General features: G+C 30.1%; 51 protein-coding genes (1 of these 51 running past the window's edge). 44 read left to right on the forward strand and 7 right to left on the reverse strand.

Annotated elements, in window-relative coordinates; translation table 4 throughout:
* A partial coding sequence (locus tag L872_RS04860) for a BspA family leucine-rich repeat surface protein (RefSeq protein ID WP_051418395.1) occupies positions 1-898 on the forward strand: 898 nt, incomplete at its 5' end.
* Between the two features lie 261 nt (positions 899-1159).
* Positions 1160-2575 carry a glycoside hydrolase family 1 protein gene (locus L872_RS0100450; protein ID WP_036268783.1) on the forward strand — a complete coding sequence of 472 codons (1416 nt, stop codon included), beginning with the start codon at positions 1160-1162 and terminating at the stop codon, positions 2573-2575.
* A gap of 9 nt (positions 2576-2584) precedes the next feature.
* On the opposite strand, the gene L872_RS0100455 is transcribed toward L872_RS0100450, so the two are convergent.
* Positions 2585-2779 (reverse strand): hypothetical protein, encoded by a 195-nt coding sequence (locus L872_RS0100455; protein ID WP_027062952.1) that lies wholly within the window; start codon positions 2777-2779, stop codon positions 2585-2587.
* A 60-nt stretch (positions 2780-2839) separates the two neighbouring features.
* On the opposite strand from L872_RS0100455, the gene L872_RS0100460 reads away from it, so the two are divergent.
* Positions 2840-4345: a glycoside hydrolase family 1 protein gene (locus tag L872_RS0100460; protein WP_027062953.1), complete on the forward strand. Its 1506-nt coding sequence runs from the start codon at positions 2840-2842 to the stop codon at positions 4343-4345.
* Between the two features lie 49 nt (positions 4346-4394).
* Positions 4395-5018, forward strand: a complete 624-nt coding sequence (locus tag L872_RS0100465) for a hypothetical protein (protein ID WP_027062954.1) — start codon at positions 4395-4397, stop codon at positions 5016-5018.
* A 56-nt stretch (positions 5019-5074) separates the two neighbouring features.
* Here L872_RS0100465 and L872_RS0100470 read toward each other — a convergent pair whose 3' ends face one another.
* Positions 5075-5260: a hypothetical protein gene (locus L872_RS0100470; protein ID WP_027062955.1), complete on the reverse strand. Its 186-nt coding sequence runs from the start codon at positions 5258-5260 to the stop codon at positions 5075-5077.
* 208 nt (positions 5261-5468) lie between these two features.
* On the opposite strand from L872_RS0100470, the gene L872_RS04410 reads away from it, so the two are divergent.
* The 7 genes from L872_RS04410 to L872_RS0100505 all read left to right on the forward strand — a co-directional run bounded on the left by L872_RS04410 (position 5469) and on the right by L872_RS0100505 (position 13897).
* Positions 5469-7595: a PTS sugar transporter subunit IIC gene (locus L872_RS04410; RefSeq protein ID WP_051418396.1), complete on the forward strand. Its 2127-nt coding sequence runs from the start codon at positions 5469-5471 to the stop codon at positions 7593-7595.
* A gap of 170 nt (positions 7596-7765) precedes the next feature.
* Positions 7766-8065, forward strand: coding sequence for a PTS sugar transporter subunit IIB (locus tag L872_RS0100480; RefSeq protein ID WP_027062956.1), 300 nt, complete (start codon positions 7766-7768; stop codon positions 8063-8065).
* A gap of 1 nt (position 8066) precedes the next feature.
* The gene (locus L872_RS0100485; RefSeq protein ID WP_027062957.1) at positions 8067-8378 is read left to right on the forward strand and encodes a PTS sugar transporter subunit IIA; all 312 of its coding nucleotides are present in this window, start codon (positions 8067-8069) and stop codon (positions 8376-8378) included.
* Between the two features lie 37 nt (positions 8379-8415).
* Positions 8416-10548, forward strand: a complete 2133-nt coding sequence (locus L872_RS04415) for a PTS sugar transporter subunit IIC (protein WP_051418397.1) — start codon at positions 8416-8418, stop codon at positions 10546-10548.
* 57 nt (positions 10549-10605) lie between these two features.
* Positions 10606-11700 carry a DUF871 domain-containing protein gene (locus L872_RS0100495; protein ID WP_027062958.1) on the forward strand — a complete coding sequence of 365 codons (1095 nt, stop codon included), beginning with the start codon at positions 10606-10608 and terminating at the stop codon, positions 11698-11700.
* Between the two features lie 893 nt (positions 11701-12593).
* Positions 12594-13337: a hypothetical protein gene (locus L872_RS04420; protein ID WP_169729884.1), complete on the forward strand. Its 744-nt coding sequence runs from the start codon at positions 12594-12596 to the stop codon at positions 13335-13337.
* Positions 13338-13528: 191 nt separating this feature from the next.
* Positions 13529-13897 carry a hypothetical protein gene (locus L872_RS0100505; RefSeq protein WP_156923079.1) on the forward strand — a complete coding sequence of 123 codons (369 nt, stop codon included), beginning with the start codon at positions 13529-13531 and terminating at the stop codon, positions 13895-13897.
* 330 nt (positions 13898-14227) lie between these two features.
* Here L872_RS0100505 and L872_RS0100510 read toward each other — a convergent pair whose 3' ends face one another.
* Positions 14228-14935 (reverse strand): ABC transporter ATP-binding protein, encoded by a 708-nt coding sequence (locus L872_RS0100510; protein ID WP_027062960.1) that lies wholly within the window; start codon positions 14933-14935, stop codon positions 14228-14230.
* 175 nt (positions 14936-15110) lie between these two features.
* Here L872_RS0100510 and rmuC point away from each other — a divergent pair, with 175 nt between their 5' ends.
* From rmuC to L872_RS0100610, 20 genes are all read left to right on the forward strand, one after another.
* Entirely contained in the window at positions 15111-16268 is a 1158-nt protein-coding gene (gene rmuC / locus L872_RS0100515) for a DNA recombination protein RmuC (protein WP_027062961.1), read from the forward strand.
* Positions 16269-16481: 213 nt separating this feature from the next.
* Positions 16482-17441, forward strand: coding sequence for a LacI family DNA-binding transcriptional regulator (locus L872_RS0100520; RefSeq protein WP_027062962.1), 960 nt, complete (start codon positions 16482-16484; stop codon positions 17439-17441).
* Positions 17442-17502: 61 nt separating this feature from the next.
* Positions 17503-19080, forward strand: a complete 1578-nt coding sequence (locus L872_RS04425) for a PTS transporter subunit EIIC (protein WP_036268784.1) — start codon at positions 17503-17505, stop codon at positions 19078-19080.
* A gap of 31 nt (positions 19081-19111) precedes the next feature.
* Positions 19112-20743: an alpha-amylase family glycosyl hydrolase gene (locus L872_RS0100530; protein WP_051418399.1), complete on the forward strand. Its 1632-nt coding sequence runs from the start codon at positions 19112-19114 to the stop codon at positions 20741-20743.
* Entirely contained in the window at positions 20733-21086 is a 354-nt protein-coding gene (locus L872_RS0100535) for a hypothetical protein (RefSeq protein ID WP_027062964.1), read from the forward strand. The genes L872_RS0100530 and L872_RS0100535 overlap by 11 nt, the downstream gene beginning before the upstream one ends.
* A gap of 83 nt (positions 21087-21169) precedes the next feature.
* Positions 21170-22891 (forward strand): phosphoenolpyruvate--protein phosphotransferase, encoded by a 1722-nt coding sequence (ptsP, locus tag L872_RS0100540; protein WP_027062965.1) that lies wholly within the window; start codon positions 21170-21172, stop codon positions 22889-22891.
* 94 nt (positions 22892-22985) lie between these two features.
* Positions 22986-23459, forward strand: a complete 474-nt coding sequence (locus tag L872_RS0100545; RefSeq protein WP_027062966.1) for a PTS sugar transporter subunit IIA — start codon at positions 22986-22988, stop codon at positions 23457-23459.
* Between the two features lie 22 nt (positions 23460-23481).
* The gene (locus L872_RS0100550; RefSeq protein ID WP_027062967.1) at positions 23482-23778 is read left to right on the forward strand and encodes a hypothetical protein; all 297 of its coding nucleotides are present in this window, start codon (positions 23482-23484) and stop codon (positions 23776-23778) included.
* A gap of 151 nt (positions 23779-23929) precedes the next feature.
* A complete protein-coding gene (locus L872_RS0100555; protein WP_051418400.1) occupies positions 23930-25702 on the forward strand; it encodes a PTS transporter subunit EIIC in 1773 nt (590 codons plus the stop codon).
* Positions 25703-25926: 224 nt separating this feature from the next.
* Complete coding sequence (gene infC / locus L872_RS0100560; protein ID WP_027062969.1) at positions 25927-26472, forward strand: translation initiation factor IF-3; 546 nt, start codon at positions 25927-25929, stop codon at positions 26470-26472.
* 23 nt (positions 26473-26495) lie between these two features.
* Positions 26496-26690 (forward strand): 50S ribosomal protein L35, encoded by a 195-nt coding sequence (gene rpmI, locus L872_RS0100565; RefSeq protein WP_027048550.1) that lies wholly within the window; start codon positions 26496-26498, stop codon positions 26688-26690.
* A 24-nt stretch (positions 26691-26714) separates the two neighbouring features.
* Complete coding sequence (rplT, locus tag L872_RS0100570) at positions 26715-27071, forward strand: 50S ribosomal protein L20 (protein ID WP_027048549.1); 357 nt, start codon at positions 26715-26717, stop codon at positions 27069-27071.
* 105 nt (positions 27072-27176) lie between these two features.
* A complete protein-coding gene (locus L872_RS0100575) occupies positions 27177-27983 on the forward strand; it encodes a MurR/RpiR family transcriptional regulator (RefSeq protein WP_027062970.1) in 807 nt (268 codons plus the stop codon).
* A 144-nt stretch (positions 27984-28127) separates the two neighbouring features.
* A complete protein-coding gene (locus tag L872_RS0100580; protein ID WP_027062971.1) occupies positions 28128-30629 on the forward strand; it encodes a PTS fructose transporter subunit IIABC in 2502 nt (833 codons plus the stop codon).
* 75 nt (positions 30630-30704) lie between these two features.
* Positions 30705-31058, forward strand: a complete 354-nt coding sequence (locus tag L872_RS0100585; protein WP_027062972.1) for a hypothetical protein — start codon at positions 30705-30707, stop codon at positions 31056-31058.
* 173 nt (positions 31059-31231) lie between these two features.
* Positions 31232-32536, forward strand: a complete 1305-nt coding sequence (locus L872_RS0100590) for an ATP-binding cassette domain-containing protein (RefSeq protein WP_027062973.1) — start codon at positions 31232-31234, stop codon at positions 32534-32536.
* A 5-nt stretch (positions 32537-32541) separates the two neighbouring features.
* On the forward strand, positions 32542-33582 hold the full coding sequence (locus tag L872_RS0100595; RefSeq protein WP_169729885.1) for a hypothetical protein: 1041 nt from the start codon (positions 32542-32544) through the stop codon (positions 33580-33582).
* 151 nt (positions 33583-33733) lie between these two features.
* Positions 33734-34519, forward strand: coding sequence for a hypothetical protein (locus tag L872_RS0100600; protein ID WP_156923081.1), 786 nt, complete (start codon positions 33734-33736; stop codon positions 34517-34519).
* A 1-nt stretch (position 34520) separates the two neighbouring features.
* Entirely contained in the window at positions 34521-34724 is a 204-nt protein-coding gene (locus tag L872_RS0100605; RefSeq protein ID WP_027062976.1) for a hypothetical protein, read from the forward strand.
* A gap of 71 nt (positions 34725-34795) precedes the next feature.
* Positions 34796-34990 (forward strand): hypothetical protein, encoded by a 195-nt coding sequence (locus L872_RS0100610; protein ID WP_027048542.1) that lies wholly within the window; start codon positions 34796-34798, stop codon positions 34988-34990.
* A gap of 304 nt (positions 34991-35294) precedes the next feature.
* Here L872_RS0100610 and L872_RS0100615 read toward each other — a convergent pair whose 3' ends face one another.
* The 4 genes from L872_RS0100615 to trpS all read right to left on the reverse strand — a co-directional run bounded on the left by L872_RS0100615 (position 35295) and on the right by trpS (position 39038).
* Positions 35295-36416, reverse strand: a complete 1122-nt coding sequence (locus tag L872_RS0100615) for a formate/nitrite transporter family protein (RefSeq protein WP_027062977.1) — start codon at positions 36414-36416, stop codon at positions 35295-35297.
* Between the two features lie 296 nt (positions 36417-36712).
* Positions 36713-37750 (reverse strand): formate/nitrite transporter family protein, encoded by a 1038-nt coding sequence (locus L872_RS0100620; protein WP_027062978.1) that lies wholly within the window; start codon positions 37748-37750, stop codon positions 36713-36715.
* A 111-nt stretch (positions 37751-37861) separates the two neighbouring features.
* Positions 37862-38026, reverse strand: a complete 165-nt coding sequence (locus L872_RS05035; RefSeq protein ID WP_156923082.1) for a hypothetical protein — start codon at positions 38024-38026, stop codon at positions 37862-37864.
* A gap of 1 nt (position 38027) precedes the next feature.
* A complete protein-coding gene (trpS, locus tag L872_RS0100630; protein ID WP_027062979.1) occupies positions 38028-39038 on the reverse strand; it encodes a tryptophan--tRNA ligase in 1011 nt (336 codons plus the stop codon).
* A gap of 156 nt (positions 39039-39194) precedes the next feature.
* On the opposite strand from trpS, the gene L872_RS0100635 reads away from it, so the two are divergent.
* The 13 genes from L872_RS0100635 to L872_RS0100700 all read left to right on the forward strand — a co-directional run.
* On the forward strand, positions 39195-40871 hold the full coding sequence (locus tag L872_RS0100635; RefSeq protein ID WP_027062980.1) for a PTS transporter subunit EIIC: 1677 nt from the start codon (positions 39195-39197) through the stop codon (positions 40869-40871).
* A 37-nt stretch (positions 40872-40908) separates the two neighbouring features.
* Positions 40909-41601, forward strand: a complete 693-nt coding sequence (locus L872_RS0100640) for a GntR family transcriptional regulator (RefSeq protein WP_027062981.1) — start codon at positions 40909-40911, stop codon at positions 41599-41601.
* A 16-nt stretch (positions 41602-41617) separates the two neighbouring features.
* On the forward strand, positions 41618-43081 hold the full coding sequence (locus L872_RS0100645; RefSeq protein WP_027062982.1) for a glycoside hydrolase family 32 protein: 1464 nt from the start codon (positions 41618-41620) through the stop codon (positions 43079-43081).
* Positions 43082-43083: 2 nt separating this feature from the next.
* Positions 43084-43998: a carbohydrate kinase family protein gene (locus tag L872_RS0100650; RefSeq protein WP_027062983.1), complete on the forward strand. Its 915-nt coding sequence runs from the start codon at positions 43084-43086 to the stop codon at positions 43996-43998.
* A gap of 76 nt (positions 43999-44074) precedes the next feature.
* Entirely contained in the window at positions 44075-44803 is a 729-nt protein-coding gene (locus L872_RS0100655; protein ID WP_027062984.1) for an SDR family oxidoreductase, read from the forward strand.
* Positions 44804-44953: 150 nt separating this feature from the next.
* Entirely contained in the window at positions 44954-46732 is a 1779-nt protein-coding gene (locus tag L872_RS0100660; RefSeq protein ID WP_027062985.1) for a ribonuclease J, read from the forward strand.
* Between the two features lie 420 nt (positions 46733-47152).
* A complete protein-coding gene (locus L872_RS0100665; RefSeq protein WP_027062986.1) occupies positions 47153-47644 on the forward strand; it encodes a PTS glucose transporter subunit IIA in 492 nt (163 codons plus the stop codon).
* Positions 47645-47685: 41 nt separating this feature from the next.
* The gene (locus tag L872_RS0100670; protein WP_027062987.1) at positions 47686-49575 is read left to right on the forward strand and encodes an ABC transporter permease; all 1890 of its coding nucleotides are present in this window, start codon (positions 47686-47688) and stop codon (positions 49573-49575) included.
* Position 49576: 1 nt separating this feature from the next.
* A complete protein-coding gene (locus tag L872_RS04865) occupies positions 49577-51094 on the forward strand; it encodes an ATP-binding cassette domain-containing protein (protein WP_051418401.1) in 1518 nt (505 codons plus the stop codon).
* Positions 51095-51111: 17 nt separating this feature from the next.
* Positions 51112-52209, forward strand: a complete 1098-nt coding sequence (locus tag L872_RS0100685; RefSeq protein WP_027062988.1) for a hypothetical protein — start codon at positions 51112-51114, stop codon at positions 52207-52209.
* A 23-nt stretch (positions 52210-52232) separates the two neighbouring features.
* Entirely contained in the window at positions 52233-55190 is a 2958-nt protein-coding gene (locus tag L872_RS0100690) for a hypothetical protein (protein ID WP_027062989.1), read from the forward strand.
* 197 nt (positions 55191-55387) lie between these two features.
* On the forward strand, positions 55388-57478 hold the full coding sequence (locus L872_RS0100695) for a hypothetical protein (RefSeq protein WP_027062990.1): 2091 nt from the start codon (positions 55388-55390) through the stop codon (positions 57476-57478).
* Between the two features lie 111 nt (positions 57479-57589).
* Positions 57590-57671, forward strand: part of the annotated coding region (locus L872_RS0100700) for a lipoprotein (RefSeq protein WP_027062991.1) (this coding region is incomplete at its 3' end). The annotated region continues 305 nt past the right edge of the window; 82 of its 387 annotated nt are in view.

Genomic DNA, 57671 nt, shown 5'->3' on the forward strand with positions numbered 1-57671 from the left:
AATTAACGAAGAAACTCATATTTTAGAAGGTGATTCAACATTTGTGATTACTGGAGCAATTAAAGCACCAAAAACTAAAATTACTACTGAGGAAATTCAAAATAACGCTAATGTTAAAGCAATTTCAAATTTAGATAATTTACAAGCTGTTAATGAAAAATTAGCATCAATTAAAATTACTGGAGTTGATAGTTTGGCTGCAACTGCTATTGATGGGTCTGCAACTGATGTAACAGTTACAATAACAATTAACGAAGAAACTCATACCTTAGTTGGAGCAAACACTTTTAGAATTGAGCAAGCTATCAAAGATGATTTTGTAGATCAGCGAACAATATACAAAAATTTTCAGTTAGAAGAACGAACTACTTTTGCGAAAAACTTAGCAGAAGTAGAAGATATTTATCAGATTGTAAAAATTGGATTTTTTAAAAATGATAAAGGAGAAGTACAAGTTCCTAGAATGCCTCATAACATTGGAATTATGTCGGAAGAATTAAAGTTGCCGTCAGAAGTTACAAGCTTAGAAAGCATGTTTGAGGGTTATACGGGTGATTTTAGTGGTCTCACAGCCATAATTGCAAACTGAGATGTATCAAATATAACTAATATGAGTCATATGTTTCATGGAGCTGAAGAGTTTAATGGAGATATTTCCATGTGAGATGTATCAAAGGTAACTAACATGAGTTATATGTTTGCTGGAGCCAAATATTTTGATCGAGATATTTCCAAGTGAGATGTATCAAATGTAACTGACATAAGTTATATGTTTGCTGGAGCAACAATATTTAATCAAAATTTATCTAACTGAACTTTTTCAAATAATGTAAATCATGAAAATTTTGATCATTTAACTGAAGGTTGAAAAATAGAAAATAAACCAAAATTTATATAATAATTATCATAGATATTTATATTTGACAACAATATATTTTTATAATAAAAAACAAAAACATAGCAAAATGAACCCAAAAAGTAAGTACAAGTAAGATGCCTGTGCATTTCTTTTAAAAGGGTTCATTTTTATTTTTTGTCCAAATTATTTGTTTTAAAAAATATTTCAAAAAGAATTCAAAAAACAAACTCTTGGAAAATATTCCAATATTTTAATAAAAATGTAAAATATTATTATATTTTTAAACACTTAAGGAGTCTTATGAAAATTCAATTTGAGAAAAATTTTTGATGAGGTACAGCGATTTCTGGTCCTCAATCAGAAGGAATATTTGCCAAAAGCAATTTAAATATTATGGATTATTGATATCAACAAAGTCCTGAAGATTTTCATAATCAAATGGGCCCAGAAATTGCAAGCGACATGTATCATCACTATAATAGCGACATTAAAATAATGCAAGAATTAAATTTAAATAGTTATCGAACTTCAATTCAATGAACACGCTTAATAAAGAATATAAAGACTGGAGAAATAGATCAAGAGGGATACCAATTTTATCGTGCTTATTTTCAAAAATTGCATGATGCAAATATCAAAACTATTGTTAATTTATATCATTTTGACATGCCAATTGAGTTAGAAAATATTGGTGGATGAACTAATAAAGAAGTTGTCGATTTATATGTTAAATATGCCCAAATTGCCTTTGAGTGTTTTGGAGATATTGTTGATTATTGGGCCACTTTTAATGAACCAGTTGTACCAATCGAAGGTTGTTATTTATATCAATGGTATTATCCAAAAATTGTGGATTTTCAAAAAGGAATACAAGCAGGTTTTAATACTATTGTTGCTCATGCAAAAACTGTTAACCTTTTTCATAAAATGTTTAAACATAATCCCAATAAGAAAATTACGGTGATCTTAAATTTAACGCCAGCCTATCCCAAAGACCAGCAAGCAGAAAATGTTGAAGCTGCTGAAATTAGAGATTTACTGTTTAATAAAGCATTTTTGGATACGATGGTTCTTGGGACTTTTCCTGATAAGCTAGTTGAACTTTTAAAACAAGAAAATATCCTTCCTTTTTATACAACAGATGAAATTGAAGCTGTTAAAGATGCCCGAATTGACTTTTTAGGAGTTAACTATTATCAGCCAAGCCGAATTCAAGCTCGAACTATTCCTTGGAATAATAATGATCCAATAATGCCTGCAAAATGGTTTGAAAATTATCAATGACCCGAACGTCGTATTAATCCTTATCGTGGTTGAGAAATTCATCCCCAAACACTTTATGAAATTGGGATTAATATTAAAAATAACTACAATAATATTCCGTGAATTGTTTCTGAAAATGGAATGGGAGTTGAAGACGAACTTCGTTACCAAGATTCTAATGGTCAAATTAATGATAATTATCGTATTGATTTTATTAAGGAACACTTGTATTGATTGAATCAAGCAATCAAACAGGGCAGCAATTGTTTTGGTTATCAGTTATGAACATTTGTCGATTGTTGAAGTTGAGCTAATTCTTACAAAAATCGTTATGGAATTGTAAGTTTAGATTTAGAAACTCAAACACGAACAATTAAAAAGTCTGGGTATTGGTTTAAAGAAATTATTGAAAATAACAATGTTATAGAAATTGAAGAAGGCTTAATAAAATAAAAGCAACCTTTATAAAAAGATTGCCAAAAGAATTAATATTAAGCCAATTAAGAAACAACCTAAAAAGGTTCAAATCAAAAGTGGTTTTTTTCAGTATAAGACACGTTGTTTTTGTTTGTCGACAAATCTAACTACTCCTCAAACGAAAAACGGAATAACAAAGAAAAATCCGGCAACTGATGCTAATATCATTGGTAAGTCCATTTATTAAACACTCCTATCATAATTAGTATATAAAGAAAAACTAAAAAGAGGTATATAAAAATGAAAACAAATAATAATCAAAGAGACTTTATCTTTTCTTGCTCGACAAATTCTTTTCAAATTGAAGGGGGTAGAAATTTAGGGGGTCGCACTGATTCAATTTGAGATGAGTTTACTAAACGTAACTTCGTAATTCCACCAGCCAATGTAGCTGCTAGAGAAATTAATTCGATTGAAATTGCTGCAGACTTTTTTCATAAATATAAGACTGATGCCAAAATTATGAATAATCTAGGATTAAATGGGTTTGTCTATAATATGGATTGAACACGTATTTTTCCCAAAAATGAAAGCTATATAAATCCAGAAGGAATCAAATGACATGTAGACATGTTTCAAACTATGGTCGATAATGGTATCCAACCAATTCCAATTATATTTCATTGAGATACACCGCTTTGAGCTCAAATTCAAGGCGGATGAGAAAATCCTGATATTTTAAAATGATTTCGTAATTACTGCCAAGTCATATTTGAACATTTAGGAAAGTTTACCGATCTTTGATATGTTAATGATGAAAACTCGACTTTCACATTACAGGGTTATTTGTCAGATTATTTACCACCAGCTCGAAATGATAAAACTGCTTTTGCTAAGGCAATTCACAACCTAAATATGGCAGCTGCAATTGCTAAACAAGAATTTGAGATTGCTAAAGAAAAGGGATTTATTGCAAAAACTGGAATGCTAGGAATTGATCATGATTGAACTCCAGCGATTCCTTATGACCAAACTGACAACAAAGATCTTGAAGCTTGCAGAATTTACAACCAATGATTTTTGGACTTTTGATTAGACCCTAACATGAAGGGAACATATCCTCAAATATTTATGGATTGATTGACTGATAATAAAATTGAAATGATAATCCCGCAAACAGATTTAGAATTTTTAAAAGCCAATACCTTAGATTTCATTGGATGAAATTATTATCGTCCTTGCTATGTTGCTGATTTTAATAAAGTCATTGATTCACAAGAGTTAATTAAACCATCTGAAGAATTCTTTGTTAAGGATTTTAAAATTGTTTATCCAAAAGCAAATGTTCGCTACACAGATTGAAAATGAGTAGTTGATCCTCAAATGTTAGAGCCGGGGGCTAAAGTTTTATTTGAGCGTTATCAAAAACCATTAATGATTGTCGAAAATGGGATGGGCGCTTTTGATGATAAATCACAAGAAATGATTTTAGATGTTGAAAGAATTGAATATTTAAAAGAGCATTTACATGCTGTTTTGCAAGCAAAGGCTAACGGAGTTGATTTTATTGGGTATTCAATGTGAACTTATTGTGATATTTTTTCTCCTTCAGGAGGATATCGTAAAGATTATGGGCTAGTGTCGGTTGACTTTAATTCTCCAATTCGTGAGCGCAAACCTAAACTTAGCTATGTATGATACAAACAAGTAATCAGTAGTGATGGTACTGACCTATCAATTAATCTTGAAAAGTTAACAAATGGTTTACAAACTGAACTTAGAAATTGAGATTTGCATAAAAAGTAATAAAATTATAAGTAGAAAGTTAAATAGTTAACAATAGAGAAGGTGTCAAATGGCAAAAGAATTAAAACCGGTAATTATTTCTGATCCAATAGAAGTTGCAGAGCTTGAAAAACACTTTGCAGAGCAAGCCGCTAAAATTGCTACAAAAGTTTATACTTCAGTCACTGAAGAAAGACTTCGTGTCAATAAGATTATTAAAACTAAAAAAATTAAAGCACCAGTTGAAGAAGTTTTTCGAACAATTATTACTAATTCAACTCATAATTTACATCCTAATTTGAATTATGAAGATTTGCAAGCAGGAGCTTTTTATCGAGCAAGTGGAAAAATTAATAAATTGCCATTTAAGATTACAAAGTTTGTCGAAAACGAAGAAATGGCAATTAAATGATATGCCAAAGATCAAGAGTTTATTAAAACATTAGTTTTTACACCGAACAAATCTAATACAGTAACCAAAATTAGATATTCTGATATTTCAACGGGAATGGTCTCAATTTTAGGATATTTTGAAAAACATATTCGTAACTTGTATACCAAACGTCAAGTGATTGCATTTCAAGTTCAATGCAAGCAAGCAGAAATTGATTTAGGTCTTTTAAGTCCCTTACAAGTAGAAAAAGCTAACAAAACAATTGCGAGAATGTTGAAGTACTCAAAAGAAGCTTATTAGTAAATTCAATATGACAAATAAAAAAGTTTAACCTTATCGTGGTTAAACTTTTTTTGTTATAAAATAACTCCTAAAATTACAAAAATAATCATTACAACTGAGCAAATAATTGAACCAAAAACATAAATTCAATTTTTGTATGTTACATATTTATGAAAGTAACGTTCCAAGATTTCAATAACAAAGAAGGTCACTATAAAACAAACAACAGGTATAAAGGCAAAATAAATAATTGAGTTCATCGTATATTTCTCGCTGCTCCTATTCTTTTATATTACAACAAAATTTGACAAACTCCAAACTTTGATTTTTGAAAATATTTTTTATATAAAAATAGTGTAGTAAGAAGTTACTATGCCAATTTTGAGAGAACTAAAGCAAAGATTTTAAATCTTAATTTAAAAGAATAGATAAATCAGAAATTACGTCAAATAAAAGAAAGGAGAAAATATGTCGAAAACTGTTACACCGAATAATAGTCATCCAAGAGCAAACAAAGAAGCTCAGTCATGGTTTAAAAAAGCAGTTATTCCTGCAGTTACTAAAATGGGTAACCAACGACACTTAGGGGCCATTCGTGATGCCTTTGGAACCATGATTCCCTTAATCATTGCTGGTTCAATTGGAATTTTAGTTAACGCCATTATTTTTGGTGGAGCTGGATCAGGATATGTTTCTGTTTTGGGGTTAATTGCAAAAGCATTCAATGGAGACATGTCATGAGCAAAAGTTGGTTCAGATTTGATTGGTAACTTGGATACTGGTTGAGGTCAAACATCTCGCATTATGGGATTTGCATTTGGGTCAATCAGTACTGTAACTATGGGAATGATGTCAATCTGATTTTCATTCTTGTTTGGATACTATATCGCAGTTAGTCGTGGCTTTTCAAATCCAATTATTGCTGGAATGATATCAACAGGATCATTTATTTTAATTGGAATGGGAGAAGTTACTTTCTTCATGGATGCAAAAGGTTTAATTGTAGCGATAATTTTTGGGTTGTTGGCAACTGAACTATTTATTAAATTATCGTCAGTAAGAGCCTTAAATCTAAAACTCCCTGATGGAGTACCCCCAGCAGTTGGAAAATCATTTGCAGTATTTTTACCAGTCGTGATTACTTTTGCTGTAATTGCTGGAATTAACATTATCGTATTTGCCCCAGCAATCGTCTTAAAAGATTTATATGTATCAGTAGGAAAATATCAATCAATTACCGGAGACGAAGTTAATAAATTGCTTGCAGCAATAAGAGAAGCAAATATAGGTCTTCCAGGATTTGAAAATTATGGAGACTTATTAGCAAAATTACAAGCAGCTGCTATTGATAACCAAACATTTAAAGGCTTTGTTGAAGGGTTATCTGCTAGTGATAAGTCAGTAGTTGCTTCATTTATTGCAATCATTAATGGAACCACAAGCTTAGGAAATAATGCTGGAAACATTGTACAAATTGCTGATTCATCAAATATTAAATTAACTCTTGTAAATGATCAGTTGATTGTCTCATTAAGTTGACAAGCAATTTCGTTAACTTACCAACAATTTGGAATGGGGGCAGCGATCTACAAATTCGTCTCAAGTTGATTTATCAGCTTTGCCACAGGAGATGGAGCACTAGGATTAGCAATTGTCTTTGTGCTATTCGTAGGAATTTTCTGATTCTTTGGAATTCATGGATCAAACTTAATGGCAGGAGTTTTTGAACCAATATTCTTAATGGTGTTAGGAATTAATATGGCAATCATTGCCGAAACAGGAAGTTATGAAGTTGCTGCTGCAACAGGGTCAATGGGAGTATTCACAAAACCGTTCTTTGATGCTTATATGTATGTTGGAGGGTCTGGGTCAACTTTAGGATTATTGACAATGACTTTAGTATTTTCTAAACGTCAAGAACTTAAAGAAGTTGCTAAATATGCCACACCAGCGGGAGTATTCCAAATTAATGAACCAGCAATTTTTGGATATCCAATTATTTTAAATCCAGTTTATGCAATTCCATTTATTTTTGCACCAATTGCAAACTTAATGGTTGGATGAATCTTTTCTCCAGCAGTACTAGGATTTGTTAATTATTCAACCGTAGCTGCGCCATGAACAACACCTTGATTCTTAACTGCCGTAATTACATCATTAGATATTCGAGCACTAATTCCAGCAATTATTGTGTTTGGAATGGATATGCTAATTTATCTACCATTTGTGTTATTAGACAATAAGTTATATTTCAAAAAACTAAAGCTTAATAATCCTCAACAATATGAAAACGAAATGAAATATTTCAATGATCCAGAATATCGTTTTAATTATGATACAAACCGTAAAGTAGCAGCCTTAAAAAATAAAGGTGATTTGGCAATTGCAGATGCCATGGAGCTTAACGAGTTTTGAAAAAAACGTATGACCGATGTTAAGAAATTGGAAATTCGTACCAAAGAAATTATGGAGAAAGCTTTAGCTAAACAACAACGCTATAATCAGAAAGCTCAAATTTTGCAAGACAAGCGCGAGCAAAAAGCTCAGACTTTGCAGTCTAAATGATCAGGACAAAAGCAAAAAGCAAATAAATAATAAAAATATTTTAATCATTTATAGCATTTTTTAGGCATAAACTGCTTAAAAAGCACCAAAAACCTATCGAAAAGAAAATTTTCCAAAATTTTGGAAAATTTTCTTTTATAATGTAATTGTAGTAGAAAAAATTATTTACTATGCAAAATTTAGAGAGAGGTTTCCAGTATATGAAAAAAATATTGTTAGTTTGTTCTGCGGGAATGTCAACTAGTATGTTAGTTAAAAAAATGAACGATTACGCAAGTTTAAACGAGTTGGATTACGAAATTAAGGCAATGGGAATGGCAGAAGCCAAACCACAAATTGATCAATGAGATGTTATTATGGTTGGCCCTCAAGTAAGTTATGTGTTAAATGATTTAAAATCGTTAACCGAAAAACCAGTTGAAGTGATTCCTTCAACTATTTATGCACTAGCAAAAGGTGCTGATGCTATTAAAATGGCACAAAGACTGTTAGGAGAATAAAATGGATATAAACTTTGAAGAAATATCTTTTCAAATTATTGCATATGCGGGAGAAGCAAAAGGCCATGCAATGCAAGCAATTTTTGAGGCTAAAAAAAGTAACTTTGCTGAGGCTGAAAAATGCTTAGAAAAGTCTGAAGAAAGCATGATTTTAGCTGAAAGGGCGCACATGGATGTTGTTTCAGCTGAAGCTAATGGAAAAGAATTTAGAATTCCTGTTTTATTCATGCATGCTGAAGATCAATTGCTATCAACCCAAACAATAATGTTGATGGCAAAAGAATTTATTGATTTATACAAATTAATTAAATAGTATTTAAAAATTTAAATATAAAAGAAAGGAGATTAATATGTCCGAAAAATTTATGCCCTCTAGCCGAGGGAAAACCGGAACCAAGAAGGTTAACGAATGATTTAAAGAGTCGTTAATTCCTTCAATTGGTAAAATGGGTAACCAAAGACACTTGGGTGCTATTCGTGATTCATTTGGAACCATGATACCGTTAATCATTGCCGGTTCAATCGGAGTATTAGTTAATGCCATCATTTTTGGTGGAGCTGGATCAGGATATGTTTCTGTTTTGGGTTTAATTGCAAAAGCAGTTAATCCCGATATGTCATGAGAAAGTATTGGTTCAAATTTAATAGGTAATTTAGAAACTGGTTGAGGTCAAACATCTCGTATTATGGGATTTGCATTTGGGTCAATTAGTACTGTTACAGTAGGAATGATGTCAATTTGATTTTCATTCCTGTTTGGATACTATATTGCAGTTAGTCGTGGATTTTCAAATCCGATTATTGCCGGAATGGTATCAACAGCATCATTTATTTTAGCAGGAATGGGAGAAATCACTTTCTTCATGGATGCTAAAGGATTGATTACAGCGATAATTTTTGGACTAATATCAACTGAGTTATTTATTAAATTATCGTCTGTTAGAGCTTTAAATATTAAGCTACCTGATGGAGTACCACCAGCAGTTGGAAAATCGTTTGCTGTATTTTTACCAGTCGTGATTACTTTTGCTGTAATTGCTGGAATTAATATTATCGTATTTGCTCCAGCAATTGTCTTAAAAGATTTATATGTTCAAACTGGTAAATTTCAAACAATTACAGGAGATGATGTTAATAAACTTTTAGAAGCAATAAGAAATGCAAACATTGCGATTCCAGAATTTGAAAAATATGCTGACTTGCTAGCTAAATTACAAGCATCAGCTATTGATGCCAACAGTTTTAAAGCCTTTATTGAAGGTTTAAATGGAACTGACAAGTCTGTAGTAGCATCATTTATTGCAATTGTTAATGGAAGCACAAGTTTGGGAAATGCAGCTGGAAATATTGTTCAAATTGCTAGCTCATCAAACATTAAATTAACTCTTGTAAATGATCAGTTAATTGTGTCATTAAGCTGACAAGCAATTCAATTAACTTACCAACAATTTGGAATGGGAGCAGCGATTTATCAATTTATAACTAGTTGATTTATTACATTTGCTACCGGAGATGGAGCACTAGGATTAGCAATTGTCTTTGTGTTATTCGTAGGAATTTTCTGATTCTTTGGAATCCACGGATCAAATTTAATGGCAGGTATTTTTGAGCCAATCTTCTGAATGGTGTTAGGAATTAACTCTGCAATTGTTGCGCAAGCAGGAAGCTATGAAATTGCTGCAGCAACAGGTTCAATGGGAGTATTTACAAAACCATTCTTTGACGCTTATATGTATGTTGGAGGTTCAGGGGCAACTTTGGGGTTACTAACTATGACATTAGCATTTTCTAAACGTCAAGAGTTAAAAGAAGTTGCTAAATATGCGACACCAGCAGGAGTATTTCAAATTAATGAACCAGCAATTTTTGGATATCCAATTATCTTAAATCCAGTTTATGCAATTCCATTTATTTTTGCACCAATTGCAAACTTAATGGTTGGATGAATCTTTTCTCCAGCAGTACTAGGATTTGTTAATTATTCAACAGTAGCTGCACCATGAACCGCACCTTGATTTGTAACAGCAGTAATTACATCATTAGATATTCGAGCTTTAATTCCAGCAATTATTGTCTTTGGATTAGATATGTTGATTTACTTGCCGTTTGTATTATTAGACAACAAATTATATTTCAAAAAATTAAAGTTAAATAATCCTGACCAATATGACGTGGAAATGAAATACTTTAATGATCCGGAATATCGTTTTAATTATGATACAAATCGTAAAGTTGAAGGTTTAAAAAATAAAGGAGAATTAGCTATTGCTGATGCAATGGAAATTAATGCCTTTTGAAAAAAACGTATGACTGATGCGGAAAAATTAGAAATGCGTAAGCAAGAATCAATGAATAAAGCTTTAGAAAAACAAAAAATTTACAATGAAAAAGCTCAAGCTTTAGAAAAAAAACGTGCGCTAAAAGCGCAAATGCTTAAACCAAAATGAGATGAGCATAAAGCTAAGAAAGCCAACAAAAATTAAGTTTAATAACTAGTATGGAAAGCACGTTAGTGCTTTTTATAATTGAAAGGGAACAAAATGCAAAGAAAAAGAATAGGAATCAGTATTTATCCAGAAAAGGCTCCACTTGAAGAAACTTTGAAGTATTTGAAAACTGCACGTGATTTGGGATACGAAATGGTTTTTGTAAGTTTTATTCATTTACAAAAACATCAACAAGCTGAAATTGCAGTTGTAAAGCAAGCAATAAAATATGCCAACGAATTAAACTTTTATATCATTGCCGATTTTCATTATCCTTCATTAGAAATGCTAGAAATTCCGATTGATGATTTTAAATTAATTTATGAAATGGGAATTTCTTGTGTAAGATTTGATTCACCAGCATTGCCAAAAGAATTAGCTGATTTAACCCATAATGAGTATGGAATTGATATTCAATTAAATATGAGTAATAATGATCATTTAATTACTAATGTTTTGGATTATCAACCGGTTTTAACTAGACTTAACGGATGTCATAATTTTTATCCTCAGAAACATACTGGATTACCTTTCGACTTTTTCCGAGAAGCTAATAAAAAGTATGTGACTAAAAATTTGGAAACATCAGCATTTATTGGTTCACACTTCGGAAATCAAGGTCCAGCAGGGGTTAATCATGAGTTGGTAACAATTGAGGCTTTACGTTATTTACCTTGTTCAACTCAGGCTAAATATTTGTTTTATACTAATGAAATTAACAATGTGTTGTTTGGGAATGCTTTTGCTACTCAGACTGAACTAGAAGAGTTAGTGAAAGTTAATCGTGATGAGATTACTTTGAAAATTCAGTTACAGCCAGACATAACTGACGAGGAAATGACAATTTTAAAATGAAAAAAACATTTCCGAAGAGGGGATATTACTGAAGCATTTATTCGTTCAACAATGACAAGAGTCATTTATAAAGACCTAGAAATTTTAAGTAAAAAAGGGCCCGAAACTTTTAATCGTGGAGATGTTATAGTTGTTAATAAAAATGGAAATAGCTATAAAGGAGAGTTACATATAATTCTTATTGATAATTTTAAAGTTGATAATAATGAGTATAATCTAGTAGGAAAAATTGATCAAAGTGAACTAATGCTTTTAGATTATGTTAAACCGTGAGCACACTTTAGATTTGAATAAAAAAGACTAGTTCAAAAGATTTTAAAAAAAATAACTAGAACACATACTATTTGCAAATTCTTAAAATAGTAAAACCTTCTTTGTAGAATAAAGTAGAATCAACAATTAACAAAAAAATATGCTTTTATTAGCATATTTTTTTATCAATCATTTAGTAATATGATGCTCTCTTTAGAATAATTAAATATTTCCAAACTTTAACTTAAAATTTAACTCTTTGGATCAACTTTAAACATACAAAGTTGGATATCAAAATTCCTGAAATAGATAGTGGGATGTTCAAGAACTGTTGTCATTGATTATTGATAATTCAGTATGGTGAAGCTAACCCAGAAAAAAAGTGAATAAAGAATAAATTTAGTTCCTAACGGTAATTGAGTAATTTTTTCAGAACTTAGACCACTTGAAAATCTTAAGGATACTAAAATGACACCCAGTACAATAAAAGTTACAATTCAGTTAAAAAAGAGTTGATGGTGACTAAGCAAACAACTACAAAAAACTTGCAATCAATAAAGAGTTAACAACAATATTAAAAACTAAAAAAACATAAGAACTTTTAAAAATATTTAAAACTAGTTAGGAATTTGCATCTACATAACTTAAAGAGATATTAGTCAAAATATAAAGTAGTAGAAGTCTTCCTATTGATGTGGAAATTACAAAACTTAATCAGTTAGTTTTTCAGTTTATTTGATTACATTCCAGATCTTTGAATTATGTTTTAATACTTGTATTAAAACCACCTCCTAAATAATTTTCATAATAAATATCAACAAGAGCAAAAAAATCAAGATAAGTTTGCAAAAATTTGCAAACTTATCTTTTTTTTTTTTTTTTGTCGGAGTAAAATTGAATCTATGAAAGTTGAGAATAAAAGAATGAAAAATTTTATGAAAGAAAAGGTTACTATAAGTTTGTACTTATTTTTTGCAATAGTGCCGCTTTTTTGTGTAACTTTAGACTTATTTTTGTCTACAATTTTACCAGATTCTGAGTATGGTAATATGGTTAATAATTTTGACTTTTCGATTATAAATCAGATTATTTACTTTTCTGTTTGATCAGCACTTATAACATCAGTTTGAGGGATTTGTATGTCAATTGAATACTTTAACCATAAAATGCCAAACTGAGTTAAATCACGAGATACTTTTACAATGGTAGCAGTATTTAACTTTATAGTCTTTATAGTTTATATGTCGGGAATGATTGCTTCTATGGACAACATTGTTGGATTTAATACTTGGTATAAAATATTAAAGTCAGTTTTAGAGCATTTTATCGCCCCACCAATTTTGTTTTTGTTTTATTTTTTGCAAAAAACTGAGCGTAGAAATATTAAAGACTATTCTGTTAAGAATGGTTTAAAAACAATGATAATTCCAACTATTTATGTTATCTTTGTAACAATTCGTTGTGTAATGATTCATACGTTTATTGATAATATTGATAATGCCTTTACGCCATTTCCATATGATCAAATTGATCCTTATACTAAGCCAATGTATCTCGTAATTCCTGGAACAATTGCTCTGATTGTTGTTCCTTATCTTTTGGGAATTGGTTTCAATTATTTAGCAAACATTAATAAATGAAAGCCAATCCCGATGATAAGTAGCTTAGATATGTCATAAATACTTAGGAAACACTTGAAATAAGATAAACCAAAGATTAAAACTAACAATTATGTGGTTTTGAAACATTTTAGTATATATGCAGAACATCTCTTCAAAAAATGAGATGTTTTTTAGTTCTATAATGGCCTTAGTAGTCGATTTCTTGGTACTCTTTTAATCCCAAGAAGATGAAGAATATAGATCCCAAAATGGAAAAAGGAATATTCAAATATTGTTGTCACTGATTTGTGATAATTCAGTACGGTGATGTTACTCCAATGAAAGGAAAGTATCGTAAAATTGTTAAAAAAAGACCTGAAGAGCTGGTTATTGGGAGAGTAGCTGTACCCATATTACTTATAAAAATTAAACTACCACCCAAAATATTCATTATTAAATACTGAAATGAAAATGCGTTTATAGATCACAAAAAAAATCATGTAATAAATGTGGCTATAAAAAATGAATTAATCAAAATGTTGAAAATAAGGAGTATTAATTCTTTTACCAAAAATGTTTTGAAAGCATATGTAGTAACGACAATTACAAAAAATAATAGCATTCGAGAAAAAATGTAGGACATTAAAAAGTAGATATTCCCCAAGTACAGGCTTCTTTTTGTCAAAGAAGATAAAAGCATAATTTGGGCTCTTTTTTTTCTTATCTCTTTTATAAAAAGTCTATTTATCATAAATGAAGTTTCAAAGAAAAGAAAAAGTCACAAGATTAGGAATAGGGAGACTGAAATATCAATCGACGCTTCCTTCGCCTCTGCTGTTTCGTTTTCCTGTATAAATCCATTAGATAATATACAAACAACTAAGTAAAATGAACTAAGACACGTAATAATAATATAGAGCAGTCAATGCCTTTTTCAAGCAATCTTAAAAGCAATTAAAAAATTTAATCTAGATAGCATCATTTTTCAGCGGTTCCTTTCTAAAGATGTCAGCATATACTTTTTTTAAATTAGTGGATGAATCTATACTTCTTTGCAGCAAAATGGAGTTATCTTTAATGATTACTACAGAATCACAAATCTCGGAAATTTGTTCCACCAGATGAGTACAATATATAACTGTTTTATTTTGCAATTTTTGCTTGACATAGTTTAAGAAAACAATTTGCATTAAAGGATCCAATCCATTAGTTGGCTCATCAAAAATGTAGCAATCTTTTTCAAAACCTAATGCAATACAAATTTTAAGTTTTTGCTTCATCCCAGTCGATAATTTAGCTATTTTAGTTTTTTGATTCAAATCAAATTCAAAAATAGTAGATAGTTCAGCCAAATTATTTTCTTGATTCTTGTTAAGCTGCCTACAAATTCAAATAAAGTCCTTGACTGACATTCAATCTGGCAAATTATTTTCAGTGGATATATAACCCACGTTATTTAAATTGAAATGAACATCTTGATTAGAAGAATTGTTCAATAAAACTTCGCCCTTATCAGGTACCAAAAAACCTAAAATAAGATTAATTAGAGTAGTTTTGCCAGCACCATTGGGACCTAATATGCCAAGCTTTTGCTGATTATAAATTGTTAGATTAATATTTCTTATCCCTGCTGTTTTATTAAACATTTTTGTTAGATTTTTAGCTTCTATTTTCATATTGTCCTCCTCAAGTAATTATTCAAAAAGAACTTTCAAAAAGCAATTTTTTTGAATGTTAGTTGTATTCATTTTACGAATATAAATTCAAACTACGATAAATTTTCAAAATATGTATTTGAAATAGGAATGATGAATAAGATATATTAAAATATATTATGAAATCGAGGTTGAAATGGAAAAAGTTTTATTAATTACTATTATTATTTTGCTAGTTGCTTGTGTGGGAATTTTATTAGTGTTTATGGTGTTTAAGAAGGGCAATGGAAAAGTATATGGAGAAGGAGGAATTGAAAAAAAGGATTTTGAAATATTACAAGCTAAATTATCAGAACTTAATACTAAGACTTCTAGTGAGTTAAAAGAATATATCAATTCCTTAAATAATACGAGTAACGAAAAGTTATCTACATTCGAAAGAGGTTTAAAAGAAGACATTGCAAAAAGTTTATTAAACAACTCTCAGGGATTAAATTCAGTAGAAACCGAAGTTAAAAAGTGAATTTTGGAACAAAACAAAAGTACTCAAGATAAGTTAGATTTATCTTCAAAAGAAGTGCGAATGTTATTGGGACAAGTCAAAGAGCAATCAGCACCAATAGCTGATGTCAAAGATAGAGTAATGAAATTAGACAATTTACTAAGTCAAAATAATAAAGCTGGTAAGTCTGGAGAGTATTTATTAGAAAGACTTTTTGAAAATTTTAGTGGTATTAATAAAAACACTAATCTCTTATTTGAGCGCCAATATACTTTAAATAAAAAAGTAGATGACAAAAAGTTAATTGTCGATTTATTCATTAAAGGAGATGGAGTAAAATTTAGAAATATTCCTGTTGATGCAAAGTTTCCCTTTAATGCCTTTAAGGAATTATTTGATCATGAAGAAAATACAAATGGATATAATGAAAAAGTCAAACAATTTATTGCTGATGTTAAAAAAAGAATAACTGAAACAAGTAAATATGTAAGTGAAGAAGATAATACTGTGTATGCGATAATGTTTGTTCCAAGTGAAGGAGTTTTTTCATTTATTAATGCAAATTCAGATTTGATAGATTTTGCCTTTAAGAATAAAGTTATCATTGCAGGACCAAGCACGCTAGTTGCAATTTTACAGTCTGTTGATAAGTACATGGAATTATTTGATAATATTGCCCAAGCAGACAAAAAGATTCAAATGCTTGATAAGACAATTAAGTATTTAGATAACTATGATGAACAGATGGAGAAATTTTTCAATTCAGTTGAGTCATTAATAAACAACTATGAAAACGTAAAAGTTAAGGATAAAAGTCTACGTAGCCAATATAACAAACTTATAAAAGAGTAACAAAGTACAAATAAAATATTAGTAGCAAAATACTTTAAGTTATTATTTATTGAGGATAAGACCTATAAAAAGCTAGTAGGTTTCCAAACACTAAAATTACCAATTAGTTACTTTGTTTCGAGAATGAAATGATATAAAGTAATTTACATTTAGGCTGACAAAATTTCACTTTATAATTAAAGGTAAGAAATAAAAAGCAAGGGAGAGTTTTCAATGGCTAAGTCAATCGACAAAAGTAAAATTACCTATCATGATATTGCTGAATTTTCAGGACTTGGAGTAGGAACAGTATCAAGATATTTTAATAATTATAATATCTCAGCAGCTTCACGAAAAAAGATTGATGAAGTCTTAAAAAAGATTGATTATGTTCCAAACTATGCAGCAGCATCAATTAGAAAAAAAGTTAGAGATGTTTATTTAATGTTGCCATTTAATAATGACGAAACAGCTAATATGGAAATCGTCAATGGGGTAAAAAGTTACTTTGAATTAAAAGATGTTAATTTCTTTGTATTTATTTCATCAGATGATAGTGAGCAATATCAAAAAGATTTGGATTATTTAATTTCTCGAAATCCTTATGCGGTGATTTTATTGCTTCCAAAAGATACAAGCGTTGAACTTGAAAACCGAATTGCAAAGATCAAAACAACAAAGTTAGTCACTTATAACAAAAAAATTGCTGATGTTGAGACTTATGAAATTGAAGATTATGAAATGTTCAAACGATTGGCATTAAAAGTTTCTAAGAACTATCAAGACAAAAACATTTTATATATTGGATTACCAGAAAGTGATGTGACGACAGGAAAATTGCGTAAACAAGGATTTAAAGAAAATCTTACAAACAACAGGGCTACCTTTCTAGAAGTTTCTAAAAATACAATTGAAATTATAAGAACTGAATTCGCAAATTGTTTACAAGATCAAAGGTTTGATATTTTTGTGTGTGGAACTCATACAATCGCATTAACAGTTAATGACTTTTTAACTAAAAAGGGTATCAGAGAACAAGTTATATTGACAGACATTGGAAGAATGGGTAAAACAAATGCACTAGTCAAACCTGAGTATTTAGTATTTATTGATTACTTTTTAATTGGCTGTCAAATTGCTAAGAAATTGTTAGATATTGAGTTTATTTATAAAAAAAACTTTGAAATTATTTAATAATTTCTTTTTTTTTGTATAATTTAGGTGTATTGGAAACGTTTCCAATGGAAAGGAAAATATGCAAAAGAAAAATAAGCAAGAAAAGATTAAAGCGGTTAAAGTAGATTTAACAGCTTGATCTCAAGAAATGTTAGAGCTTTTGGGTGGTTCTGACAATATTATTTCCGTTGCGCATTGTTTAACTAGACTACGATTGGTTATTAAAGATGAAACTTTAATTAAAAAAGCTGATGTTGAAAAAATGCCCAGCGTAAAAGGTACATTTAAATCTTCAGGACAATTCCAGATTATCATTGGAACTGATGTTGAAAATTATTTTAAAGAATTTGTGAAAATTTCTGGAGTTCAAAGTGTTTCAAAAGAACAAAGCAAAGCAATAGCTGCTAATGAAAAAGGAAATTTATTTGTTCGAGGATTAAACTTTTTAGGAGAAGTGTTTATTCCAATTGTGCCTGTTTTAGTTGCCGGAGGAATTATTTTAGGTTTTAGAAATGTTCTGGAAGCTGATTTCAATGGTTGAAAAATCATTGAACAAGGCCAATTTTGAGTAGGGTTAAACGACTTTTTATGAATCCCTGCGCAAGTATGTTTCTGATGATTACCAGTTCACATTTGTTGAAGTATTTTTAGAAAAATGGAAGCAGATCAAGTTTTAGGAATTGTTGTTGGGCTTTGTTTGATGGTGCCACCACTAATTAATACTTATGAAGTTATCGGAGGAACAGGCAAAGATTCTCCAATTTGAATTTGAGATATTATCAAAGAACTTCAACAACAAGGAAAAGATGCTGCTTTTGATTGAGGATTTATGAAGTATCCTTGAAAAATTCAGTATACTGCTCAAGTTATTCCAGCATTTGCAATTGGGATTGTGGGAGCCCATATTAATAAATGAATTAAACGAGTATCACCAGGATACATTAGTCAAATATCAGTACCATTGGTAACAATCTTGCCAACATTTATAATTGCAATGTTTATTGTTGGACCTATTGGATTTGTAATTGCATCAGCAATAGGATATGCCGTTTCATGATCATTTACTAATCCGATTGCCAAATATTTTTCAGGATTTATTGTAGGGTTTGCGTATGCCCCAATTGTTCTAACAGGAGTTCATCATTTATTTAATGCGATCTTTATTCAAGATACTGCTCAAAATGGAGGAAACTTCCTATTTATTGGAACTTGTGCTCAAGCAATTGCACAAGGAGGAGCTGTTATTGGTTGAATCTTAGTTAACCGTAAAGACCCAAGAACTAAAGACGTAGGAATTCCATCAATTGTGTCTGCCTATTTAGGTGTAACAGAACCAGCAATGTATGGAGTAAATCTAAAACATATGTATCCATTTGTAGCTGCTTCAATTGCGACTGGAGTAGGATTAGAAATAGCTGTAATTTCTGGTACTAGTGCCTATAATTCAGGAAATGGAGCTTGATTAGGAATTTTAAATGTTCAGGCTGAATCACAAATTTCTGGAGTTAATACATGAGCTGGAACAGGATATACATGATTTATGATTGCTATGCTTGTAACTACTGCCTTATCAATATCATTAACAATGTTATTTTCAAAAGTTAACTACTTCAAAAAATTTAACATTGAAATGAAAGCTGCTGAATTACTAAAATAGAATAGTTAAGAATAAAATAAGGAGAAAGAACGTGAAAAATGAACTAGTATATGAAGTCTTTATACCTACTTTTAAAGATGGATTAAAAACAGGAAAAGGAAACTTTCAAGGAGTTATTGAAAAACTAACTTATTTAAAAGATTTAGGGGTAACAAGAATTTGACTTTCACCTTTTTATAAATCACCGTTTAAAGATAGCGGATATGATGTTGCAAATTACTATGAAGTTAATCCAGAGTTTGGTTCATTAAAAGATTTAGAGCAACTAATTAAAAAAGCTGCAGATTTAAAAATTTCGATTGTAACTGATGTTGTTTTTAATCATACCTCGGATCAACATGAATGATTTCAAAAAGCCTTACAAGGGGATCCAAAGTATATAGGTTTTTATATATTTAAAGACCCTGTTAATGGTGGCGTACCGACTAACTGAAAAAGTAAAATGGGTGGAAGCACCTGAGAGTTTGTTCCTCAACTAAATAAGTATTATTTACATTTATTTGCAAAAGAACAACCTGACTTAAACTGACAAAATCATGAATTGAGACAAGAATTGATAAACGTACTTCAATTTTGAAAAAATAAGGGAATTAAGGGATTTAGGTTGGATGTCTGTAATCTATATGATAAACCAACAATTTTTGAAGATGATAATTTAGGTGATGGTCGAAGATTTTACACTGATGGAGCTAATATTGAACAATACTTCAAACTAATGAATCAAGAGGTTTTCAGTAAAGTTGAAGACTGTTTTACAGTTGGAGAAGTATCTTCAACAACAAAAGAAAAGTCTGCTAAGTATGCTAAAAAGCATAACCAACAATTAGATTCAGTATTTACTTTTTTACATCTTAAAGTAGATTATGTGAATAACAACAAGTGAACTTATGCTCAACCCGACCTAAATATATTTTGAAAGTTACTTAAAGAGTGACAAGAATATTATCAGCAACAAGATGCAGAATTGGCATTATTTATGAATAACCATGATCAACCAAGAGCGGTGAGTCGCTTTGGTGATTCTGCAAATTTTTGAAAAGAAAGTGCGACTGCAATTTTTGGATTTACAGCTCTAATGAGAGGTGTACCATTTTTATATCAAGGAGAAGAAATCGGTATGACTAATCTTGATTTAGATGACCTTGAAAAATTTGTTGATGTTGAATCTACTGGTCATATTCCAGAATTATTAGATAATCATTCTTCAGCAGACGTTTTAAAAATCTTAAATTCGAAGGCTCGTGATAATGCTAGAAGTGTAATGCAATGAAATCAACAAAGATTTGCTGGATTTACAGAAAGTGATCAATGTCATCAGTATGTTAATCAAAACTTTTTAACAATTAATGTTGAAAATCAAATTAGCAATCCAGATTCAATTTTAAATCACTATAAAAAATTAATAAACTTGCGTAAAACTTTGAAGCCTTTGTATGAAGGAACAATTGAATTTTTTGAGAGTTTAGATTACGCTTACAAACGAATTTATCAAAACGAAGAAATTTGAGTTCTGACAAACTGAACTAAAGTTCCTAAAATAACTGAACTAAAAAATGCAGAAGATCACTTTGAAGTTGTCTACAATAATTATCAAACTTTTGACACTCAGACTTTATTACCATATCAATTAGTAGTTTTAAAAAAGGTGTCGCATGAGATATAATTCTCGAGAAAATGCAAAGTTTGCTTTAATTTCTAGTATTGTAGTAACTCTAGTTTCAACAGCCTTGTTTGTTATTGGGGTTGTTTATGTTGGAGCAATTAAAAGCTTTCCGTATTGATGAGTGTTTCTAATTATTGTGATTATTCAAGTGATAGTCACTTCAATTTATTGCTATGTAGCAATCTTTAAAATAAAAATTGATGGTTATTATGATCGCGAAAAAATTAGTCGTCAAATCTTTTATCTAGTAATTGCCGAAGGACTAACTTTAAATGTCTTTGCTTTTCTTTATGGGTTATATAGTTATCGAAAAGTGTTTCACAGTACCAAAATCTTCTGATAATCATATTCTAAAAAAACATTCCTAATTGTTGTAATTAGTATGGAAAATATTCTATAATAATATGTATAGTAAGGTGAGAAGATATGAGTAAAAAAATGAGAGGTATTGGTGCTAGTGAAGGTGTAGCTGTAGCTAAAGCACTAGTATTAAAAGAAGAAGAAATTATTATTAAGAAACAAACAGTTTCAGACATTGATGCTGAAATTGCTAAATTGGAAAATGCAGTTGCTAAGGCAGTTGCAGATTTAAATGGGTTAAAAGAAACAACTTTAGTTAAACTGGGAGCAGAAAAGGCAGCTATTTTTGAAGCCCACAAAGATATTGCAGCAGATCCAGCAATTAAAGAAGAGATTGAAAATATGATTAAAAAAGATCATGTTAATGCAGAATATGCTGCCCAAACTATCACAAATAACTATTATGAAATGTTTGCAGCGATGGAAGATGCTTACTTCCAAGAACGTTCGGCAGATATTAAAGATGTCGCATCACGAATTATTAAGCATATTATGGGAATCAAAATTATTGACTTATCAACAATTGCTGAAGAAGTAATTTTAGTTGCTGAAGATTTAACACCTTCTCAAACTGCACAATTAGACAAAAAATTTGTTAAAGGATTTGCTACTAATGTTGGAGGAAGAACTTCACATGCCGCAATCATGGCAAGAAGTTTGGAAATTCCTGCAGTTTTAGCTTTGAAAACTATTACCGAAGATGTGAAAGATGGCGAAGTTTTTGCTTTAAATGGAGCATCTGGAGAAATTGTTTTAGATTTATCAGCTAATGACATTAAAGAATATGAAGCACTTGCTGAAGAATTTGCAAATTTAAAAGCTGAATTGGCCAAATTTAAAGATTTACCTTCATTAACAAAAGATGGAGTTGAAAAGCTAATTGAAGCAAATATTGGTTCACCATCAGATGTTGAATCAGTTATTGAAAATGGTGGAGAAGGAATTGGACTTTTCCGTTCAGAATTCTTATATATGGATAATGATCACTTCCCAACTGAAGATGAACAATTTGAATCATACAAAAAAGTTATTGAAGCAATGAAAGGTAAACTAGTAGTTATTCGTACTTTAGATATTGGGGGAGATAAAAAGTTATCATACTTTGAATTCCCACATGAAATGAACCCATTTTTAGGTTATCGTGCAATTCGTTTTACTTTAGACCGTAAAGATATCTTTAGAGACCAAATTCGTGCTTTATTAAGAGCTTCTGCTTTTGGGGAATTAGGAATTATGTTCCCAATGATTGCAACAATTGATGAATTTAAAAATGCTAAAGCGTTTGTAGAAGAATGTAAAGCAGAACTGGATAAAGAAAAAATTGCTTACGACAAAAATGTGCAAGTTGGAATGATGGTAGAAATTCCAGCAGCAGCAGTTAGCGCTGATAAATTCTCAAAATATGCTGACTTCTTCTCAATTGGAACAAACGATTTAATTCAATATTCAATGGCAGCTGATCGTATGAGCGAAAATGTTACATACTTGTACCAACCAACAAATCCGTCAATTTTACGTTTAATTAAAATGACAATTGAAGGAGCACATAAAAATAATCGTTGAGTTGGAATGTGTGGAGAAATGGCAGGAGATATTCAAGCTTTACCATTATTATTAGGAATGGGATTAGATGCATTTTCAATGAGTGCAACTTCAATGTTACGTGCCCGTTCATTAATGAGTAAAATTGAAATGAAAGAAGCTGAAGAGTTGGCTACTCAAGCTTTAGACTTGGAAACAAGTGAAGAAGTATTAGCATTAGTAGACAAATTTTTAGCAACAAAATAATTATTGTAAACTTAATACAAACAACAAAAGGACTTTTTAATAAGGTCTTTTTTTGTTAAAATATATTTATAAATAAAAAACCAAGGGAGAATTTATGGGTCTATTTAGTAAAAAGAAAAAACAAATCGAAGTTTTCGCTCCAGTTGATGGAGAAATCATTAGTTTAGATTTAGTAGAAGATGAAGTATTTCAAGAAAGAATGATGGGTGACGGGTTTGCTGTTATTCCTGCAAATGGTGTTTTCGTAGCACCAATTGATGGGCAATTAGTAACTGTTTTCCCAACAAAACATGCTTATGGTATTAAAAACGATTCAGGAATTGAATTATTAATTCACATCGGATTAGATACTGTTACTTTAGAAGGAAAAGGATTTAGTTCAAAAGTTGAACAAGGTCAAAAAGTAAAAGTTGGAGATGAACTTGTTAAAGTTAACTTAAAAGAAGTTACTGCTGCAGTTCCATCAATTAAAACACCTGTTGTCTTTACAAATACAAATGGAAAAACTATTGAAGTAGTTAAATTTGGAAAAGTAAAAAAAGGTGACTTAGTAGCTGTTTTAAAATAATAGATCTTAAGAGGAAATATTTATGAATCAGTTAGCGATTTTTGTTATGGAAGTTTCACAAAAACGATTATCTCAAGGTGGGGCAATTGCCATGTTAGTTATAGGGATATTATGTATTATTTTAGCAATAGCTTGCGGATTTTTGTACATTCATCGCAAAAAGAAAAAAGAGTGAGAAAAACAGCAAAATTTTAAAATTGTGCAATCACGATATAAAATTTATGAGTTTTGAGGAGAATATGCTTATATTTTTGTAATATTCGCGTGTTTGTTAGCCGCTCTAGTTTTAATTCCTGTTTCAATTGGAGCTTTAGTTTAAAAAACTAAAGCTTTTTTTATTTGCAAAAATAATCACAGCCTGACAATTTTCAAACTTTTTCTTATTAGTCACACCTTTTTTGGAAAATATTCCGAAAAAGGTTTTTTTTTTTTTTTTTTTTGGGAATATTTTAAAGAAAGGAAAATAAAAAATGTCGAATACAGTACAAACACATAAATCAGCAGTAGCTAAAAAAGCAAAACTTAAAAAAGCTGTTGATTTAAAAACTCAAAGTGGTGGCACTAGTAGCTGGACCAAAATCTTAAATAATTTACAAGAACTTGGAAAAGCACTACAGTTCCCAATTGCAGTTTTACCCTTTGCGGCATTGTTAAATCGATTTGGAGCGTTGGGAATTACCTATACAACAACTGCAGATGGAGCAATTATCAATGAGGCTGGGTATTGAATATCATTTATTATTCAAAAACCAGGAGCAGTTGTTTTTGATAACTTAGCATTATTATTTGCAATTGGAGTAGCATTTGGTTTGGCCAAGGACCATCGTGGGGAGGTCGCTTTAGTTGGAGCTATATTCTTTTTTACGATTACAGCTTTGACTTCTGTAGCAGGTTCACTTCCCGATATGATTTATGGAAAAGTTTTAACTTTTACAGATGAACAAGGAAAAGTTTATTCATCATTAATATATGTTAAAAATTTTGCTGATGATGGAACAACAATTAAAGGAGCTTCTTATGTCTTAAGCATTGGAGTTTTAGGAGGGATTGTTGCAGGATGCTTCTCAGCTTATTTATATAATAAGTATAAAGAAATTAAGTTGCCAACTGCCCTATCATTTTTTGGGGGACGTAGATTTGTTCCAATGATTGCTTTAGTAGTAGCAATTCCAACAGCATTTGCTTTTGCAATTATTTGACCTTGAATTCAATATGCGTTAATGGCGTTTGGAACAAGTGTTGCTGATCCTGAAAACCCAGCAGTGGCAATTCCGGGGACATCAATTTATGCAGTTTTAAATCGTTTATTATTGCCATTTGGATTACATCAAATTTTAAATACATTCTTCTGATTCCAATTACCAATTAATGGTTCAATTGTTGATCCAATCACAGGAACAGTTAATGCTGGAACTCAATGAGTAAATGGAGATATCAATGCCTTTGCTAAAGGAATTCAAGGATCAGGATTATTCCAAGGTGGTTTCTTCCCAATTATGATGGGTGGAGTTCCAGCAATTGCTATCGCAATGATTTTTGCAGCGAAACCAGAAAATCGTCGTGAAGTGTCAGGATTTTTAGGTGGGGTTGCTTTGGTTTCATTAATTTCTGGAATTACTGAACCAATTGAATTCTCATTCGCATTCATCTCACCAGTGTTACTAATTGTTCATGCTGTCTTATCTGGTATTTTTATGGCTATTTCTACGGCTATGCAAATTCAAATCGGATTTGGGTTTAGTGCAGGACTTATTGACTACTTAGCTTCGTTTGCACAATCATGAGGATTCGCTAATGAAGGTGGGGCAATGACAGTATCTGCTAACCCATTATGAACTCTATTATTAACTGCTGGAGCAGGGGGAGTATGATTTGCATCATTCTACTTCTTAATTAAATGACAAGACATTCAAACACCAGGAAGAGAAAATATTTTAGTTAATGACGAAAGAACTACCTTAAAAGCCTCAAAGGGTGCAACAAAAGTTGCTCAAGGTGATAAGTATCAAATTATGGCTGAAAATATTATTCAAGCAATTGGTGAAGACAACATTATATCAATTGACAATTGTGCTACTCGTTTACGTTTAATCTTAAAGGATAACAAAAGTATTAATGAGGCTGAAATTAAAAGTTCAGGAGCATTTGGTTTGAAACGCTTAGGAACTGAAGCACTACAAATTATTATTGGAAGTGATGTTGAACATGTTGCTAATGTTATGAAAAGACTTACTAATAAGTAACTAAAGCAAGGGCTTAGACCTTTGTTTTTTATTTTCAAATATCTTTTTAAAAATGTTGTAATCACGAGTTAATACATATACAATATTATTGTTTAAAGAAGAAGCACTTAGCTCACCATTAACGTTAGTGAAATGGTAGTCAAATTATATATATTATTATTTTATATAAAATGTGCTTTCTAATTCTTTAACGGCACATTTTTTTATATTAAGGAGAATACTACATGGATCAAAGAAATAGAAATTCCAAACCAGTTAAAAATCAAGATCCGATCAATGGGTTTATTAAAGCTAGAGAAATCTTTGTTATTGATGAAAATGGGGACAAGCGTGGAGTAATGTCTAAAAGAGAAGCTATTGAGTTAGCAGAATCTCAGGATTTAGACTTATTACAAGTAGGAACTCAACCAGATGGAACAGCAATTGCTAAAATTGTTAACTATGGTAAATACAAATATGAACAACAAAAGAAACTAAAAGAAGTTAAGAAAAACTCATCAAAAACTGAAAATAAAGAAATTCGTTTAACAGTTAATATTGGACAACATGATTTAGAAACTAAAGCTCGAAAAGCTAAAGAATTTTTATTAGATGGTGATCGTGTAAAAATTTCTTTAAAATTTAAAGGAAGAGAAATAGCATACATGGATCTTGGTGAAGAAACATTAAGAAAATTCTTTGCATTAATTGAAGACGTTGCAAAAATTGAAAAAGAACCTAAATTGACATCAAGATTCTTAGACATGTATGTTGTGCCTAAGAAAAATTAGTAAAGGATAGCGAGGACAAAATTATGCCAAAAATGAAAACAAAAAAAGCTTTAGCAAAACGTGTTCGTGTTTCTGCTAACGGAAACCTAAAAAGAGGAAAAGCCTACAGATCACACCGTGCTACAGGTAAAACAACAAAACAAAAACGTCATTTAGAAAAAATGACAATCGTTCATAAAACAGATATGAAACGTTTAAAAGGTTTATTACAAAAATAGAAATAGGAACGAGAGGAATATATAATGGCAAGAGTTAAATTTGGAAAAGTAACTAGAGCAAGAAGAAAACGTTGAATTAAACGTGCTAAAGGATACTACGGAACTAAAAAATCTTCATACAAAAAAGCACATGAACAAGTTGTTCGTTCTATGGCTTACGCATTTATTGGGCGTAAGCAAAAGAAACGTGATTTCAGACAATTATGAATCGTTCGTATTAATGCAGCAGTTAGACCTTATGGTTTATCATACTCAAGATTTATGAATGGATTAAAATTAGCTAACATTGATATTAACAGAAAAATGTTATCAGAATTGGCAATTCACAATCCTGAAGACTTTGAAAAAATTGTAAAAGAAGTACAAAACAAATTAAAATAAAACTAGTTCCTCATTCGAGGAATTTTTTTTGCAATTAAAAATACAATTATTATTTTTTAATACTTTTCTTAAAATTCTATTAAAATTATAATGAAAGAGGTATTCATGTACTTAGAGAGAATTTATAAATATAGTAAAGAACAAAATAATGTTAATGCTGATATTTCCAAAGCAATTATTGAAGAAATAATCTCAAATAAAGTTTTTGATTTAAGTGTGTCTGAATTAGCAGAAAAAAGTCAGTGTAGTCAACCAAGCGTTTCCCGTTATATCAAAAATGTTTTAGAAGTTGAATCTTACCGAACTTTGGTATTACAGTTGAATAAAGAAATTATTTCTTATTTTGAAAATAACTTTAATAAAAATAACTATGTTGAAAATAACCAATCAATTTTGAATGATATTAAGGCAACTTTAACATATTTAAGCCAAACTGATGTTGAGGCTGCAGCAAAATTAATTGTTGACGCTGAAAAAATCAATGTGACTGCAATTGGGGGAAACATTGCCCTAAAATATGAAATCGAGCATAAACTCTCACAAATAGGTAAGTATGTTATGATCGGACCTGATTGACATCAACAATTAATTAATATTAACTTTATGCAAAAAAGCGATGTTCTTATTGCGATTTCTTATTCAGGAGATAAATTTGAAATGAATAAGGTTATTGAAAAAGCTAATGAAAAAGGAATTAAAGTTATTTCGTTAACGGGTCCATATGATTCTAATTTAAAAACAAATTCAACTTTTGCTTTTGAAATTCATTCTAAAGATGCTAAATACCGTTCGTTTTCATTTACATCACGTTTATGTGCATTTGCCATTTGAGAAGTTATCTTTAAAAACATTTTGGCTTTAGATATTGTAACATCAGATGTAATTGAAGCCTGAAAATGACAACAAAACTAATTAAGAATATAACCAAACTTTAAGGTTATATTTTTTTATACACAAATGAAAATTTCCAATTTTTCCAAAAGTCAAACATTTTTGGAAAAAATATTCCAAGTATGAATAAAATTGTGTATATTTATAGTGAAAAGGGGTGAATTTGTGAAAAAAGATATTTTTAGTACAAAATATATATTTCTAGAACAAGAAATTAATTCTAAAAATGAAGTGTTTGAGTTTATTGCTAATCAAGCTGTCAAGCTTAATCTAATATCTGATGAAGATGCTTTGGTCAAAGGGTTTTTAAATCGAGAAGCAGAAGGTTCTACAGGATTTGAAGACGGATTTGCAATTCCACATGCACGAATCAAAGAAATCAAAGACGCGGCAGTTTTTGTAGTTCGATTTAAAAAAAGAGTAGAATGAGAATCTTTAGACGGTCAACCAATCAAAGTAGCAATTGCTTTAATGATTCCTGACGGTCCTTCTGGAGAAGAACATTTAGCAATTTTGAGTGATATTGCAATGAGATTAATGAAACCGGATTTTAAGCAGCAAATGTTAACACTAACAACAAACAAAGAAATTTTAGAATTACTTACAACAGAAGCTGGACTGTCTAAAAAACAAGTTACAAAAGTAAGCCAAAAACCAACTGATGGGTTAAAAATAGTTGCTATTACTGCTTGCATTACAGGAATAGCTCATACTTATATGGCAGAAGAAAAACTTTTAGCAGAAGTTCCAAAAATGGGTCATTCAATTAGAGTTGAAACTCAAGGTTCAAAAGGCGTAGGGACTCCATTGAAACCACAAGAAATTGCAGAAGCTGACTTAGTTATTTTTGCAACAGATACATCAGTTGATAAATCTCGTTTTGCAGGTAAAAAAGTTTATCAAACAAAAGTTGCTAAAGCAATGAAAGATCCGCAAGGAACTGTTAAATTAGCTATTGCTGAAGGAACCATACAACAAGGAATGACACCAGACTTTAATACCAAAAATCGCGTTAGCGGAGAAAAAGAAGGGGTCATGCAACATATTATGGCTGGAATTTCTTACATGATTCCGATTATCGTTTTGGGGGGGATTTGTTTAGCTTTTTCTATTGGTATAGCTAAAGCAATTTGAGGTCCTGAAGCTGGAACCGCAGGTCCTGGAGATGAATATAAATGAGGAATCTTAAATGTAATGAGTCTAGTGGGTGGAGCAGCATTTGCAATGATGATTCCAATCTTAGCAGGATTTATTGGAAACTCAATTGCTGGACGAGCAGCCATTGTTCCAGCAATGGTTGGAGCTTTTTTGGGAAACAACCCCGATAACTTTATGCCAATGCCAGGAATGGATGCTGTTGCAACTCCTGCTGGATTTTTAGGGGCAATTGCTGCTGGGTTACTAGCAGGATACATTGTTAAATGAATTAATACTTGAAATGTTCCCAAAACATTACAAGCAGCAATGCCAATATTCTTTATTCCGATTGTTGTTGGATTAGGAATTGGATTATTATTTATTTATGTAATTGGAGGACCAATTGGATATGTAATGGATCAAATCTCAATTGGATTTAAAAATGCTTACAGCTCTGAACTTGGTGTATGAGCTGGATTAGGATTAGGAATGGCACTGGGAGCAATGGCTGGATTTGATATGGGTGGACCAATCAACAAAATTGCTTTTGTAACTGGTTCAGCTTTGGTAACAGCAAAAATTTACGAACCAATGGGAGCAATTGCTGCAGCAATTCCAGTTGCACCATTAGGAATGGGATTAACTACAATAGTTGTTCCTAAGTTTTTTGATAAAGATACACGAAACTTAGGAATTGCTGCAATCATCATGGGATGTATCGGAATTTCTGAAGGAGCTATTCCATTTGCAATTAGAGATCCAAAACGTGCAGTTGTTTCAAACGTTTTAGGTTCTGCTGTTGCTGGAGGAATAGCGGGAGCATTAATGGTTACAAATGCTGCTGCTCATGGAGGCCCAATTGTAGCCGTTTTAGGAGCAGTTCCTTATGGAGTTGAAACACTATACTTCTTTATTGCGATTGCCGCTGGAGTCGCCGTAACAACATCTGTTTATTCATTTTGATTATTAAGTGATGCTGGTAAACCTGGTTCAGTTAAAGAAGCTCATGTAGCACATTTAACAAAGTTAGCTATTGATAAAAAGTCAGCTATCTCAAATATTCATGAGCAAATTAAGGAATCAAAAAAAGCTGCTAAAGTTGATATAAAAGCTGCTAAAATAGCAAATGAACAGTCGACAAAAATTGAGCAAAATTTAAAAGACACTTTAAAAAGTTTGGTCACAAAGAAAAAACAAATTATTGAAAAATATCATAGTGATGTTTTAAAAGCAAAGGCTGCTTATAAAAAAGTAGCAAAAAGCGAAAGTGAGTTTATTAAAACCAAAACTGAAGAAGTTAAAAGATTTGTTACTACAAATAAGCAAAGTTATCAAAGTAAACTTTTAACTGTTAATTCAAGTCTAAAAGAAAATAAACTTATCGCTAATAAATTGCAAATGCATCAAAATGAAGAAGACTTATTAGAAGCAAGACAAAATCTTAAACAAGCAACTCAAGACAACTTTATACAATACCAAACAGATTTGCGTAAACGATTTGTTGAAGAATATAACAAGGCCGCAAAATAAAGAAAAATTAAAAACTAGTTTTAGACTAGTTTTTTTATTGCTACAATTATTAAAGATAAGAGGACTTATAATAAAATGGCAAATATTAATGAACAAACTCAAACTGTTGAATTTGAAATTGCAGAATTTGAAGCAGCATGAGAAAATGCACCAATTTTGGAAAATAAATCAAAAGATGAATATCGCTTATGTTACATTTGCAAGTTCCCAATTGGCAAAAAAAATTTTTCAGAAATAAGTAATGATGAGTTTGCTTGGACTCTAGATTTAATTAACGCTAAGAAACCAAAATTAGAAAATGAGAACTATGTAGCTGTTCACAAAAATTGTATCCCTCAACGTCCTAAACAAGACTCTCGTCGACAGTTAAAATTCACTTGAGCTTACAAATGATTTTATGATGAAGAATATTATAAAAATAAAAAATAAATATAATGCCTAATAGATTTCTGATGTTTAATTTTTTTAAAATTAACTCTTAAAATCTATTTTATTTTTATTTAAAAAAAACTCCACTTTTTAGTTTCAAAGAGTAGAATAAAAGGCATAAGAAAAGTATCAAATAAATAGAAATCAAACTTAAAATAAATTGAGGTTAAAAAATGAAAGACACTCCAAAAAAAATATCAGAAATACAATTAAAACCCGTTGTCCAAATTAAGAATATATCAAAGCTTTTTGGAAAGCATAATTGAGCAGTCAAAAATGTTAGTTTTCCAATTTATCCGAAAGAATGTATTTCATTACTTGGGAGTAATGGTAGTGGTAAGACAACCTTAATAAGTTTAATCGCCAATAGTATTAAACCGACTTTGGGAGAAATTACTTACTCGTTTGAAGAAAGCGACTTAAATCAGATTATTGGTTTTCAAAATCAACATCAAGATTGACCTGCGGGATTTTTAGTTAAGGACATTACAGCAATTTGAATTTCGGCTTATGAAGTTATTGATCAAGAGTGAGTTATTTATTTAAAAGAAGTTTTTGGAATCAATCAAATTTGGAATAAATATTTAGCAAAACAGTCAATAGTAACGAAACAACTATTTGCATTATTTTTAGTTTTTTTATATAAACCGCGATTAGTACTAATTGATCAATTATCTTCGGACATTGATTGAAAGAATTCGGAAAAAATTAGTAAATTATTGATAGATTACATTAAAGCTGGAAATACAGTAGTTTTAAATTCTCCAAGTCCGTATTTTTTAGAGCGTTTATCGACTAGAGTAATTTATATTAGCGGAGGAGAAATTATTGATGATTTAAGTAAGACAAAAATTAAACGTGAATATAAAACAATGATGAATTATAGTAAGGCATTAGTTAAAGAAGAAACAATTAAAGAACGTAGCTCAAATAATAAGCGAAAAGTTTTTTCTCCAATTGTTACTAAGCTGAACAATTATATAGTTCAATTGCAAGATGCTATTAAAGGATATGTTAATTACAAGCATTTAGAGTTAAGTAAGCTTGATGAGGAAACTATCAATACTGTTTTTGCAGTTGCCAGTTTAAAAGAAGTTATTGCCGAGTTTTATAAGCAAGAAATTAATAAGCAATCAATTAAGAATGTTATTAAGTTAATTAAAGAAACTCGAAAGTACTTATTTAAAACTCGCAAGCATATCAAAGCTTGAAACCCGCGCTTAAGCAGTAGAATAACTAAAATATTAAAAACAATTATTAAATATTTAGAAGGGGATTTGATCGCAATTTTTGCTAATGAAAAAACTCTTTATCAACAAAGTGATGAGCAAAACATTTTGTCATTGAAAGAACGTCAACAATTAAAACGTTTAAAACGAAAATATATTAAAGAAGAAATACGTCATCTAAAAACAATTGCTCGTCGTGAAAAACTAAAACAAACATTGCGTTTAAAACGTATGAAGAGTAAACAATAATGAATATGAAAAATTTTAGAATATCTTTAAAGTTATTAAAAGCTCAGACGTTAAACTACTTTACTGATCCTACGAATATCGTTTTAAACTTTGTAATTACGTCTGTAACAATGCTTAGCTGAATTGCGTTTAAACCAGTTGGTAGTGATGGTTTTTCATCTGACCCCTTTGTTCTGGCAAGTGCAATTGCTATTAGTCAAATTAGAAACTCACAGCATACCTTTACCACAATGCTAGTTGATTGAAGAGACAAAAGTTTTTTTAAAGCAATGGCGCAAACCCCAGTTTCAAAAAGAATGGTCTATAGCTGTATGTTTATTTTTAACTGACTTATTAATTTATTAATGTTTGTATTTTTATTTAGTTTGGCAATGTTTTTTGCTAATCAACGTAATGCTTTAGCAAAAATTGATTTAATCCCATTGATTATAGGTTTTATTTTAAATGTAGTATTATCAAATCTAATGGCCTTGGTTATCGTTCAAATTTTTAAAAACCGTGATATAGCAACAATTTTTGCTTTGATTTCATATTTTGGACCAATGTATTTATTGGGACTGGGTATTCCTTGAAATGTTGCTGGGCAAATTAAAATGCTAAACATTATCACATATCTATTCCCTCATCGCTATCCGTTGAATTTAATTCAAGCGAGTTGGTCAGGATTTTCAGCTAATATGGAGTTTCCAAATGTTGACCCGAATTCTTGATTGGGAATTCATGGATTTGGCTATAATGGTCAGGGTTGATGACTTCCAGCAATAATTTCGCTAGCTTGAATTTTTGGTTTCTTGGTATTGTTTATTTTGTTAATTAATAGAAACTATCCAATGCGTTCAAAAACAAAAAAATATCAAAAGCTATCATCTTATAACTTGCATAAAGATAGTATTGATAAAATTAAGCATTCAAATACTTTAGAAGAATTAAATCAACACATTCAGTTAATTAAAATAGATCATCAACAATACAAAAAACAAAGCAAGAGTATTAAAAAACTAAAAGTAAAAAAGTCTAAGGAGAGTCAAAAAAATGAAGCAGTATAGTTTCAAGCGCGAATGAAGAGTATTTTGACTTTTTCAAAAAGTACAAACGAAAAATTGATTTAAAAATTATATGAACATATTTTTAGGGTTTTTTATTTGTTTGTATACAATGTTATGTTGAATGGCATTCAAAAATAGCGATCCGTTCATAATGATTTCAGGTATTTGCGTGGCAATAATTCGAAATTCCATGTGTTGTTTTTTGAAAACTTTAAGTGAATGAAGAGAACGTGGCGTATGAGAAAAAATTACATTATCGCGAATTTCAACAATAACCAAGCATGCTGCGCTAATTTTTTTCAATATTTTTTCAACTTTAATTATTTGTCTATTAATATTTGTAATAACTATTGCTTGCTTTCCCCAGCAAATTGATTATTTAAGCAATATAAGTCCTAAAATGTTACTTTTAGGAATCCTGTTATGTTGAATCACTTGTTATGTTGTGGCATTAGCAATTCATCAAACTTTTAGAAATTATAAAGCAGCAAATATGGTGAGTCTTTTATTTTACTTTACATCATTGCAGTTTTTAGGTTTAGGTTTTCCTTTTGAAACAATAACTGCGGTTAAATGATTAAATTATGTTTTATATTTACATCCATTTCGCTACAGTGTTAACATCATGCAAGCAGGATTTGTAAATGCGCCGAATATGCTTTATAGCTATGTTGGTTCTGAAGGAACCACAGTTGTAGTTGATTTTGGTTACAATCAAATTAGTTGGTTACCATACTTGTTAGCTTTTGCAATCATAGTGATATTTAGTTTAGTATATTTTGTGAGATCAAAAACCTTAAAAGTATGAACTAATCAATATCTTGGAATTAACTTATTATCTCAATCAGCAAGCAATGAATATATTAGAAGTATCAAGTTAGCCCAAAGTTTAGAAGAAGTAAAACAGTTAAGAAAACTTAGAAAGAATAGGGATTAATATGATTTGTATTAAACATGATTGTAATCAAACTAGCAGTGCCTGAATTGAAGAAAACATTTTAGATGTTACTTCAACTGATAATAAATGAGTTACAGCTGAGCCAACCTTTAAATTAGCACAAGTTCACTATTGTAAGCTCCACTTTCACGAAATCATTCAAGAAATCACAGGCTTCAGCGGTCACCAACATCCGTCTGAATAGTTTTGTTAAATGATAGATAAATGATAAAATTATAATGCAAGTAAAAATATATTATGTAAAAGGAGAAAATAATGATTTGTATTAAAGATGATTGTAATAAACCAGCAAGTGCAACAATGGCTGAAGATGTCTTGGATGTAACTGCAACTGATAACAAGTGAGTAACTGAGGAACCAACTTTTAAAAAGGCTAATATTGCATATTGCAAAGAGCATTTCCAAGAAATGATGGATGTGTTAGCTAACTCACGTGCGATTAAAGAATAAGCAATTACAATAAAAAATATTTTATTAAGATAGTGAACCCCAGAAAAGTAACTACAGTAAAAACTTGTATAGTTACTTTCAAAAGGGTTCATTTTTTATGTGTGAAATATGAAAAAACATTGATGATTTATTGAAAAAATTACACGAAGTCATATATCCAAAAAGTTTTTTGGTCTTTATTAATCTTTGTAATAATAAAAAATAATAATAGATTCGAAAATGATGAGAAAATAAAAACTACAAACTCTTGTAAGCTTGTAGTAAGTTAATATAAAGTTTTATTTAATCCCTATTGGGGTTCACTTTATTTAGATGTTCTTTTTTTATTGCTTTTAAATCTTGCTTTACGTTGGTTAGCATTTGGGTGTTCTCTTAAATATAAAATTTCTGTTAAAAATTTTAAACGAGCTTCTTTTAATAATAAAGTGTCGTAATCAATGTTAAATCATCCCATAAATAGTCCAATAATTAATGCACCCACAAAGTTTCCAACAATCGCTGGTAAAATATTTAATAAAATAAATAATCAAGCAGCATTAGCGTTAAATACTAGCTGTGCGCTTCCGTCTAAGTTAGTATTTAAAACAATATTTCCATCAATAGCCATTAAAATTAATGATCATGCTCCATATCAGTTAGCAACTGAGTGTTGGTAACCTCCGATTGCGAAAAACATTAAAATTAGTAAATACATAATCATTGAAGCAACAGTGTTACCTTTAGTTGATTTTGCTCCTTGAGTTGCTAAACAAATCAAAAAGTTACATAAAATCGCACTTGCAAAAACTAATGTAATTGTTTTTCAAACGTCACTTCCAGTAATTGCTTCTCCAGCTCCCAATTTATGACCAACATTATATAGTTTATGCAAACCAAATCCGTCATAAACTTTAGTAATAATGTTGTTATCTGGTGCACCACCAGCAAATCCATTAGCTAAGTACAAAATTGAAACAAAAATTCCAATTCCTAAAATGTTTCCTAAATAAACTCAAGCACAAGCTTTTAAAAATATTGATCAGCGTTCAACTTTTTTAAACATTGTTCGGTTATATCACATGTGAGCTGTAACAAATCCTCCCCCAAGGAAAGAAATCATTAAAATAACTCCGGCGAATAATAATCCTGTTAGTAATTTAGCAACAGAAGGATTAGAAATTGCATATGTTGAATAAACAACTGCTGTATATGCAAACCCAATTCAAATCCCTGCTAAAAGACCTCCCATTAATTGTTTTAGTCAGTTTTGACGTAATCCATCAGAAATAACACGAAATGTGTGAATATATCCATAGTTATGATAAGCAATATCTTTACTATATAGTGGAGTATAATCAACTTGTTCTAAACTTTGAATTTCGTTCCGAATTTCGTCGTCAGATAAGTTTCTAGTACTTTTAAAAAATCTTTTTTTTATACTTTCCATATAACCTTTCTAAATACCATTTATTGGCACAAACAAACACTTTTTTAAATTGATGGTTTTACTAAGAGTTTTTTAAAGTTAAGTTTAAAAAAACATAAATTTAAAAAACGCATTTATCTTGTTTGATATAATCAGCAAAACAGTTTGTTCTGCTAATCAGAGAAACCTAAATATGATTATATTCTTATAACAAAACTATTTCAATATAAAAAATGTCTTAAAAAATACTTTAAAATATCGATAAAAGTATGCTTAAAACTATTTATCTAAGCAACTGAAAGTAGCACTAAAGTTTTTTAATCGTTAGTTGATAATCGAGACTTCAAAATGCTTTGTAAAAATTTTAAACGACTACTTTGAAGCAACAAACGGTCATAGTCGTTGTTGAATCAACCCATAATTGTTCCGATTATTAATCCCCCAAAAAAGTTGCCTATAAGTGCGGGAATAATATTTACTAGGATATATCATCAAGAACTATTGTTATTAAAAGTTATTTGAAAAAGTTCTTGGTTAGAGTCAATAGTTAATAAGATCATTATTCATCCACTGTACCAGTTTGCAACACAATGTTGATAACCTCCAATTCCAAAAAATACTACAATACAACTGATCATAATCATTGCCGCAACAGCATCACCTTTAGTTGCTTTAGAACCCTGAATAGCAACACAAATCAATATTCCACATAAAATTGCACTAGCGGTGATTGTTCCAATAGTTTTCAAGATATCATTAACACTTATTGAGGTATGATTTTTTAAATGAACTCCAATAGAGCCCATCTTATTCAAACCAAAGTTTTGATAAATTTTAGTTAGCAGCAAATTATTAGTACTATCATAACCATTAGCTAAATAAAGAATTGTTACGAAAAGTCCAATTCCTAAGATATTACCTAAATAAACTGAACCACAAGCTTTCAAAAAAAATTCTCATTTTTCAATTCTTTTAAAAATAGCTCGAGAGAATCATAAGTAGGCTGTTAAGAAACCTCCACCCAAAAATAAAATAATCACCATTGAGCCAATAAAAATAAAGCCTGTTAATAATTTGACGACTGAAACATTATCAATTGCATATGTTGAATAAGCAATTGCAGTGTAGGCAAAACTAATCCAAATTCCTGCCAATAATCCACCCATAAACTGTTTTAAAATATTTAAATGAAGACCATCAGCAAGAAGTCTAAAAGTGTGAATATATCCAAAGCTGTGATAAGGTAAATCTTTACTATAAAGTGGACTATAGTCAATAGATTCTAATTCAGTTATTTCAGCTTGAATCTCTTTGGTTGTTAATTTTTTTGTTGATTTGAACTTTATTGTTTTCATGTTATGAGAATGTATTTCTATATGCTTTTAAAAATATATTTACAAATATTATAAAACATTATTTTATTGAAAAATTACAAAACATTTAAAAAAGGCCGAAGCCTTTTAAGATTATTTAGTTTTAGTTTGCTCTTCTAAAATTTCAATCATCACGTTGTCGCAATCTTTTAAAGGATCGTCACAACTAGCGTTGTTCATTGATTCTCATTCTTCAACAGTTAACTCATCTAAATATTTATTAAATGCTTTAACAAAAATTCTTTCGGTTTTACTCATCTTATTTCCTTTTGTAGTTCAACCCCATTAAGTTTTGAACTTTATTTAATTTCTTGCTAGCAATTTTTCGTGCCTTAGCAGCTCCCTGATCTAATCATTGTTCAACTTCAGCAGAGTTATATAGTTCTTTGTAACGAGCTTGAATAGGTTCCATAACTTCTAATAAAGCTTCAATAACATCATCTTTCAAATCCTTATAATTTTTACCTTCTCAACGAAGCAATGCTTGTTCTAAAGGAATATTTTTCAATGTTGTATAGATATCAATCAAGTTAGTTACTCCAGGCTTTTTAATTGGGTCATGCTTGATTAAATTTTCTGAATCAGTTACAGCAGCAGTAATCTTACTTCGAATATCGGCTGGACTATCTAACATTTTAATAATTGCCTTAGGATTATCTGAAGACTTACTCATTTTTTTAGTAGGGTCTTGTAAATCCATGATTTTCAGTTTGTTTTCAGTAACTAGACATTCAGGAATTACGAACATTTCTCCATAACGATTGTTCATTCGCATTGCTAAATCACGAGTTAGTTCAACGTGTTGTTTTTGGTCAATTCCGACTGGAACAAATTCGGCATCATATAGTAAAATATCTGCTGCCATTAATGTTGGATAAGTGAATAATCCAGCAGGAATATATCCTTTTCCTGATTCTTCAGCTTTTTGTGATTTATCTTTATATTGAGTCATTCGTGATAATTCACCAATTGTTGATTGAGTATTTAGGATTCAGCCTAGTTGCGCATGCTCCAAGACATCTGATTGTAAAAAGATCACTGATTTGTTGGGATCCATTCCACAAGCAAAATATAAAGCTGCAATTTCTTTAATATTTTTTCTTAAAACTTCTTTATCTTGGGGAACAGTAATTGCATGTAAGTTTGCGATAAATACATGCATTTCGTATTCCTCTTGAAAATTAACCATACGCTTGACAGCTCCTAGATAATTTCCTAAAGTCATTGTTCCACTTGACGTGATGGCTGATAACATTTTTTTCTTTGTCATAAATACTTTCTCCTCTTTCATTTAAAGATAGATTAATTTTATAGGAAAACCTCGTAAATGAAAATAAGCAAAGATAAGATAAAAGTTTAAAAAACTTATAATCATAACCCTTAATAATCGTGGCTTTATAAATATTATTTATACGAGGTGAAAAAAATGAAAAAAGTCAATTGAAATAAAGACGCATCTCAGATTATCGAGTTTCTTGGAGGGAAAGAAAATATTAAAGATATTTTCCACTGTGCAACTCGTTTGCGTTTTTATCTAAAAGATCAGTCATTGTTAGAAGTCGAACATTTAAAAGCAATGCCAATTGTCAAAGGTTACAATAAAGCTAACGAAGAAAATCAGCTAATTATTGGAACCGGAGTTGTTGATAAAGTTTTCAAAGCTATTCAACAAGAATTGAATGGTAGTGGAAATACAGGAAGTTTTTCTACTGAAAACTCTAAAAAAGATCGCTTATGAAAAAAAGAATTAAGCATCAAGTCAAACACTCTAATGATCAGTAAACGTGGTCTGTCATCATTTGCAGCAATTTTCGTACCATTAGTTCCCGTATTTATTGCTGGAGGGATGAGCTTAGCATTATACTCACTTCTTCAACAAATTCATCCAAACTCAGGAATGGGGAAAATCTTAGATATTATTGGTGGAGCGATTTTAGGTAGTTTACCAGCATTTGTTGGATATACAGCAGCCAAAAAATGAGGTGGTAACCCATTTTTAGGGTTAGCAATGGGATTAATTCTAGTTGCTCCGGGATTATTAAATTCTTATGCCACTAGTCAACCAATTTTATTAGGATTTGATATTAATACTCCTGAGGCCGATATTCAACAGGCGGCTAAGGATGCTTATGAAAATTGATTAGCAGTTAATAATGCTACTGAAGCACAATTTCCAATGAAAGATATTGTGGGAACATATAGCACATTATTTTCTGGATTTTGAAAAATTAAGTTAATTGGATATCAAGCTCAAATTGTTCCAGTTTTACTAGTACTAGCAATTTCAGTTAACGTTGAGAAATTACTACGTAAAATTACTCCGGATGTTTTAGCAATCATTGTTGTTCCATTAGTAACAGTTATCTTAACAACTTGATTAGCATTTTGAGCAATTGGGCCATTAGGTCAAATAATCGGTCAAGGTTTTGCTAAAGGAATTACTGCAATCTTCAAATACACTAACTATACTGGTATTGGATTTGGAGGAATGTTGTTTGCTGGATTCTATCCATTATTAGTTATTACAGGTTTACACCAAGGATTCTTACCAATTGAAGCACAATTGTTAATGGATAGTAAATTACAGTTTGGTCATTCATTCTCATTTATTACTCCAGTTGCCTGTGTATCAAATATTGCACAAGGAACAGCATGTTTAATGTTAATTTTCTTTATTAAAAGTAAACAAGAAAAATCAAAAGCTATTTCCGGATCATTTGGAGCTAACTTAGGAATTACTGAACCAGCAATGTTTGGGGTTAACTTACAATTAAAACCTCTACTTGTAGGATCAATTATTGGTTCAGCTATCGGAGGGTACTGATTAGGAATGACTCATACTGTCGCTAACTCTTTAGGAAGTGCTTCATGAATTGGGTTAGTTCAATTTGACTGAACAACCGAATTTGTGCAAAAATATTTTGCTGATAACAATATCCATGCAACCTTTTCAAGTTTAGCCCCAGGAGTGAATGTAACAATTGCCATGCTCATTTCCATGGCTGCAACTGCAACTGCGTCATACTTCTTATTAAAATCAAAATGAGGGAAATCTTCATTAGAACAGTATAAAAATCAAATAGTTGAATCTAAATCTATATAATATTTAAAAAGTTAATTGGGAGAAATAATAAATATATATGGAAAAGAAATGAAAAATTGTTTTTGACTACTTACTTAATCTTATTAAAAGTAATGAGATTGAGGATGGAGGATTACTGCCAAGTCAAAATCGATTAAAAACCCGCTTTAAATACAGCGAGCAGCCAATCAGAATTGCCTTTAATAAACTAATTGAATTGAAACTTGTTGAATCAGTTCCGGGAAAAGGGTTTGTAGTTACTAAGAAAAGTAAAACCAATCAGCTATTTAGTTTTCGCGAATTGTTTCCAAATAGCGTAAGCGAGTTTTATGATTTAGAAGAAGTTTATGTTGATAAAACTTTATCAAAGCAATCAGGATTTTATCCCGGTTCAACAGTTTACAAATTTAAATCAAAACGTTATGTTGATAATAAAATTATGATTTATCAAGAAAGCTGATTGAATAAGGAAATCTTTAAAAACATTAGTTTGGACTATTTAAAAGAATTCGGATTAATGAAATATGTTGATGAGAAATCGGCAGTAAAAGTTAGTCACTGTTTAAAAAATATTTATGGCCAACAATCAACATCAGAACTAAATTTATCTGTAATATTTGAAGATTCTGATTGTAATCAAGCAATCGTTGATCGTGGAATGTTATTTGATATATATAATGAACTTATTGAATTTCGCTTAAGTTACTACAAACTTAGTGATTTTAATTGAGAATTTATTGAATGAAGATAATAGAAAAGAGAAAGAAATGAACGATAAGTACCGTTTAATTGATAATCAAAACTTAAATGAGTTTGCTAGAAATCATGTTTCTAAAGAACAAGACTGATATAACAATCAGTATCATTTAAGTGCATTTTCAGGATTAGTAAATGATCCCAATGGTTTAGTATTTTATAAGGGTAAGTACTATATCTTTATGCAAAACTGCCCATTTAGCCCTGAACATAAAAACAAGTCATGATTGTTATATACAACAGTTGACTTTGTTAATTATATTTATGAAGGAATTACAATTACTCCATCATTTTGAGGAGATAGCCATGGTGCATTTTCAGGAAGTGCCTATGTTCATAATGATGAACTATATTTCTACTATACGGGAAATATCAAAATTGGAACTGATGGAGATCGCACAAGTTATACAATAAAAGCTAAGGTTGATATTGAAAATAAACGTGTTGATAAAAAAGTACTTTTTGAAACTGACAAGCAAGTTTATACAGGGCATTTTAGAGACCCAATTGTTTTTGAAAAAAATAAGCAATTTTATATGTTAAACGGAGCACAAAGTTTAGATTTAAAAGGAACAATTAACTTTGCAACTACACCAGATCTTGAAAGTGATAAATGAGTTTCATTAAAAGATGATGATTTTAATATTGGAACTCGTTTGGAAAACTATATGCTGGAGTGTCCTAATTATTTAAGTATTCAAAATCGTGATGTTATTTTCTTAAGTGTTGAACAAAAAGTCTCATTCGCGGAAGGCGGTCATCATGTTTGATACTTAACAGGAAACTTTGATAATCAAATGAATTTTAAAGAAGTTGCTCCAATACGTAAGTTAGATCAAGGATTGGATTATTATGCACCACAAGTATTTAATAATACTGGTGATCGCAAAATCACAATGGCATGATTGGGAAATTCTCAATCAGAACCAAAAGCTACATTTGAACATCATTGATCAAATCAATTAACTGTACCACGTGATGTAAGTTTAAAAAATGATCATTTGTATCAAAAACCAGTTGTTGAACTAGAAAAGTTGCGAGTTAAAAACATTACTCAACAAGATAAACTTAACTACGAAAATGGATTGCTGGAAATTGATTTATTAAATGAACAAAGTCAAAGTGAGTTTATAATTGAATTTGCTAACGAAAAAAATGAAAATATTAAAATAGTTTATAAAGATAAAAAGTTTGGTTTTGACCGTAGTCAATGTAGTTATGTAGAACCAATAAGTTTACCAAACCTTTATAGTTTTGAAATTGAAAAAATTACGGATTTAAAAATTTTGGTAGACCGTAGTTCAATGGAAATTTTTGTTAATGAGGGTCAAGAAACGATGGCTGTTAAATTCTTTGTAAAAGAACATAAGCAAATTAAAACTAATTTAAAAATTACTAATGCATATCAATTGCAACCGCATAAAATTATTTACAATAATATTTTATTTAGTAATCATCATGAAAGTGGAGAATAAATATGAAACATAAAATTGTGTGTTTGGGAGAAGCACTAGTTGATGTTTATAACAACAACGGAGTCATAACTGAACAAATTGGGGGAGCTTCATTTAATGTGGCTGCTAGCTTAGGAAAATTACAAAATGAATTATTGTTTTTAGGAGCAGTTGGAAATGATCAACAAGGTCAAGCAATTATTCAAAAAATGAATGACTACAATATTCAAACAAAATTTTTGCAAGTTAATAATCAACCAACGACTAAAGCTTTAGTAACTTTAGATAAGTTTAATGATCGTAACTTTGAATTCATTCGTGGGGCCGACCAAAATTATCATTTAAATATGGCAGAACTTAAAAAGGAATCAATAGCTGCAATCCATTTTGGAAGTGCAACTGCTTTTTTAGGAGGATCACTACAAGATGCCTATAATCAACTAACTGACTATGCAATTCAAGAAAAAATATATTTTTCATTTGACCCTAATTTTAGAGACAAATTGTGAAATAGTGAAAGTAAGGTAGCAGAATTTATTCAATATTGTCAACCATTATTAAAAAATGCAACTTTAATTAAGCTAAGTGAAGAAGAATTGGAATTATTAAGTAATGGACAAAATAATGAGGATCGTTTACATAATTTAATGAAAATTAATAGTCAAGCGCTAATTTGTATTACTCAAGGGTCAAAAAGTACTTTATTTGCTTGAAACAATGAAATTGATGAGGTTCCAGTTGTTAAAAGCGAACATGTCGTAGACACAACTGGAGCAGGTGATTCATTTATTGCAGGATTAATTAATGAGATTTTAGATCGCAAGATTAATTGTGACTCAGACAAAGATGAAGTTTATGCAGCTATTTATGCAGCAAATAATTTTGCAAAAGCTTCAGTCGAACATGTTGGGGCGTTGACATTTCTAAACTTTATTTAGTATGGCACCATTTTTAATGGTGCTTTTTATTTGATATATACTTTTAATAGAACAAGCTACAACAAGGAGAACATATATGAAACCAACGAAACCTCTAATTGCAATCACGGGAGCATCTTCAGGAATTGGTAAAGCAACTGCAGAGTTGTTTGCATCAAAAGGATATCCAGTATTATTAATGGCTCGTCGTATTGAAATTTTAGAAGCAATGAATATTGAAAATAAGGTTACAGCTCAAGTAGATGTAACAAAAATTGATGAGATTCGTCAAGCAATTGCTAAGGCTGAATCAATTTATGGGCCAGTAGATTTATTAATTAACAATGCTGGAATCATGCCAATGGATAAATACGTTGATCAATCACTTCAAGATAAGTACGCCACTTTAGACGTTAATATTAAAGGTGTTATTAATGGAATGGATTGTGTTTTAAAAGCAATGAATGCTCGTAAACATGGAACTATTATCAACATATCTTCAACTGCTTCACGTTGAACTTCAGTTGATCATGCACTATACAATGGTTCAAAATTCGCTGTAAATGCGATTACTGAACAAGCTCGTCGGGAAAATGCCGAAAACAATATTCGTTTTATTTTAATTGAGCCAGGAATTGTTGATACTAATTTGTTAGATACAACAACCAACCAAGAAGTTTTAGAAGCATACTTAATTAATAAGAATAAGCTTAATGGAGGATTATCTTCTGAAGCGATTGCTGAGGTTATCTTATATAGTTATGAACTACCGCAGCATATTAATATCAAAGAACTATTAATCACTCATACCAATCAAAAAATTTAAAAAAGTGAAAGTAATTATTGAAAATGTAGTGTAAAATTATTAAAAATAATTACTTAATAACTAATCTAACGTTATCGCGATTAGTGAACTTTAAAACAGAAATAATATGCATTCATTTTAAAGATTAATTTAAAAAGAAAGAGGTAGTATATGGCGAATATTCGATTTATGCCAATTGGTGGTCAAGATGAACGAGGAAAGAACATTTTTGCTTTAGAAGTTGATCAAGATTTGTTTATTTTTGATGCTGGAATTAAGTTTCCTGACAAAGGAATTTTAGGAGTTGACGTTGTCATTCCTAAATTGGACTTTTTAAAAAACAATGTCAAAAGAATTAAAGGGATTTTTATAACAAATCCAGCGTCTTACAATTCAGGGGCTATTAGTTATATTTTAAAAGAAATTGATGTGCCAGTTTATTGTAATGAAATAACAACAGTTGTATTAAAAATTAAGGCGCAAAGATTACGCGTTAAAAACAAAGAGCAAAATTTCCATATCATTAAAGAACATGATATTTTAGAATTTGGAAAAGTTAAGGTGGAAGTTTTCCGCACAACTTCTAGTTCACCTCAATCATGTGGATTTGCAGTGCATACTGAAAATGGGGTTATTGTTTATGCTGGAGATTATATTATTGACGGAAAAGAACAATCATACTTTTCAACTGATTTTACTCACTTAAATGAGATAAGCAACAAGGGTGTTTTAGCATTAATCGCTGACACTGAATTTGCTTCAAGAATGGACTTTACAGTTCCAAACCATAAAATTGAAAATTATATTGCATCACCGTTTAAAGAAAAGAAAACAAAAATTGCTATTGGAATTTTTGAAGAAGATATCTTTAAATTAGGAGAAATTTGCATGGCCGCTAAAGAAAACGGCAGAAAAATAGCTGTTTATGGTCGTACAATGTCAGCAATTATTGAGTCAAACATGATTAATGAAAATTTAGTTTTAACCAAAGATGATTTATTTTCTGTTGAAGAATATATGAACTCAGAAAATGGAATTTTAATTATTTCAGGAACTGGTGATGTTTTATATTCTAAGTTGGCAAAAATTGCTAATGGGAATGATGAAGTTGTTGAGTTTAAGGAAAAAGATTTAATTATTTTAGCAACTCCCCCAGCAGCAGGAGTTGAGAAACGCCATGCACAAATTCTCGATGAGTTAGCAAGAACTGATGCGCGTTTAATTGCTTTAAGTGATAAAAACATTTGATCAATGCATGCTTCTTATGAAGACGTTAAAATGCTTGTTTCAATTATGAAACCAAAGTACTTTGTTCCGGTAAAAGCATTGTATAAAGATTTTTTAAAAGCAGAAAAAGCAGCCATCGAGGGTGGAGTTCATCCAGAAAATGTCGGAATTATTGATAATGGAGAGATTTTAGTATTATCAAAAAATCACTTAGCAATTAGCCAAGAGCGCGTTGAGACCGGTGATGTCTATGTTGATGGTGTTGGAATAGGTGATGTTGGAAGTGTTGTGTTAAATGAACGAAAACAATTGGCAACTGATGGTGTTATTATTGTTGGAGCTACAATTGATACAAGAAATAAAGAACTAGTTTCTTTAATCGATACTCAAATGCGTGGAGTTTTATATATTAATGAAGATAATCCAATTTTTAAGATTTTACAAAAGCAAATTGCTGAAATTATTAAAAAAGGTGAGTCATTGTTTAGAGAAGCACCAGAACAATATGATTTAAATAACATTAAGCGTGAAATTATTTCGAAAGTTCGTTCATCAATCAAGCAAGAGTCAGGTAAACAACCAATTGTTTTGGCAATCATAAATGAAATTGATGGCAAAGAATATGTTCCGTATATTCGTAATACTCGAAACGTTACAAACTATCAAAATAAGAAAACAAATTATCAAAAAAAATCGTCATTTAAAAAGCCTAAACAAAACTAATAATTTTTTTAAGATATTAAAAAATTATTTTAAAAACTTAAAAAACAAAGAATAAGCTTTAAAAACAGGAGATTTTGTCCCAATTTTGGACAAACTCTTGTTTTTTTTTTTTTTTGTTAAGTTATATAAAGATAGAAAACAATTAGGAAATAGCGTTGCTAATTAAAATAACTATCAAATTGAAAAATTAAATTCTGAAAAGCAAAGAATTTAATTAGAAGGGCATACATACAAAATAAGAATATTTATTAAGTAAAACTTATTGCATGTAAGAAAACATTTGAGTTATGTTAAGCAGATAACTTAAATCTATAGGTATATATTAAAAGTTTTAAGTAAAACTAGTAATGGTTTTTTAAAGTACATTAATTGAAACTTATATATTAAATAACAAAAACAAAAAGAATGAGGTAAAAGAATATGTTTGCTAGAAAAAAAATAACTAAAATTTTCGCCCCAGCTGATGGCGATATTGTTGAATTGAAAAATAGTACTAATCCGTTGATTAAAGAGCTTATTGCTAAAGAGGGATTTATTTTAAAAACCCATAAGCAATCATTTTTATCCCCAATTTCGGGAAAAGTGGTAATGTCTTTGAAAACCAAGAAGGCTTATAAAATCAAAAATAAAGCCGGAGTCCAAGTTCTATTATTTTTAGCGTTGGAAGGAAACTATTGAGTTTTTGATAAATTCTTTTCAAAAGTTGACAATAATCAAAAAATTAAAGCTGGTCGTCCTCTTTGTGATGTTAGTTTAAAAAGACCTAAAAGTAATTCAGAAAATACTTCAAAAACAGAAGTTAACCAAATTATTGAGATTCCTATTTTAACAACAAGTAATAATGAAAAAACCTTAAAAGTTTTAAAGTTTGGAACTGTTAAAAAAGGTGATCTAATTGCAATTTTGAAATAAATAGTCTTTAACAATTAGCAATAAAGTATGCAGGAGGAAAAATGGCATCAAATCTTAAAACAGAAAATAAAGCAGTCTTATCTGAAACAAAAAAAATCCAAACAGCAACAAACATGAAAAAAGGAAGCACAGTAAGTTTTTATAGACTGCTAAGTTATTTCATTAAACTTATTTTTATTGATAAAGCCTTTTTAATCATCTTTGGTATTGGAATTGCGTTTGGTATTGGATTTGGTATTTTAGCAAGTGTCCAAAAATCACCGATTACAATTTTTAACTGATACTACTTAATTAATACAGTTTTGCTATTGCTATTAATTGCTAGGCTAGTGACTTACTTTTTACATAACAAATTTGAAGATCAAACGATGACAATTATTATTCAACAGAAAACAAAAAGAATTTATATTTTGTTAAGTATTTGGTTAGCAATTTTTTTAAGTGTTTTAGTTTTAAACCTAATTGCGACAATGGCCATGGTTTTACTAAATGTAAGTAACCTTTACTCAATTCACTACTTAATGGTGAATATAATTTATCAAACTGCTTGTTCAGTGTTTTTAATAAGTTTCATGTTTTTCTTAACATTAACTTGCAAGCAACAAATCGTTTCGATAATTTTGTCATTTGTACTATTATCACTATTCATATCTAGTTTACCGCAACAATTTTATGATACAAAAATGAACAATACTCAAATAACTTTTGTAGATAAAAATGGAGGTCAAATCATTTATAAAGCTTCTGAAATTAATGAAGCAATTGCATTTAATGAAAACGTAAGCAAGGGACAAATTAGATTTCCTCACTTAAGCAAGTATATTAATGATTACTATATTAAAAATCATTATACAATTGCAAACTTTGAAAATAAATCTGAAATTCAATCACGATTAAAAATGTGAAGTGACCTAAATCTTATAAATACTAGAGAAGAGACAATCATAATTGGTGGTCAAGATAGCACTCAACTTAAAATTGAAAGCATCAATGCTCGAAGTGGATTAGAAGGTTTTGAAAAAGATGATATTGTAGAAATCAATTTGGTTTTTAAAAACAAATTTAAAAGCATTAATGAAATTAAACAATTGGAAAAAAATGAAAAAAACAGTGCCAAAAAATCAATTTTAAAAGACTTAGTTAGTTTTTATGATTATTACGATGCGACATTTAAAGCTGCCTATCAAAATCTAAATACTTCAAATAAAGTTTTAGAAAAAATGTGAAGTATTAATTATTCTAACTTCGGAAAATACTTATCATTGCAATTAGTCAGTGATGAATCAGTAATCACTGTAGTTGATAATGTTGGAGGAGTACAAACTAAAAAAGGCGCAAGTGCAAACATTTCAAATGGATTGTTCCAAACTTACTTATTTAATAACTATTTTGCTTCATCAAGTTCAAAAAATTATGATTTGCTTTTTGCAACTGAAAGAAGTAGTGGCGAATATGCTGATAACTATAAAATGCTAATTGATAGCATTTCAAGAGAAATGTATTTTGAGTTATTCATTAGAGTTTTAGAAGATAACTTTATTAATCAAACTTCAAATTACGTAATTATTACTGAATCTCAAGTCATTAATAACGATCAGTATAAAGCTTACGAAAGCTATGCTAATAACTTTAACTTACTAAGTTTAGGATTATTTCCCGCTAATATGAACAGTTATTTTGAAACTTTCGCTGGTAAAGCATGAGATCAATATTGATTCAATTTTAACAGTAAATCATTTATTGATTTTAAAACTCAAGACAACATCTTTTTCACAAAAGTGAAGTTTAAATTTGCTGTAAATGATCAAACTCGCCAAATTACTGGTGTTGATAGACCAAATATTCATTTTTATGTTGGAACACAAGTTATTTTCCTAATAATTACTGCAACTTCATCAATCATTATGTTCATCAGAAAGGACTTAAAATAGTATGGCAAAAAAACAAATACTTAGTTCACAACAAAGTGAATCAATGACTACCGATATTGTTAAGTTTGACAATTATTTAAAAAGGTTCACATACAAGGAACAAATTGGTCCTTTAAATTTCACAATTAGAAAAAACAAAGTGACGATTATTATTGGACGAAGTGGTTCAGGAAAATCTGTAATTTTAAATTCAATTATGGGTTCATATGCGCGGTATAAGGGAACTATTGATATTGCTGGTTACCGAAGAAAGTCAAGAAATGGTTATAAAGTTAATAACGAAATTGGATTTTATACCCAAATGGATTTTATAAATTATGATATCACTTTAAGAACTTATTTAAATCAAATTGCAAAAGTAATGGGATTAACTAAAGAGTTTTCTGAATTTCAAATTCAGCAGTTACTAGATTTATTTCAGCTAAATGAGCACAGTGAAAAAAAACTAAAGGACTTTTCATGAGGAATGAAAAATAGGTTAAATTTAATTATTAGTTTATTAAAAGATCCAAATCTGATCATTTTAGATGAACCTGGTGCAAACTTAGACTCATTATGAAGAAAAAAGATTAAGGAAATTTTATTGGAGTATAAAAACAATGATAAGACAGTGATTATAGTTGTCCATAATATTGATGAAGTCTTTGATATTGTTGATGACATTATCTTAATTGAACAAGGACAGATTATCTATAAATCAGAGTTAAAGGATTTAAAACTTTATTTGCGAAGCAGACTTTTTTTCAAAACAGATATCGCAAAACATCCATCATATAACGAATTTAAAAAGCAACTTTTAGAATCTGGTTTTGAAATTTTTGAAGAGGATTTAGAGAGTAAAACTTTAGAAATTGGAGTTTTAAAAGAAGAAGCTCATAAAATTAACTTTTTAGTAGCAATGATCATTAAGTTCAATATGTTTTTAGAAGAAATAATTAATGTACCAATGAATTTTGAATCAATTTATAACTCATTAGTTTTCTCTGAGAATCTTAAGGAGCTAGAGTTTTATGTTAAAAGAATTAGTCCTATAAGTAGAGTAAGATTACGCTCATTATTGAGAACATCAAAACATAAAATAAAAAATCAAATTAAAAATTCATCAAGTGCAGAATTTGTTGAAGAAAAACGTCGATTACTTTTAGAAAATAAAATGCTAATAAAAAATTTAATGCGAAAAAAATATGATTCCAAAAATGTGAATATTCTTAATAACATTTTAGAAAAACATTTTCATAACAGTAAACCTTTAAATACGACAGAAATGGATCTATTAAAAAATACTTTGAAAGAAATGTTATCCCAAAATCTTTTATGCAAATATGAAGCAAAAATTATTAAATTGGGACTTGAAGTTGCTTTACGCCAAACTAAAAATGAAAAAGCATTTTCTGCATTTGAAAGTCTACTAAAAATGAATTCTGGAAATCCAAAAAACTTAAAAGTTACTCATGTAAGCAAAAACTTGATTAAAAATAACCCAATCATACAAGATCATAAAAATCAATTATTTTGATAGATCAGAAAAGAGGCTATATGAATAAAAATTTACGAACAAAATACTTTTCGATTGAAGAAAGTGGAAACACCTTTAATATCAAGGACTACAATAATAATTTAGTTCAAAACTATGAAAACTATTTAGATGCAGTTGTTGATATTCAACTGCTTAATGAAAAAATGAGTCAAACTCAAAAATTGGAAAATGAAGTAAATTTGAAACTTAAGAGTGTTAAGGTTCAAGCAAATGTGCATCATGAAAATAATGTTCTTGATATTGACGAAGAAAAATATTTAGATATTTTAGAAAAAACAGAAATTTTAAAACAAAATCTTGAAAAATTGGGAGCAGAAGCTGAAGCATTAAATCAAAAAAAACTTGTCAAGCAACAAGCCGCAGCTAATCAAAAAGTTGAAAAACAAACGTCAGTAAGAGTTTTAAAAGATTTTTTAGAATATGAAAATAATGTCTCTCAGCAAGATCTAGAAACTTTAAAATCAGAAATTTTGAGTAAGGTTAAAGAGACTCTTAACAGTATTAATCTTGCCCAACTTAATGAAATAGTTGTTAAAAATAAAAGTTTAGAAAAAGCATTTTTAGTTATTCAAGAGCAAGTAACTAAAAACTACGCCGAAATGATAACTTTCCAAAATGAAATTCGCAGCGCGTTACAAGAGCTAACAAGTGACCAAAAAGCTTTTTTATCAAAAGATGAGTTTGATAAAAGTCAACTTCTGCTAAACGAATTCAATACTGCTCAAAATGATCAACGGTATATCAAAATTGACCAGATTGAGTTGTTATTTGAAAAATATTTGAACTTAAGCAAACCTAAGGCAGCTAGTAAAAACCCAAAAAAAGCAACGTCAACTAAATCAACTTCTAAAAAAGTTGGGGTGAAAAAACCAACAACTAAAAAAGTAGTTGAAAAGAAGACATTATCTAAACCTCCGACTAAAAAAATAGCTGTTCCTAGTCAACCATTAGCTGACGAATTTGATGTCGAACCTATTATGAATTCAGATTCTAAAGCAACTGAATCAAAGGACTTACTCGACTATGAAAAAGCTTTTTTGGAATTACAAAAAAATGGTTCACTTAAAAGCTATATAAAAAATCTGATTAAAAAATAAAGAATGAGTTAAAGGAAAAAAATATGAAAAAATTATTAATGACTTTAGGAGCAGTAAGTTTATCTGTTCCCCTTGTAGCATCTACAGTATCTTGTTTTACTAATACATCAGTTATTAACCCTGAAAAAGAAGACAATGGGTTTGAAACTGGAAAAGAATGAATGGGTAAAGGAAGTTTAGAAGAGCTTTATGCAACAAAAGAACTTTCTGTTAAAAATCAAAAATGACAAGATGTTTTAAAAACAGATTATTCTCAAAAATCAGTTAATTCTTATAAATTAGCTAATCCAAAAGTAATAAACGACAAATCGACACTTGCTAATAAAAGTATTTTACAAGTAAATGATCGTTTAGAATTTACGCCATATGCAGACATGGGAATTGTTGAGGATACAGCTGAATATCTTATGAAAGAAAAAGGGAAAAGCTCAGGTACTCGTACTGAAGCAATGGAATCATTAGAAAATCATCAAACAAACAACATTGTTTATAATGACTTAGGAGAAATTTCTGCTAATAAAGAGGTTATTACTGATGCTAGCGAAATTACTTTAGGATTTATGCAAAATGCATCAGATACTGGAGAGCTAGTACCAATGTGAAATGCTGCTCCTGCTAAAGATAAGTTAGGAATCCTGGCTGATCAAAAAGATGAAACTGAATATGCAAAATGATTTAATGATCGCTACCGTAACTGAACTGGGGCAAGTGAGCAAAATACTCGCTGAGAAGCAAACGAAAAGACAGGACATTTAGATTCTCAAAAACTGCGAATTTCTTTTGGTCCATTTGCGAATTCATTGTGACATACAGCTTGACAAAATAACAAGACTCCAGAGCAATTGGCTACAGTTTTAGAAAAAATTGCTGCAAAATATGATACTAAAAAGTTTGACTTTTACTTTGCTGCTCCATATTTATCAGCTAGTGGTAACTACGCTGATTCTCAAAGATTATTAGCCAGTGCGTTGAAAATTTTAATTGAGAAAGATAGTGAATATGATATTCAATTGTCACTAGTTATGTCTACAAAAGATGGTGTTGCAATTCATCCAGGATTCTTAGAAGGCAGCAGTGCTGGAAATCTAAAATTATTAGGAGATGAAGCATTCCCATTATATAACTTTACTAAATACTTAGGAATGAACTTTAGATTAAACTTAGTTTCAGGTTACTTAACTCTTCCAAATGATCCAGCAAATAATCCCGATTGAGAAATTGAAGCAATGAAATCAGGAGTTTTACAAACTCACGAAAACTGAAGAAAAATGCATGAAGTAATTAATGAGGGAACAGAAGCAACATTAGAAAAATCTTCACGAAAAATCAAAGTGACCCCATGAATTGGTCGTAGAGCAGAAGCTGCTGCATATAACTTTACTCCAAAAAATGCTGTTGAGTTACGTTCATGAGCTGAAGAACAAAAACTAGGTGGAGTAGGGATGTTTTATATCTCTCGTGATACACCAAGTTTGTTTGAAGACAATGGTCAAGAAGGACCAGCTCAAGCTGATAAAAATGCTTTAAACGAGAACATTCGTTCAGGGTCAGGATTTGAACAGTTTACTTATGCAAAGGCTTTAAATGGTACTTTTGAAACTAAAGATTTAAAACCTGAAGAAGTTGTAGATATTAAAAATGTTGGTGGAATTGATTATAAAGAAGATATTCAAAATAATACTGACTTAGATAATCTAGAAAATCCTGGTTCTTGAGAAGGTCCCAATGTTGGTGGGCCTGGAGAAGGAGCAGGAGGTGCTGGGGAAAGTGAAGGAACTAATCCTCCTCCACCAACTGGCCCAGGAAAAAGTATGTATAGTTCATGAGAAGAAGCTAACCCAAATAGAACTGACAAGATTACTAAAAAAGAGCAAGCAAACAATCAAACTTATTTCTCGCCATATTTAGATGCTGGTTTATACCAAGGAAATGATATGCAGGAAATTTTAACATCAGTTGAAAGCATGGATCATTTGACATTAGCCTTTGTTCAACAAGTAAATGAACACAATGACAAAATTGAAATGTCAATTGCTGGTCAAGCTAAAAATAACGAAGGTTATACTTGATGAGAAGAAACACAGTTCTGAGGAAAAATGTTGAAACCGTTAGCAGAGCAAAATAACTTTGAAAATATCAAAGTTGCTTATGGTGGAGCAACAACTGGTGGATTTACAGAAAAAAATCCATGAACATTAGCTAATAAGCTTAATCCAAATGATCCTATCAAGGCTCAACAAGATTTAAAAGAGGCCTTAATTGGTTACCAACAAGAACTAGTTGACGTTGTCCAAAAATACGGACAACAAACAGTTGGAATGCCAAAGGCAATTGACTTTGATATTGAAGGGCATGCTCAAGAATTAGATGCAGATAATCATTTATTGGCAAAAACATTAGCTGAAATGAAAAAAGCTGATTCAAGTTGAGATTTCTCAGTTACTTTACCGGTTCTTCCAAGTGGTTTAACAAGTGTTGGATATAACGTTATGAATATTTTTGTTGAAGAGTATCAAAAAGCGGGACTTTCACAAAGCGACTTACCAGTAATTAACTTAATGCTAATGGATTATGGTGATCCGATTTATGTTAAAGCTCGTGATGTTGATAAAGTAACCAACTTTGATTTAGCTCGTGATGCAATCAACGCTACTAAAAATAATTTAGCAACTTCAATTGAAAATAATTATGGAAGTGTGGAAATTGGCAATCAAGGTTTATACAAACTAATTGGAGCAACACCAATGATTGGAGTCAATGATACAGTTCATGGGGTCTTTACTTTAGAAGATGCTAAAGAATTATACAATTGAAGTCATAAAAATGGTTTAGCTTATATTGGAATATGATCAATGAACGATGATCGTGGCTTCAATATAGATACTCAAAAGCCGGGTAATAAATCATTAACATCCCATGGTCTAGCATATCTTAATGAATACGATTTTGCTAAAGCCTTTAGTGGAAACTGAAAGTTCTAAAAATAAAGACACAAAAAGAAAAGGACAATTTTAATCAAAAGGCGCCCTAAACGGGCGCCTTTTGTGATTAACCTAAATCAATAAGTTTGTAAGTATACAAAAAAATAAAAAAACTAAAAATTTAATTCCTTAAGAAATTTAGAGTATTAAAAAATAAAGTCGTAAAACAATGAAAGCAAATAATTAAGGAGTAAGATATGAAAAATTTTTTATCTGTCTTGGGAGCTGTTATGTTAACAACTTCTACAGGTTTAACAGTTATTGCATGCAGTAATAGTGAAACCATTTCAATTCCTACATCTGAAGAAACAATCAGTGAGTATAAAACGGAATTAAATAACATTTGAAATACAGTTTATAATCAAAATACTAGTAAATTTGTAAGAAAAATTTATAACGAAGAAGATACAGAAAATTATAACCTGTTTAATTTTAATTATTTAAAAACACATTTTAGTGGTTCAGAAAATGCATCTTTTAATTTATCAAATGATCTTATAAGTCAAACTTTGTTTTTAAGAGATTTAGCGATTTTATTTCCTGAAGACCAGTTTGCCAAAGAAATTCAAAGTAATTTGGCTACAGGAAAAAATTCAGTCAAATATCGTAATACCTACATGGGTAGTACAAAAGCGACCTTAGGAGATTTTAAAATTTTAGAAAACAGTGACTTTTCATTAACAAGAACAAATTATAAAAACTTGGAAACTGGAGCAACTGAACTAATTTTTACGATTAATGTAACAATAAGCCGACAAATGCACTATAAAAATCCTCAAGGTTTAGTTGAAATGCATAATGTTAATCAAATCCCATTAAGTATTTTAATAGGAAAAGATGGAAAAGCTCTATCAATTATTCAAAAAGTTATTACCGAACTCCCAAAGCAAATATTTGCAAATGGGGAATCCCAATTTAAAGCTTCAACATTTAAAAATCTGTATAGTGATTTTAAAGCATATACCAAAGCTTTTGATTTAAGTCTTTATGACTATCTTAATAGTCCAACATACAAAAAACTTATAACAAAGAATATAGAAATTCTTAACAATCAAGAAAATCAGTACAAATTAGTATTGGGAGACATAGTCGCAAGTGCTGCAGAAATCAAAGTACTTTCTGAAATGATACAAAACAATACTAAAGAAAATCAGGCAAATCTTGAAACAAAAATTCTTTATGATCTGCAACGAAACCCATTAGCTAATAGTTTAATTTTAAAGAAGACAGAAACTGAAGTTTTGAAAAAAGACTATGCCTTGGAGATGCTGCAAGAAATTGTACCAGAATTAGACTTCAAGATTGATGAATATGAAGAAAACCTAAGTGAGTTTTTAAGGGCAAATATTCCACAAGAAAGTATAAATGATTTGATAGAAACAACGTATAGCTACGGATTTTTCAGGCTTCAAAATATTTATTTGGAGTTTGATGAACACTCAAAATTAGAGTTGCCAAGTCTGACAATTCCTTGAACATACGAAAATGATATTGTTGAAACTAATAAAAAAGAAGCTTGATTACTATCAATTTATGAAGCCTTGAAAATTGTCAATGAAAATGTTCTTAGAGCCAATTCAATTATTCCGACAAGTTCAGCGCCAAATATTTTTGCTGAATCAACTTTAATTAATGAAAACTTAAAAGCATCATTCAATAAACCATGATCTGAAATTGTTAATGATACAGGAGTTTCAAGCAAAAATTGAAACATTGAAGATGATAACATTTTTGATTTTGATGAGGGGAAAAGCTTGATTACGTCTAAGCTAGTTTCTGAAAAAAGTAGACAAAAAATTGCTAATAATATGCAATATGATTTTGACTCATTTTCAGCGGATATGTTGAATACTTACTCAGTTGATCAAGAGGTCAATAGGTTGGAATATCCATTAGATTATTTATCGCATTTGCAGCTCAATGTTTTTGGTTCAAATTATCAATCAAATAATACTTTTGAATTACCAAACACTAGTAATTATTGAGTCAAAGCATCAGAGTATCCTACAACATATTTAACGTACAAATTTAGCTTAAGTTGAATAAATTTTAGTATATCATTGCCGTTTGATGAAGGATATCGCTTCTATGATACTTACGAACCTGAAAAAGTTTGAAGCGGTGAAAAGTACTGAGAATTGAGTAATGACAGAAGTTTGTTTGCAGATTCAACAGATTCAGAAAAATTTGATTGAGAATATCCAAATCGGTATAAACTATCAAGTTATAACGAATCAGGAAGCATTTATGCAATACCAGCTTTTATTATGTTTACTATAAAAAATTAATTTCTGCATAAATATCAGACAAAATTAAAAGTTTGTATAAAAGTTAATCATTATGAGAATTCAAAAAATGCTATTGACATCTTATAAATAATTAACATTCAAAGGAGAACTATGAAAAAATTATTAACCTTATTAGCAGCAATTGGACTAACAGCAACGACAACAACTTCAGTTGTTGCTTGTGGAAACTCTA

The sequence above is a fragment of the Mesoplasma seiffertii ATCC 49495 genome, assembly GCF_000518725.1.
In the GTDB taxonomy this organism is placed as follows: Bacteria; Bacillota_I; Bacilli_A; order Mycoplasmatales; family Mycoplasmataceae; genus Tullyiplasma; species Tullyiplasma seiffertii.